Origin of the sequence: Luteimonas dalianensis, assembly GCF_049339425.1 — a bacterium.
Taxonomy (GTDB): Bacteria; Pseudomonadota; Gammaproteobacteria; order Xanthomonadales; family Xanthomonadaceae; genus Luteimonas; species Luteimonas dalianensis.
Window position 1 is genome coordinate 385,429 of the sequence record NZ_JBMPPO010000003.1, and the last position, 56,162, is coordinate 441,590.

Here is a 56,162-nt window from a genome sequence, read left to right on the forward strand (position 1 = left end):
GCCATCGACCGACACCTCGCCGTCGAAGCGGCCGTGCACGGAGTCGAAGCGCAGCATGTAGGCCAGGTAGTCCGGCTCCAGCAGGTCGTTGATCGCCACGACCTCGATGTCGTCGCCGAAATTCTGCACCGCCGCGCGCAGCACGTTGCGGCCGATGCGGCCAAACCCGTTGATGCCAACCTTGATCGCCATGGGTACGTCGACTCCTGCCACCGCGCACCGCGGTGGAATGATGGGTGGGTGGGAAAACGCCTCATTTTAGCAGCTGTACGGCGGGGAAGCTGCCGCCGCCTTGACCCGGATCAACGACGCAACGTGCCGGAAACGCGACAGTGGCAGGGACGCAACAACCCCATAAGGAAAAACAATGAAACGACTCTCCCCCGCCCTGCTCGCCGTTGCCGCGGCGTGTTTCGCCCTGCCCGCCGCCGCGCAGTCGGCCGGCGACTGGACCCTGGCCATCGGCGCCCACCAGGTGGCCCCCAAGAGCGACAACGGCTCGCTGGCCGGCGGCACCATGGATCTGGACATCGGCAGCAGCATCCGCCCGACCATCGCCTTCGAATACTTCATCGCCGACGGCCTGGGCCTGGAAGTGCTGGCGGCCGCGCCGTTCAGCCATGAAATCGACATCGACGGCCTGGGCAAGGTCGGCGGCACCAAGCACCTGCCGCCCACAGTCAGCCTGCAGTACCACTTCAACCGCGGGGGCACCGTGCGTCCGCTGCTGGGCCTGGGCGTGAACTACACCACTTTCTTCAGCGAAGGCACCACCGGCGCGCTGGCCGCCTCCGAGCTGGAGCTGGGTGACTCCTGGGGCCTGGCGGCCCACGCGGGCATCGATTTCGACGTCGGCGAGCGCGGCGCCATCCGCGTGGACGTGCGCTGGATGGACATCGAAAGCGACGTCAAGGTGGATGGCGTGAAGCTGGGCACCGCCAACATCGATCCGCTGGTGTACGGCGCGGCCTACGTGCTGAAGTTCTGATCCACCGGCTCGGCGTACCACCTGGCGCCGCCGCGGCCCGTCCGCGGCGGCGCCTGTCATTCGGGCCGCTAGAATGGCCGCCATGAACCGGATCCTCATCGCTTTCGCCCTGTTGTTCCTGCTCGCCGGCCCCGCTCACGCCTGGGGCAGCCGCGGCCACCGCCTGGTCGGCCACGTCGCCGAGTCCGCGCTCACGCCCACTGCGCGAGCCCAGGTCGAGGCCCTGCTGGCCGGCGAACAAGATCCGGAAAACCGCTCCCTGGCCGGTATTTCCACCTGGGCCGACGAGCTGCGCGAACGCGATCCCGACCTGGGCCGGCGCAGCGCACGCTGGCACTACGTCAACATCGGCGAAAGCGGCTGCCGCTACGAGCCGGCGCGCGACTGCCCCGGCAGCGACTGCGTGATCGAGGCGATCAACGACCAGGCCGCGATCCTCGGCGATACCGCACGCAGCGATGGCGAGCGGCTGCAGGCGCTGAAGTTCGTCGTCCACTTCGTCGGCGACGTGCACCAGCCCATGCACGCCGGCTACGCCCACGACCGCGGCGGCAACAGCGCCCAGGTCAACCTGCGTGACGGCACCCGCAACGGCCACGGCACCAACCTGCACGCGCTCTGGGACAGCAGCCTGTTCCACAGCCTGCGCGAATCGGAAGAGCGGCACCTGGCCGAGCTGGGCAAACTGCAGGTCGATGCCCCGGCCCACGGCACTCCGGGCAGCTGGGCGGAGGAGTCCTGCGCCGTGGTGCTGCAGGAGGGGGTGTACCCGCCGGAGCACGTCGTCACGCTGGACTACGTGTACCGCTGGCGCCCGGTGGCCGAGCAGCGCATCGTCATCGCCGGCCAGCGCCTGGCCACGCTGCTCAACCGGACGCTCGATCCCGGCTCCGGCCGCTGAGCGCTCCTGCCCGCGGCCTGCGCCGCCCGGCCCAGACCGCGGCGGCAATGCGCTACCTTTGGCGCATGATGACCACCGCCCGACTGATCTTCACCGCCCTGCTGTCACTGGCCCTGGCTGCCTGCGCCGAACGCCCCGCACCGCCCGCCGGCGGCGAACCGCTGCTGGTCTTCGCCGCCGCCAGCCTCAAGGACGCCATGGACGAGGCCACGGCCACCCATGCCGAAACCGGCGGGCCGCAGGTGGAGGTGTCCTACGCCGCCAGTTCGGCGCTGGCCCGGCAGATCGAACAGGGGGCGCCGGCCGACGTGTTCGTCTCCGCGGATCTGGCGTGGATGGACTGGCTGGGCGAGCGCGGGCTGATCGACGCCGGCAGCCGCCGCGACCTGCTGGGCAACGACCTGGTGCTGGTCGCACCGGCGCAGGGCGAGGTGCCGCCGCTGGATCTGGCCGCCGGTGCGGATGCGCTGCTGGCGCGGCTGGGCGACGGCCACCTGGCGATGGCCCTGGTCGAGTCCGTGCCGGCCGGCAAGTACGGGCGCGAGGCGTTCGAATCGCTGGGCATGTGGGACGCGCTGGCGCTGCGGGTGGCCGAGGCCGACAACGTGCGTGCCGCGCTGATGCTGGTCGCACGCGGCGAGGCGCCGCTGGGCGTGGTTTACGGCAGCGACGCCCAGGCCGAGCCGCGGGTGCGGGTAGTGGCCACCTTCCCGGCCGACTCCCACGCGCCGATCGTGTACCCGGCGGCGCGGGTGGCGGCGAGCCGGCACGAGCGCGCCGCCGGTTTCGTCGACTGGCTGGCCTCACCCGAGGCCGGCGCGATCTTCCGCCGCCACGGCTTCACCCTGCGCTGAGCCGGTCGCGGACGGCCGCCGGTGTTCACCCCCGAGGAACTGACCACCATCGCCCTGAGCGTGCGGGTCGCCGCGGTCGCGGCGCTGGCCAGCCTGCCACTGGCGGTCGCGGTGGGCTGGCTGCTGGCGCGCAGGCGCTTTCCCGGCAAGGCGCTGCTGGACGCGCTGGTGCACCTGCCGCTGGTGCTGCCGCCGGTGGTGGTGGGCTATGCGCTGCTGGTGGGCTTCGGCAGCCAGGGGCCGGTCGGACAGTTCCTGGGCCGGTTCGGGATCGAGTTCGCATTCCGCTGGACGGGCGCGGCGCTGGCGGCCGGGATCATGGGCTTCCCCCTGATGGTGCGCACCATCCGCCTCTCCATTGAGAACGTCGACCGCAGGCTGGAACAGGCCGCGGCCACCCTGGGCGCATCGCCGTGGCGGCGCTTCTTCACCATCACCCTGCCGCTGGCGTGGCCGGGGCTGGTGGCCGGCACGGTGCTGGGCTTTGCCAAGGCGCTGGGCGAGTTCGGCGCCACCATCACCTTCGTCTCCGCCATTCCCGGCGAGACCCGCACCCTGTCCTCGGCCATCTACGGCCTGATGCAGGTGCCCGGCGGCGAAGCGGCCATCTGGCGCCTGGCCGCGGTGGCGGTGGCGATTTCGCTGCTGGCGCTGCTGGCGTCTGAGTGGCTGGTGCGCCGCCAGCGCGGGCCGGAGGAGGACGCATGCTGAGCCTGGATGTCGAGCTGCGGCGCGGCGGGTTCGAGCGCCGCGTGCGGATCGAGGACGAGGCGCGCATCGTCGCCCTGGTCGGCCCGTCGGGTTCGGGCAAGACCACCGTGCTCAACGCCATCGCCGGGCTGGTGAAGCCCCGCTCGGGCCGTATCGAAGTCGATGGGCGGACGCTGTTCGACAGCGCGCGCCGCATCGACGTCCCCGCGCACCGGCGGCGGATCGGCTACGTGTTCCAGGACGCGCGCCTGTTCCCGCACATGGACGTGCGCGACAACCTGCTCTATGGCCGCCATGCCGACCGGGGCCGGGCGCCCGCGTTCGAACTGGACAGCGTGGTCGAGCTGCTCGGCATCGGCGCCCTGCTCGCCCGCCGCCCCGGCAACCTCTCCGGCGGCGAGGCGCAGCGGGTGGCCATCGGCCGCGCCCTGCTCTCGCAGCCGGAGCTGCTGCTGTTCGATGAACCGCTCTCGGCGCTGGACGAGGCCCGGCGCGAGGAGCTGATCCCCTACCTGCTGCGCGTGCGCGACGAGGTGCGCCTGCCAATGCTCTACGTCAGCCACCGCGCCGAGGAGGTGAGGCGGCTGGCCAGCGCGGTGCACGCGCTGGCCTGAGCCTGGCCGCAGGCGACTCAGCCGGTGACGCCGGCATCGCCATCCTGCGCGTCCGGCTCCGGATCGCCGATCTCGAACTCCACCGGCACCCGCATCCAGGCTTCCACCGGCTCGCCGTCCCTGGTGGCCGGATTGAACCGCCACTTGTGAGCGGCTTCGGCGGGATAGCGCGGGGGCGCGAGGGCCCGTGACGCCTGCTCCACGCTTGCCTCCCGGTTGACCGGGGCGGCCGGCGGCTGGCCGGAGACGGTTGCGGCCACTGCAACAGTGTCGGCGGGCCGGAAGGCCCACGCGCCGTAGCTGGTGGCCGATACCAGGACGCAGAGCGCGACCATACCAAGACGACGGCGACGGACGCGGGGTTCGGACTTCTTCAGCATGAGGATTCGCTCCTTCAACGATTGGCTGGACTGCCAATGGCAGCCGACCGGCAGTCCAGGGACGGCCAGCTGCACGTTCAACATCGCGCCCGCGTAGCGGCGGCGTGCGGAGGGGTCGTGGGCCAGCACCGCGGCGTCGCAGGCCAGCTCCTGATCCAGGCGGAAGCGGCTGTCGGCCCAGTGCAGCAGCGGGTTGAACCACTGCAGGCAGCGCAGCACAACCGCGACCAGGTTGGCGCGGGTGTCGCCGCGGGCCAGGTGCGCACGCTCGTGGGCAAGCACCAGGGCGGCTTCGTCCGCGCCCAGGCGTGATTCGAAGTCCATCGGCAGGACGATGCGCGGACGCAGTGCGCCGACCAAGGCCGGGCCGGGCACGTTGGCGCCGCGCCACACGCCGCCGGCTTCGCGCCGGAGCCGGCCCAGGCCGGCCACGAAGCGCCGCTGCTGGCGCATGAAGCACAGCGCAAACAGCACCGCGCCCAGCAGCCAGCCGCCGGCAAGCAGCAGCGGCCATCCCACCGCTGCGCCCGCGGCGCCAGGTGCGCCTTCGACCGTGGCCACGACCAGCACCCCCGGGTGCAGGGCCAGCAGCTCCGGCGCCAGCGACTGGCCGGTGCCCGGGCGCGGCAGGGCGGCCACGGCCAGGGCCAGCGGCACCAGGGCCCAGGCGCCGTAGGCCACGCGCGCGCCGAATGCGCGCCGCAGCGGGATGCGCAGGAGCAGCACCAGGGCGATCGCCGCGGTGACGGCCAGAGTGCCGTCCACCAGCCAGCGCAGCAGCGGCTCAGCGCTCATCGTCGATCTCTCCGATCAGGCGCTTCAGCTCGTCGATGTCCTGCTGGCTGAGCTTGCCGCGCTCGCTGAAGTGCGCCACCAGCGGCGCAACCCTGCCTCCGAACAGCCGCTCCAGCACGCCCTCGCTCTGGCTGGCCACCCACGCCTCGCGCGTGAGCACCGGCGAGTACAGATAGCGGCGGCCGTCGCGCTCGGCGCGGATGGCGCCCTTCTTCAGCAGCCGGTTGAGCAGGGTCTTGATGGTGGGTTCGGCCCAGTCGCTGCGCGTGGACAGCGCGGCCACCACCTCGTCGGCCCCGAGCGGGCTGCGGCCCCAGAGCACTTCCATGACGACTGATTCGGCGTCGCTGACCTGCATGGTTTACACCTGTAATCAACAGGCTTTCAGATTACACCCGTAATCGACCATGTCAAGCGATGGGACGCGGCTGCGGATCCGACCCAGGGAGCTTGTCGTCGCATCGGCGATAATGGCCGCATGGACACCAAGCTCGAACGCATCCGCAGCGCGCTGCAAGGCCTCGATCCGGCCCACCTGGAGGTGCTGGACGAAAGCCACATGCACAGCCGCGGGCTGGAAACGCACTACAAGGCGGTCATCGCCAGCGACGCCTTCGCCGGGAAGATGCGCGTGCGCCGCCACCAGGCGGTGTACGCCGCGCTGGGCCCGCTGATGCAGGAAATCCATGCGCTGGCGCTGCATACCTACACGCCGGACGAGTGGGCCGCGCAGGGCGCCGCGCCCGACTCGCCGCGCTGCCGCGGCGGAAGCAAGCACGACCTGTAACGGGTGACCGGGCGGGCCTGGGCCCGCCCGGGGGATGCGTCAAAGCCCCTTCGCAGCCTCGACGATGGCGTCGGCGGTGAAGCCGAAGTGCCGGAATAGCACGTCGCCCGGCGCGGACGCGCCGAAGCGATCGATGCCGACCACCGCGCCGTCCAGGCCCACGTACTGGCGCCAGAAGCCGGTGATCCCCGCTTCCACCGCCACCCGCTTGCGCACCGCGTCGGGCAGCACCGACTCGCGGTAACCGGCGTCCTGGCGGTCGAATACATCGGTCGAAGGCATCGACACCACGCGCGTGCGGACGCCGTCGGCGTCCAGCTTCGCCTTGGCCTCCATCGCGATGCCGACCTCCGAGCCGGTGGCGATCAGGATCAGATCCGGGCTGCCGCCTTCGGCATCGGCCAGCACGTAGCCGCCGCAGGCGATCTGCCTGACCTGTTCGTCGCTGCGCGGCTGGTGGGCCAGGGTCTGGCGCGAGAACACCAGGCAGCTCGGGCCGTCGTGGCGCTCGATCGCGCGCTTCCACGCCACCGCCGACTCCACCGCGTCGCACGGCCGCCAGACGTCGTTGTGCGGGATCGCCCGCAGCGAGGCCATGTGCTCCACCGGCTGGTGGGTCGGGCCGTCCTCGCCCAGGCCGATCGAGTCGTGGGTGTAGACGTGGATCGCCTGCGCGCCCATCAGCGCGCTCATGCGCACCGCGTTGCGGGCGTAGTCGGAGAACACCAGGAAGGTGGCGTCGTAGGGCAGGAAGCCACCGTGCAGGGCCAGGCCGTTGCTGATCGCGGTCATGCCGAACTCGCGCACGCCGTAGTAGACGTAGTTGGCGTTGGCGTCGTCGCCGGCCACGTCCTTGCTGCCGCTCCAGATGGTCAGGTTGGAGCCGGCCAGGTCGGCCGAGCCGCCCACCAGCTCCGGCAGGTGCGGGGCGAAGGCCTCGATGGCCATCTGCGAGGCCTTGCGCGAGGCGACCTTGGGGCCTTCGGCCTGCAGCTTGGCGATGTACGCGTCGGCGGCGGCGGCAAAGCCTTCCGGCAGCTCGGCCTTCGAGCGGCGCAGCAGCTCCGCGGCCTCGTCGGGGAAGGCCTGCGCGTAGGCGTCGAAGGCCTGGTTCCAGGCCTGCTCGCGCTCGCGGCCGGCCTCGCGCGCATCCCAGCCGTCGGCGATCGCCTGCGGGATCTGGAACGGGCCGTGCTCCCAGCCCAGCGCCTGGCGGGTGGCGGCGATCTCGTCCGCGCCCAGCGGCGCGCCGTGGGTGGATTCGCTGCCGGCCTTGTTGGGCGAGCCGAAGCCGATCGTGGTGCGGCAGCAGACCAGCACCGGGCGGTCGTCGCCGGCAACGGCCTCGTTGATCGCGGCGCTGATCGCGTCGGGATCATGGCCGTCGACGCCGCGGATCACTTTCCAGCCGTAGGCCTCGAAGCGCGCCGGAGTGTCGTCGGTGAACCAGCCGGCGGTGTCGCCGTCGATGGAAATGCGGTTGTCGTCCCAGAACGCCACCAGCTTGCCCAGGCCCCAGGTGCCGGCCAGCGAAGCCGCCTCGTGGGAGATGCCTTCCATCAGGCAGCCGTCGCCCAGGAACACCCAGGTGCGGTGGTCGATGATTTCGTGGCCGGGGCGGTTGAAGCGCTGCGCCAGCAGCTTCTCGGCCAGCGCGAAGCCCACCGCGTTGGCGAAGCCCTGGCCCAGCGGACCGGTGGTGGTCTCCACCCCGTCGGTGACGAAGTTTTCCGGATGCCCCGGGGTGCGATGGCCGAGCTGGCGGAAGTTCTTCAGCTCCTCGATCGACAGGTCGTAGCCGGACAGGTGCAGCAGCGAGTACAGCAGCATCGAGCCGTGGCCGTTGGAAAGCACGAAACGGTCGCGGTTGAACCACTTCGGGTTGGCCGGGCTATGGCGCAGGTGGTCGTTCCACAGCACCTCGGCGATGTCGGCCATGCCCATGGGCATGCCGGGGTGGCCGGACTTCGCGGCCTCGACCGCGTCGATGGAGAGGAAACGGACGGCGTTGGCGAGTTCGCGGCGGGTCGGCTTGGTCATTGGATCCGGACGGTTGTGGGCGGCACCCCGGGCAGCGGGGGCGCGTATTGTCCCACGATTCGCCCCGCGGTCAGGCCGGGCCGGAGCCCTGCTCCACCGGCGTGGCCTCGTCCAGATCGATGTCGTCGTGGTCGTAGCGGCTCTCGCTGTGCCCGACCACCACCGCGCCGACCATGTCGCCGCCGATGTTGACCGTCGTCCGGCACATGTCCAGGAACCGATCCACGCCCAGGATGATCGCCAGCCCCTCGGCCGGGATGCCGAACATCACCAGGATCGCCGCGATCACCGGCAGCGAGCCGCCCGGCACGCTGGCCGCGCCGATCCCGCCCATGATGCACATCATCAGGATCATCACCTGCTGGGTCAGGGTGAGATCCACGCCGAACAGCTGGGCCAGGAACAGCACCGTCACGCCCTCGTAGAGCGCGGTGCCGTTCATGTTCACCGTGGCGCCCAGGGTGCACACGAACCGCGCCACCCGCCGCGGCACGCCCAGGTTGTGCTCGGCCACCTTGAGCGAGGTCGGCAGCGTGGCCGCGCTGGAGGAGGTGGAGAACGCCGTCAGCAGCGCCGGCTGCGCACGCCGGAACACCTCCAGCGGATTGCGCTTGGCCAGGGTCGCCAGCACGATTGAGAACGTGCCGAAGAACTGGAGCGACAGCGCCACCACCGCAGTCAGCACGAACCAGCCCAACTGCACCATCAGATCCAGGCCCATGCGCGCGGTCAGGGTGAACAGCAGCGCCGCCACCGCGTACGGCGCGGTGCGGATGACCCAGTCGATCAGCTTCAGGCTGATGTCGAACACGCCCTGCACCGCGCCGACGAAGCTGCGGGTGCCCACGCTGTTCACCACCGTGGCGGCCACGCCGAACATCAGCGAGAAGAACATCACCGCGATCAGGTCGTTGTTGGCCGCCGCCTGCACCGGGCTGCGCGGCACCATGTTGAGCAGCATGTCGACGATGCCCAGCGGCTGGTTGCCGGCGGCCACAACCATGTCGGCGTCGGCCATGAAGGCGTCGCGCAGCGCCGGATCGATGCCCGATCCGGGCTGCATGATGTGGGTCACCACCAGGCCGATGGTGACCGCGATGGTGGTGGTGCCCAGCACCCACAGCAGCGCCTTGCCGCCCAGCCGCCCAAGCGAGCGCGGGTCGCCGATTTCGACCACGCCCAGGATCAGCGCCGAGAACACCAGCGGCACCACCAGCATGAACAGCAGGCGCAGGAACAGCTGGCCCACCGGCTCGGTGAAGTACTCGATGACGCCGTCCAGCCAGGCCGCTTCGCCGACGAACAGGTTGGCCGCGATGCCCAGCGTGGCGCCGACGACGAAGCCGATCAGCATCTTGGTGTGCAGCTGCAGGCCGCTCTGGCCGGACGCCTTCGAGGTCATTCGTGATGTGCTCTGGGAAATCGGGAATGGCGCAGCTTAACAAAGGCGCAACCGCTGCCGGCGCGGAAAATGCCAACCGTGACTTTGGTCATTGGCCGGGGTAGAGCGGCGGCAGCGGATCGGTTTGCCGTGCGCTTTCACGGGCTGCAGCCCAGCGCGGCCCCTTGGCGAAAGCCTCGCGGACACCCGACCGCGCGGCCGTGGCATCGCCACCGGCCCAGCGCGCGCGCTGCAGGCTGTCCAGGGCGGCAAGCTGCGCCGGGTCGTCAAGTCGCATGCGCAGCGCGTCCAGGTCGTCCACCGGCGGGCTGGCCAGCGCGCACAGCGCCTGCTCCACTTCACCCAGGTCACCGGTGTCCAGCGCCAGCCGCAGCCTGCGCAGGCGGGCACGATCGGCGTCCAGCGCGTCGCGCAGCGATGCGCCGTCCGTCGCCTTCGGCGCGCGCGGCTGCGGCCGCCGGTGCAGGCCCCAGATCAGCGTCGCCAGCCACAGCAGCGCGAAGCCCGCCGCCGCCACCGCCCACGGCCGCACTTCGCCCTGGACGCCCGGCACCCTGATCCAGCGCTCTTCGTCCCCGGCACCGGGCGCAGGCAGCGCGCTGGGAGGCGCGGCGCGCTGCACCTGCACCGACAGCGGCGGCACCCCGGCCGTCCTGGCCACGCCGGCGCGCACGTCCCACCACTGCACCGGCTCGACGTGGATCTGCAGCGTGCCCGCCCGCCGCGGCACGACCGGGAAACGCCGGGTCACCACCACCTGCGGCCGGCCGCCGTCGAACTGTTCGCGCGCCTGCTGCGGCTCGGGGAACACCTGCGCGCCATCGTCGGCGCGCAGCTCCAGTTCCGGCATCTGCGAGGCGGCGGCACCGTCGGCGCGCAGCTCCACCACCACCTCCACGGCTTCGCCCGCTCGCGCCTGGCGCGGCGCTTCCAGCACCCGCATCTGCAGGCTGCGCAGCGGCAGCCAGGGCCGCGGCGCCGGGTCGGGCATCGGATCGATCCGGAGCCGCTGCGGCTCGCTGCTGGCCCGCAGGGTGCGCGGGGCACTGCCGAACATGTCGTCGAAGAATCCGCCGGTGCCCCGTCCCCGGAAGCGCGCCGCCGGGATGTCCAAGGGGCCGCTGCGCTCGGGCACCAGCAGGAAGCGCCGCTCCACCACGTTGTAGCGCCGGCCGCCGATGTCGCGGCTGTAGGTGACGTCGTCACCGACGCGGCGCAGCGCGGCGCCTTCGGGCTGCGGCTGCTCCAGCTCGCCCGACACCAGCGGGGTGGCGTAGTGCAGGCGCAGCACGTAGCCGACCGCCTGCTGCACCCAGGCCTGGTCGGTTTCCAGCTCGGCCTCGACGAAGGCGACCGCGCCCGCCCGGGGTGGCGTGTCACCGGCCGGCAGCACGGTCAGTTCGAGCGGCGCGGTGTCCTCGCCGTGGATCTGCACCGGCGGCACGGTGAGCACGCCTTCGCGGCGCGGCCGCAGCGCGACCGCGTACAGCACGCGCGTGCGAACTTCGCCGCCCACCACCTCGACCCGGCGGGTACTGGTGTGGCCGCTGGCCTGGAAGTCCGCATCCAGCGCAGACCAGTCGGGGGCGCCGCTGCCGGGCTGGTCGGTTTCCACGTTCAGGGTCGCGGTTTCGCCCAGCTGGATGCGGTCGCGATCGAGCCAGGCCCGCACCTGTGCGTGTGCGGGCAGCGCCACCAGCGTCAGCAGCAGGGCCAGCAGCAGCAGTGCAGCGGGGTTGTTCACGCGCCGGAAGTTTCGCATCGGCTCAGTCTGCCCCCTGCCTGCGGCGGCGTTCATGCTCCAGCCTGAACCGCGCGCGCAGCAGCCCGCCCGGATCATCGGGCACCCGGCGCAGCCAGGCTTCGGCGGCTTCGCGGCGCTCGCGCTCATCGACGTCCCCGGCAGCGTCCGCCTGCGGGGCATCGCCTTCGTCCCCGGCGGATTGATCCAGCGCGCGCTGCATCTGTTCGCGCAGCAGCGCGTCGGCTTCGCGCTGGGCGTCGGCGTCGGCCGTTTCGGCGGCGGGTTCCGGACGATCGTCCCGGGCCTGGCCATCGCCATCGGCTTCATCCGGTGGGTCCTCGCCGTCTCTGGTGGTCTGCCGGGCATCGGCGTCCGGCGGTGCGTCGCCATCGCCTGGCCCGGCATCGCCGGGATCTCCATCGTTGCCATCCCGGCCTTCATCTTCCGGCCCGCCGTCACCGGTCGGCGGCGGGCGCTGCAGCGCCTGTTCCACGAGCGCCCGGTTGGCGATGGCGTCTTCCATCCCCGGCTCCAGCCGGAGCGCTTCGTCGTAGGCCTCCAGGGCCTGTTCCAGTCGTCCGGCCCGGGCCAGGGCGTTGCCGCGGTTGTAGGCGGCCTGCGCGCCCGGCAGCTGCTCCCAGAGCCGCTGCGCCGCCTCGAAGTCACCGCCACGATAGGCCTCCACCGCTTCACGCGCATGCCCGTGCGCGATCTGGTCGGCGCGCTTCCACATCCCGCCCTCATCGGCCTGCGCCGGCCCCGGCAGCAGCGGCAGGCACGCCGCCAGCGCCAGCATCGGCAGCAGGCCGCCGCGCCGGAACGCCAGCGCCGCCAGCAGCATCAGCGGCAGCAGCAGCCAGTACCCCTGGTCGGAGCGGGCTGCCACATGCCCCCGCCCAGCGGCTGCCGTCGCAGTCCCCGCGAGCGTCCGGGCGAGGGCGGCGGGATCCTCCATGCCGAGCGGCTGGAAGCGGCCGCCCCCCGCCGCTGCCAGCGACTGCAGCGCGCCGGCATCCATGCGGGTACGTGCCAGCCGCCCGGTGGAATCCCGGAAGGCCGCGCCCGCGGCGGTTCCCAGCCCCAGCACCGACACCTGATAGCCGCTGCGCGCGGCCGCCGACGCGGCGCGGCGGGCAGCCAGATCTGCATCGTGGGTGAGCAGCAGCACGTCGCCGCGGACGAACCCGGCCTGCTCCAGCAGATCCACCGACCAGTCGATGGCCCGCCCGGGGCGGCTGCCGTCGGTCGGCATGATGTCCGGCGCGAGGGCGTCCAAAAACAGCCGGATGTTGCCGGCATCGGCGGTCAGCGGCGCCACGGTGTGTGGCTGGCCGGCAAACACCACCAGCGCCACTTCACCACCCGCGCGCTGCTCCAGGATCTGGTTGATCGCCATGCGCGCCTGCTGCAGGCGCGAGGGCTGCAGGTCATCGGCCAGGGTGGCGCTGGACAGATCCAGCGCGATCACCAGCGGCGCGGCCTGCTGCCACAGGGCATGCTCCTGCTGGCGCCAGCCGGGCCCGGCCAACGCCAGGATCGCCAGCAGGCCGGCGGCGGCGGCAAGCAGCACCCGACCCACGTCGCGCCGACCGGACCCCGCCGCAAGCAGGTGCGGCAGCAGGTGCGGATCCACCCTCCGCGCCCATGCCTCGCCACCGCGGCTGCGCCGCAGCCACCACGCCGCCAGCAGCGGCAGCGCCAGCAGCGCCCACAGCCACTGCGGCCTTGTGAACTGCAGTTCGGCAAGGGCCTGGATCATGGCGCGACCCTCCGCCGCCAGGCGGGCATGCGCGCCGCCCATGGACGCGTAAACCGTCCGACGGGCAGCATGGCCAGCAGCGCGAAGACAGCCGCCACGCCCAGCGGCCAGGCATACAGCTCGATGCGCGGACGCAGCGCCGGCCCCTGCCGTTCGACCGGCTCGATGCGATCGATCTCGGCGTAGATGCCGGCCAGCTCGGCGGCATCGCGGGCCCGGAACATGCGTCCGCCGGTCGCTTCGGCCACGGCCTGCAGGGTCGCCTCGTCGATCTCCTCCCCGCCCCCGGGCACCGGCATCCTGAAGCCGAACATCGACAGTCCGCCGCCGCTGCCGCCGAAGGCGACCGTGTGCACGCGCACGCCGTGGGCGCGGGCCAGTCCGGCCGCCCTCTCCGGCTCCAGCAGGCCGGCGGTGTTGACTCCGTCAGTCAGCAGCACCAGCACGCGCTCGCCGCTGCCCTCATCGCCATCTTCGCCATCGGCCAGCCGCTTGACCGCCAGGCCGATGGCGTCGCCGATGGCGGTTTCGCGCCCCGCCAGCCCGACCGTGCTGTCGAGCAGCTGCTGGCGCACGGTGTCCAGGTCATGGGTGGGCGGCGCCAGCATGTAGGCGCGGCGGCCGAACACCAGCAGCCCCACCCGGTCGCCGCCGCGGCGATCCAGGAAGTCGGCCAGCACCGCCTTGGCCGCGGTCAGGCGATCCACCGGGCGCCCGCCCAGGATCATGTCCTCGTCGGCCATGCTGCCCGACAGATCCACCGCCAGCAGCATCTCGCGCGCCTGCTGCGGAGGCTGCACCGGCTCGCCCAGCTGCTGGGGACGCGCCGCGGCCAGGCACAGCAGGATCCAGGCGATCGCGGCCAGCGCCAGCCGTCCGCGATCACCGGGCGGCGTGCGCGGCCCGGCGGGCACGCTGCCGGCCGCCAGCAGGCGCTCGCCGTGGGGCATCCGCAGGGCCGCCCCGGCCGGCGGGAGGGCCGGCAGCAGGCGCCGCAGCAGCCACGGCAGCGGCAGCGCCAGCAGCAGCCAGGGCCAGGCGAAGCCGGCGAACGCCGCGGGCAGCAGGCCGCTCACCGGCGCCTGCCCGCCATCTGCAGGTAGCGTGGGCGGGCGGCGGCGCGCAGGGCTTCCGCTTCGTCCTCTCCGACCTCGGGACGGTAGCCACCTTCAAGCAGCAGCCGGCCGGCAGGCCCGGAGAACGCGGGCGTGGCGGCGTCGCGGTCGAGGAACGCCAGCCAGGCCTCGCCCTGCAGTGCGGCGGCCGCGGGATCGCCCTGGCGCGCGGCGCGCCGCAGCAGTTCGGAGATCGCCGCGACCCGCGCCGCCGGATCCGCGGCGGCATCGACGCGCTGATCGAACATGCGCAGCAGCGCGCGGCGGCGGCGAACCCGGCGCCATCCCATCACCCCAACCACGGACAGCACCACCAACAGCAGGCCGGCCAGCAGCCACCAGCCGGGTGCCGGCGGCCACCAGCCCGGCGCGACCGGCAGGTGGATGTCGCGCAGCGGCAGGGACGCGCCGGGGTTCATGCGCGCACGCCCTGCGGGACCGCAAACAGCGGCAGCCACTCATCCCCGGGGCCGTCGCAGGGCAGGGCCGCCGCCCGCACCCCGAAGGCCGGCAGCCTCGCCAGCGCGGTTTCCAGCGGCGCTCCGAAGGCGTCGCGCCAGCGCTGGCGATGCGCCGCACTGCCGAGGTCAAGCTCGACCCGCTGGCCGCCGGCCTCCAGCGCCAGCGCCTCGGCCGGCGCAGCGGTCTCGAGCGGATCGACCGGCAGCAACACCAGCACCTGGCTGTGCATCGCCAGCGCCGGCCAGCGGCGGTCGGGCACTGTCGCGATGCTCGCCGGATCGGCCAGCACCAGCAGCCGCGAGCCCGGGCGCAATACGCGCCCGGCATGCTCCAGGGCCACGTCCAGCCCGTCGTCGGCGGCCGGCGGATGCGCATACCACCGGGCCAGCGCGTCGAGCACCCGCAGCGCGCCGCGCGGCCCGGCGGCCGGCGGTACCGGCGGCTCGCTGGAGGTGCCGCGCAGCGCGGCCACCCGGTCGCCGTCGCGCACGGCAAGCCAGGTGGCGATCGCCGCCGCCCGCGCCGCCTGCACCGACTTGAAGCGGATCCGGGTGCCGAAGTACAGCGCCGGCGAAGTATCGGCCACCACCAGCGTCAGCCGCTCGCGCTCGGCCTGGAACAGCTTGGTGTGCGGACGGCCGCTGCGGGCGGTCACCCGCCAGTCGATATGGCGCACTTCATCGCCCGGCGCGTACTCGCGCGACTCCGCGTACTCCATGCCGCGCCCGCGCAGCGGCGACGGCGCGCGCCCGGCACCCGACAGCCGGCCCTGCCGCGGCGGCCTGCGCGCGGCGGCCACCGCCCGCAGCGCGACCAGTTCGGCCAGGGTCGGCACGATCCCGCCGCCGGAGGTGTCCGGCTGCGGGCTCGACTGGGCGGGAGGCGCGGAAGCGTTGGCCACGGATCGACACCTGCCGGTCAGGGCAGCGGCACCTTCTCCAGCAGCGCGGCCACCAGGCGGTCGCCGTCCCAGCCTTCCGCCGTGGCCTCGTAGCTGGGGAGCACGCGGTGGCGCAGCACGTCCGGCGCGACCGCGTGCACGTCCTCGGGGGTGACGTAGTCGCGGCCGGCCAGCCAGGCGCGGGCGCGGGCGCAGCGCTCCAGCGCGATCGAGCCGCGCGGGCTGGCGCCCCAGGCGATCCGCCGGGCAAGGTCTTCGTCGTAGCGGCCGGCATCGCGCGAGGCCAGCACCAGTTCGATCAGGTAGCGCTCCAGCTGCGGGGCCAGGTGCAGGTCGAGCACCGCGGCGCGGGCGGCGAACACGTCGGCCTGCGGCATGCGCTGGGGCGCGGGCTGTTCGTGTTCGATCTCGTTCCGGGCACGATCACGCGCCAGGCGCAGGATCTCCGCCTCCGCCGAAGCGTCCGGATAGCCGACCCGCACGTACATCAGGAAGCGATCCAGCTGGGCCTCGGGCAGCGGGAACGTGCCCTCCTGCTCGATCGGGTTCTGGGTGGCCATGACCAGGAACAGCTCCGGCAGCGGCCAGGTCCTGCCGCCCACGGTGACCTGGCGCTCGCCCATGGCCTCCAGCAGCGCCGACTGGACTTTGGCCGGGGCCCGGTTGATCTCGTCGGCCAGCAGCAGGGAGTGGAAGACGGGGCCCGACTGGAACTCGAACCGCCCCTCCTGCGGCCGCCAGACCTCGGTACCGGTGAGGTCGGCCGGCAGCAGGTCGGGGGTGAACTGCAGGCGCGCGAAATCGGCGTCCAGGCGCGCGGCCAGGGCGCGGATCGCGCTGGTCTTGGCCAGTCCCGGGGCGCCCTCGACCAGCAGGTGGCCATCGGCCAGCAGCGCCACCAGCAGGCGTTCGATCAGCGCCTGCTGGCCGACGATCTCGGCCGAAAGCGCCTCGCGCAGGGCGCGGAAGGCGTCATGCAGGCGGTCTGCATCGGCGGACGGGGTGACGGCGTTCTCCATAGGCAGGCAAGGCAGGCGACGCGGCACGCGCCGGAACCCAGTTTGACCCAAACCGCGCTGAAGGGTTCACAACTCCCCGTCAGCGCGTCGTTGTGCACGAAGCCGCGGCAGTCCGGCCGGTGGCCCCCTGAAAAGCAAACGGGGCCATCGGCCCCGTCGCTTGCATCATTTCCGGCGCTTGCCTCAGCGCTGCGCCACCCGCAGCACCTTCGGCGTCACGAAGATCAGCAGTTCCGCCTTCTCGCGATCCTTGCCGCGACGCTTGAACAGGTTGCCGATGATCGGCAGGTCGGCCAGGAACGGCACCTTCGACAGGTCGCTGCGGTCGCGGAATTCGTACACGCCGCCGATCGAGACCGTCTGGCCGTCGTCAATGAGCACCGCGGTGGTGATCTCGCGCTTGTTCAGGTTGGGCACCGAGCCGAACGCGCCCATTTCGGTATAGCCGCTGATCTCGTCCTTGGTGATCTCCATCGCCAGGAACACGCGGCCGTCGTTGGTGATGGTCGGGGTGACCTTGAGCTCCAGCAGCACGTCCTTGAACTGGACGGTGGGCACGTTGTTGCTCTGGCCGCCGGTGACCGTCAGGTAGCCGACCTCCTGGCCCTGGCGGATGATCGCCTCGCGCTGGTTGCTGGTGACGATGCGCGGGTTGGAGATGACCTCGCCGCGGCCTTCCTGCTGCAGCGCCGAGATCTCCACGTTCCAGTTGATGGCGTTGCCCAGGATGGTCAGGCCCAGCGCTCCGGCGCCGAGCGCGCGATCCGCCGGGTTGCTGAAGTTCAGGCTGCCCGGCAGGTTCCACTCCGGCTCGCCTTCGATCACCGAGTTGATGTACCCGGCGTTGGCATCCAGCGATCCGGAATACACCGACCGGTCGGTGGTTCCCGAAATGCCGAAGCGCGCGCCGATATCACGGGCGAACGACTCGTTGGCAATCACGATGCGCGCTTCGATCACCACCTGGTCGACCGGCTTGTCGAGCTGCTGGACGATTTCACGAATCCCGGCCACGCGCTGCGGGATGTCGATCACCAGCAGGGTGTTGGTACGGCGGTCGAAGCTCAGGCTGCCGCGCGAGGACAGGAAGCCGCGGCTGTTCCCGCCCGCACCGGCGCTGCCGCCGCCCTGTCCGGTCTTGCTTTCGTCGGTCAGCAGCACCGCGATGTCCTCGGCGTTGCCGTAGCTGATCGGGATGTACTCGGTGATCATCTCGACCCGCTCTTCCAGCTCCATGCGCGCGTCCTCGCGCGCACGCTCGTAGGCGGCGATTTCGCTCTGCGGAGCAATCCAGATCACGTTGCCGCTGCGGCGCTTGTCCAGCGACTTGGCCTGCAGGATGATGTCCAGCGCCTGGTCCCACGGCACGCTGTCCAGGCGCAGGGTCACGTTGCCCTGCACGCTGTCCGCGGCGACGATGTTGAAACCCGAGTCCTCTGCAATCATCTGCAGCACGGTGCGCACCGGGATGTCCTGGAAGTTGAACACCACCGGGTGGCCGGTGTAGACGCGCTCCTGTTCGACCGCGGCCGTCACGGACTGGCCGGCCGCGGTGACGCCGGTGGCGCCAACCGCGCGCTCGGACGCACCGGCGCTCGGCACCAGCTCGACCACGTACTCGCGGCCGGTCTGGTAGGCCATCGGCTCGTAGTCGCCGTGCGCGGTCAGCACGATGCGCGCTCCCGTCCCGCTCTGCACCGCGTCGATGCGCTGCACCGGGGTGGCGAAGTCGGACACGTTGAGGGGGCGCTGCAGCGATGCCGGCAGGGTCGCGTTGCCAACGTCGATCACCACGCTGGCGCCCTGGGCACGCATGTCCGGCACCGCGCCTTCACCATCGAAGCGCAGCACCAGCTTGCCCGACCCTCCCTCGCCGCGGCCGAAGTCGATGTCGTCGACCGCAATGGCGCCGGGGATCTGCTTTGCCGGATCCGCGCCCAGCGCGCCGACCTGGCCGCTGGCGACCAGGGGCACGACGCCTGGCGACTGCGCGGCGTGGGCGCCGGACATCGCTGCCAGCAGACCCGCGGCCAGTCCCAAGGTGGCCGAACGGATCGGCAGGATGCGACGCGTCGCACGAGGATCTTGCGCGTAGCTCATCATCAGACTTCCCCTAATCCCTAATTGGTTTCATATCCAAGGCGACATTCATTATTCGAGCGCGATTGCAGCCGGCCGCTCCAGCCATCCGCCGGCGCCGTCGGGAACCAGCTCGACCAGTTCGATCCGATCCTCGGTGATCGAGGTGATGCGTCCATCGGCCTGGCCGGCGTAATCACCGGTGCGAACCCGATGGGTCACTTTGTTGGGCGCCATCACCAGGCCGATGATCCCGCCACCGCGGCCGATCGTCCCCACCATCTCCAGGCTGTCGAGCGGGAACTCCTCCAGCTCCTGCCTGCGCCGGTCGGAATCCGGGCGCGGGCCCACGCCACCGGTGTCGGCGAACGCGTCGCTGAACGGATCGCGCAGCCCCTGGGCGGCGTATTCGAAGGTCTCGAACTGCTGCATCACCGGCAGCGGCTCCAGCGGCGGCGCCGGCCGGGCGCGGACGTTGGCCACCCATTCTTCAAGATTCGGCGCGTCGCCCGGGGTAGAGGTGACCCCGCGGCCGCAGCCGGCCACGCCAAGCACCACCACCGTTGCCAGCACGATCCGCGCCGCGTTGCTCATCCTGCGCATGTCAGCGCCCTCCCCCCGACTGTGCCGCCTGCAGTGCCTGCTGCTCGGCCGCCTCCTCCTCGTCCAGGTAGCGGTAGGTCTTCACGGTACCGGCCAGCTCAAGGTTGGCACCCGGACGGATGGCGCCGCCGTCGCGCGGCTGCAGGGAAATATCGTGCATCGTCATGATGACCACCCGCGGCAGCGACGCCACGCCGCTGACGAAGGCACCGAACTGGTGGTAGCTGCCACGCATGCGCAGCGAGATCGGCTGCTCGGCGTAGAACTCCTTCGGCGCCTCGGCACCGGGGCGGAACAGGTCGTTCTGGATGCCGGTGGCCACGGCCGTCTGCGAGATGTCGGTGATCAGATCCGGCATCTCGGTGCGGCTGGGAAGCTGGCGCAGCATCTGCTGCAGCTGCTGCTCCATCTGCGCCAGCTGCTGCTTGAGCGGCTCCAGGTTGGTGGCCCGGCCCTGCTTTTCCTCGAACTCCGCGCGCTTCTGCGACTCCTGCTGCTCCAGCCCTTCCAGCTGGCTGAGCTTGTCGCGCACGAACAGCCACCAGAGCAGCCCGAACACCAGCAGTCCGACCAGCACGCAGAAGCCGATCTTGTACTCGCGCGGCCACGAGCCCATGTTGTTGAAGTCGAGCTCGCGCAGCGAGACCTTGCGTTTCGTGCTCACGATGCGGCTCCTTCTTCAGCGGCCTGTCCGGCATCGGGGGCGGCGGCCTCGATGTCCTCCACGCCCTCTTCCTGCGCGGCACCCTCGGACGGCTTGGACAGGGTGACCGACAGGTTGAACACGTAGGGCAGCGCCGCGCTGTGCACGCCCGCGCCCTCGGCCCGGGCCTCGATCACCGACAGGCGCGGGTCGGCCATCCAGCCGGCGCTTTCCAGGTTGCGCATGTAGGTACTGACCCGCGCGTTGGACTGGGCCCGGCCTTCCAGGGTGAGCTTCTCGCCCTCCTGCTTGAGGGTGGTCAGCATCACCCCGTCCGGGATGGTGCGCACCAGGGCGTCGAACAGGTGCACCATCTGCGAGCGGCTGGCCTGCAGCTGCTCGATCACTTCCTTGCGCGCCAGCAGGCGGCCGCGCTGGCGGTCGAGCTCCTCGATCTCCTTGATGGTCTCATCCACCGCGGCGATCTGCTGGTCCATGTACGTGTTGCGCGTTTTCTGGCCTTCGATCTGGGCGTTGTAGTAGCCGTTGACCAGGAACCACAGCAGGGCGCCCGCCACCAGCGACAGGGCGATCATCACGCCGAATTCCTTCTGGCGCTGCGCGCGGCGCTCGGCGCGCCATGGGAGCAGGTTGATCCTGGCCATCAGTCGAAGCTCCTCAGCGCGAGCCCGCAGGCGATCATCAGGGCCGGTGCGTCCTGGGCCAGGGCATGGGCCTGCACCCGCGCGCCCAGGGTCATGTGCGCCAGCGGATTGGCCACCGCGGTGGGCACGCCCAGCTGCTCCTCGACCATTTCCGCGACCCCGGCGATCGAGGCGCAGCCTCCCGCCAGCACGATCTGGTCGACGCGGTTGAACTCGCTGCCGGCGTAGAAGAACTGCAGCAGCCGGCTGACCTGCTGCACCAGCGCCTCCTTGAACGGCTCGAGCACCTCGATCTCGTAGCTCTCTGGAAGCCCGCCCTGGCGCTTGGCCAGGCCGGCCTCCTCGTAGCTCAGCCCGTAGCGGCGCATGACCTCGTCGGTGAGCTGCTTGCCGCCGAACAGCTGTTCGCGGTTGTACAGGCTGCGGCCCTCGCGCAGGATGTTGAGCGTGGTCATGGTGGCGCCGATGTCCACCAGCGCCACGATCCCGTCACGCGGGGTGTCCAGGGTGCCGGCCAGCAGGCCGTAGGCGTTCTCGACCGCGAAGGCCTCCACGTCGATCACCCTGGCAGTAAGGCCGCCCAGCTTCAGCGCGTCGGTGCGGGTCTCCACGTTCTCCGAGCGCGAGGCGGCCAGCAGCACCTGCACCATTTCCTCGTTGCCGGGCATCGGCCCGAGCACCTCGAAGTCCAGGTTCACTTCCTCGATCGGATACGGGATGTAGTTCACCGCCTCCAGCTCGACCGCCGACTCCATCTCGTCGTCGTCCAGGTCGGCAGGCATCGGGATGTGCTTGGTGATGACCGCCGAGCCGGCGACAGCGGCCGCGGCGTGCTTGGCCTTGCTGCCCGAGCGGGCCATGGCACGGCCGATGGCTTCACCGACCGCCTCGACCTCGACGATGTTCTTTTCCACCACCGCGTTGGGCGGCAGCGGCTCGACCGCATAGTGCTCGACACGGTAGCGATCGCCGCTGCGCGAGAGCTGCAGCAGCTTCACGGCCGTGGAGCTGATGTCGACGCCCACGAGTGGCGGCTGGCTTTTTGTGATTAACCCCACGGTTTTCCCCTTTGTCACGGGCGCTTAGGCGCGCAACGTGCCCCGGAGCATTAGATAACGGACTTTTCACGCCTTGGCAACCGCCAACTGCATGGAACCGTGCCCCAGTGCCCCATTTCCGAGCCATCTCCCGTGCCCTGAACGACAAACCGGCCCGACGCTGGCCATCCACCCGCGTCCTCTATAATCCGCGGCCACGACCACTGCCCGGCCCGACGTCCGCATGCCATCCCTCAAACGCCTCCTGCGCTGGCTCGCCATCGCGATCCTGGGACTGGGCGTACTCGGTGCCCTGACCCTGGCCACGCTCTACTTCGTGGTCTCCGCCCGCCTGCCCGACGTCCAGACCCTGCGCGATATCGAGATGCAGGAGCCATTGTACGTGTATGCCAGCGACGGCCGCCTGATGGCGCTGTTCGGCGAGACCCGGCGCTACCCGGTGCAGATCGACGAGGTGCCCGACCAGGTCAAGCAGGCCTTCATCGCGATCGAGGACGCCCGCTTCTACGACCACCACGGCATCGACTACCGCGGCGTGGCCCGAGCCGTGTGGCTGCTGGCCACCACCAGCGACCAGCGCGTGCCCGGCGGCTCCACCATCACCCAGCAGGTGGCGCGGCAGTTCTTCCTCAGCTCCGAGTACAGCTACACCCGCAAGTTCGCCGAGATGCTGCTGGCGCTGAAGATGGAGCGCGAGCTGAGCAAGGACGAGATCCTGGAGCTGTACCTGAACAAGAGCTTCTTCGGCAACCGCGCCTACGGCGTGGCCGCGGCGGCGGAGTTCTACTACGGCAAGACCCTGGACCAGCTGACCCTGGAAGAATCCGCGGTCCTGGCCTCGATCCCCAAGTTCCCCTCCAGCGGCAACCCGATCACCAACCCCGAGCGCGCCCGCATCCGGCGCGACTACGTGATGGTGCGCATGCGCGAGCTGGGCTATATCGACGAGGCGGCCGAGCGCGAGGGCAAGGCCACGGCCATGCACGCGCGCCCGCACGAGCGCCCGGTGGAGGTGTATGCGCCGTACGTGGCCGAGATGGTGCGCCAGGAAATGATCGCCCGTTACGGCGGCGACGTGCTGACCAAGGGCTACCACGTCACCACCACCATCGACCCGCGCCACCAGGCGGCGGCCGAAGCGTCCCTGCGCCAGGGCCTGGTGGCCTACGACCACCGCTACGGCTGGAGCGGCGCGGAACAGAGCTTCGAGCTGGGCGCCGACGAGGACGCGGCCACGGCGGCCGAGCGCCTGCGCGGGATGCCGGCCCAGTCCGGGTTGCGTCCGGCGGTGGTGCTGCGCAGCGGCGACGGTACCGCCGAGGTGGTGCTGGCCGACGGCACCACGGTGACCCTGGACGCCGAATCCAGCGCCTGGACGCGGCGGGCGCCGTCGGCGCTGGTCGAGCGCGGCGACGTGGTCCGGGTGCGCCGGGTGGAAACCCCGGCCCAGGCGCCGGACGACGACGCCGCCCCCGCGCCCGAGCCGGAGGTGAGCTGGCTGCTGGGCCAGCTGCCGCGGGCCCAGGGCACCATCATTTCCATGGAGTACGACACCGGCGCCCTGCACGCGCTGGTGGGCGGCTTCAGCTTCGCCGGGCAGAAATTCAACCGCGCCACCCAGGCGCGGCGCCAGCCGGGCTCCGCCTTCAAGCCGTTCATCTTCTCCGCGGCGCTGGAAAAGGGCTTCACCCCGGCCTCGATCGTGCCCGACGCACCGGTGGTGTTCCGCATGCGCCGGGGCCAGGACTGGCGGCCGGGCAACGCCGACGGCCGGTTCATGGGCCCGATGCAGCTGCGCAACGCCCTGGCGCTGTCGCGCAACCTGGTCTCGGTGCGGGTGCTGGACGCGATCGGGGTGGATTACGCGCGCCGCTATATCAGCCACTTCGGCTTCGACGAGTCCGAGCTGCCGCCCAACCTTTCGATCTCGCTGGGCACTCCCTCGCTGACGCCGCTGGACGTCACCCGCGGCTACGCGGTGTTCGCCAACGGCGGCTTCCGGGTCACGCCGTGGTTCATCAGCGAAGTGCGCGACCGCAACGGCGAGGTGGTGTTCGAGGCCAATCCGGCGCAGGCGTGCCGGGGCTGCGGCTCCGGGGCCCGGCCGGGACAGCCGGTCGCGCAGGCGCAGCGGCACGTGGTGGACGGGTTCAACTTCGGGCCGGCCGCCCCCGCGGCCGCCGCGCCGGAGCCCGAACCCGAGCCCGCCCCGGAAGCCGAAACCGCCGCGACAGACGCGGCGGACGAAGACGGGATCGTCCTGCGCGAAGCGGACGACGCCGAGTTCATCGTGGCCCCGCGCGCCATCGACGAGCGCGTGGCCTGGCAGATGGTGTCGATGATGCGCGACGTGGTCCAGCGCGGCACCGGCACCGCGGCCCGCGCCCTGAAGCGGGACGACGTGGGCGGCAAGACCGGGTCGACCAACGATTACCGCGACGCCTGGTTCGTGGGCTTCGGCGGCGACCTGGTCACCACGGTCTGGGTGGGCCGCGACGACAACCGCTCGCTGGGCCGGCGCGAGTACGGCGGCCGCGCGGCGCTGCCGATCTGGATCGACTACATGGGCGTGGCCCTGGAAGACCAGCCGCCGATGCCGCACGACAGGCCCGAAGGCCTGGTGGAGGTCAGCGTGAGCGCCGGTGGCCGGCTGCTGCCGCCGGGATCGGGCGGCCGGACGGAGTACGTCAAGGCCGAGGACCTGGAGCGGATGGCGGCCGAAGTCGACGACGGCTTCGACGACGCGATGCCGCCCGAGGAAGTCTTCGACATCTTCTGACCGCCCGCGCCCGTCACGGCGTCACGCGGACTGGGCTACAGTCCGCGTGACCCGCCGCCGAGGGAGACCGCCATGCAACGCGCCCGCCAGCATGCCGAGGCCCGGGCCCGCGAACGCCGGATGCGCCTTGCCCGCGAGGCCGCCCGGCTGATGGCCGAAGGCGGCATCCGCGACTTCCACCAGGCCAAGCGCAAGGCCGCCAGGCAGCTGGGCATCCACGACGACGCCTCCCTGCCCCGCAACCGCGAAATCGAAGAAGCCCTGCGCGAGCACCAGCGGCTGTTCCTGGGCGACGGCCACGGCGAGGTGCTGCGCGGGCATCGCGAGGCGGCGCTGCAGGCGCTCGATTTCTTCGCGCCGTTCCACCCGCGCCTGGTCGGCCCGGTGCTGGAGGGCACCGCCGACGCCAACTCGCCGGTGACGCTGCAGCTGTACGCCGACGACGAGGATGCGGTGCCGCGGTTCCTTGACGAGCACGGCATCCCCGCCACCGCGCGCAGCCGGCGGCTGCGGCTGGATCGCAGCCGCAGCGGCGACTTCCCGGTGTGGATCTTCAGCGCCGGGGACGTCACGATCGACCTGACCGTGCTGCCGCAGCTGGCCCTGCGCCAGGCGCCGCTGTCGAGCATCGATGAAAAGCCCATGCGCCGCGCCAGCGCCGCCCGGCTCAGACTGCTGCTGGCCGGGGAAGATCCGTCCGGATAGAGGCACCACGCGCGCACCCATAACAGCAAAACGCCCCGGGGGAACCGGGGCGTTTCGGGGAAACGATGAGCGCGGGGCTCAGCGCTTGTCGACGGGCACGTAGTCGCGCACGTCGGCGCCGGTGTAGATCTGCCGCGGACGGCCGATCTTCGCCTCCGGGTCGACCTGCTGCTCCAGCCAGTGCGCCACCCAGCCGGCGGTGCGGCCGATGGCGAACATCACCGTGAACATCTCGGTCGGGATCTTCAGCGCCTTGTAGATGATGCCGCTGTAGAAATCGACGTTCGGATACAGCTTGCGCTGCACGAAGTAGTCGTCCTTGAGCGCGGCCTCTTCCAGCTTCATCGCCACTTCCAGCAGCGGGTCGTCGATGCCCAGCTCACCCAGCACCTTGTGGGTCATCTCGCGGATGATCTTCGCGCGCGGATCGAAGTTCTTGTACACCCGGTGGCCGAAGCCCATCAGGCGGAAGCCGGACTCCTTGTCCTTGGCCCGGGCGACGGCGGCGTCGACGTTCTTCGCGTCGCCAATCTCCTCGAGCATCTTCAACACCGCCTCGTTGGCGCCGCCGTGCGCCGGCCCCCACAGGGCGGCAATGCCGGCCGAGACGCAGGCGTACGGGTTGGCGCCGGTGGAGCCGACCAGGCGCACGGTGGAGGTGGAGGCGTTCTGTTCGTGGTCGGCGTGCAGGATGAACAACAGGTCCAGCGCCCTGGCCACCACCGGGTTGAGCTCCAGGCGGTCGCCGGGGGCTTCGAACATCATGTGCAGGAAACGGGTGACGTAGTCCTGGTTGTTGTCCGGGTAGGCGATCGGCCAGCCGATCGAGTAGCGGTAAGCGGCCGCGGCCAGGGTCGGCATCTTGGCGATCAGCCGCACCGCGGCCATGCGCCGCTGCTCGGGATCGTCCAGGTCCAGGGTGTCGTGGTAGAACGCCGACAGCGAGGCCACCGAGCCGCACAGCATCGCCATCGGATGGGCGTCGTGGCGGAAGCCGGTGAAGAAGTTCTTCAGGGCCTCGTGCATCATCGTGTGGTGGGTGACGTCGTGCTCGAACGCCTTGAGCTTGTTCGCGTCCGGCAGCTCGCCGTCGATCAGCAGGCTGGCGACTTCCAGGAAGCTCGACTTCTCGGCCAGCTGGTCGATCGGGTAGCCGCGGTAGAGCAGCACGCCCTCGTCGCCGTCGATGTAGGTGACGGCCGACTTGCACGAGGCGGTGGCGGTGAAGCCGGAGTCGTAGGTAAAGCAGCCGGTTTCCTTCGGAAGCCGGGAGATGTCGATGCAGGGGTTGCCCAGGGTGCCCTTGAGCACCGGCAACGTCACCGGCTTGCCGCCGGCGTCCAGCGTGACCTGGTCAAGATCTGACACGGTTCACTCCTAATCAGGGGCCCGTGGCCGCGGCAAAGCTGCCGGGCGGGGGCGTTGGATCGTGTGGGAGAAGCGGCGGCAGCGCCGTCGCGACCGGGACGATTATCGCACACCACGCACGGGCGGCAGGCTGTCCGATGGTCGCACCACAGTGTTCCGGGAACGCAAAAGGCAACGGCCACCGATGGCGGCCGTTGCCCTGGAGCGGATGCCGGCAGGCCGGCTCCGCGATGCCTGGCCGGCCCGGCGGGCCGGCGGCGGATTACTTCGCGTAGCGCTTGCGGAACTTGTCCACGCGGCCGCTGGTATCCATGATCTTGTTCTGGCCGGTGTAGAACGGGTGCGAGGCCGAGGACACTTCGATCTTGACCAGCGGGTACTCGTTGCCGTCCTCCCACTTGATCGTCTCCTTGGCGGAGGCGCCCAGGGTGGAACGGGTGAGGATCTTGAAATCGGAGGTCACGTCCTGGAACACGACCTGACGGTATTCGGGATGGATCTCGGCCTTCATGGCGGCACCGGCATTACTGACTGGGAGCCGGACAGTATAGACCCCCGCCCTTCCCGCCGCAATCCACCCCCGCTGCCCCGGCTCAGCCCGCCGCCAGCGCCTCGCGCACCCGGGCTTCGAACCGCGCCTGGTCGTAGCGCAGCAGGATGAGGGCGTTGTCCGCGGCCCCGGTCTGGCGCTGCCAGTCCACCACCGTGGCGCCGCGGGCATGGCGACCCTCCAGCTCCACCGCCACCGGCCGTTCGCCGGTTTCCAGCGCGCCGTCCGGCTGCAGCGCCCAGGCCATCGCCAGCGCGTCGGCGCAGAACCACAGCGGGCCGCGGCCGTCTGCCGACCAGCGCCGCGAATGCAGCGAAATGGCGTCGTAGAAGCGCGCGCGCGCCGTATCCGCCTCCAGCCAGCGATCCAGGCGCTCGTGGGCAAGCCCGTGGGCCACGGTCGCCTCCCAGTCGGCCAGCTCCAGCCGCGGGAACCCCTGGAACACGATGTGCGCCGCCTCCGGGTCGAAGGCGATGTTGAACTCCGCCGCCGGGGTGATGTTGCCGTGCGCGGTCACCGCGCCGCCCATCACCACCAGCCGCGCCACCCGTTCGGGCAGGGTCGGATCCAGCCGCAGCGCCAGCGCCAGGTTGGTCAGCGGGCCCAGCGCGACCAGCAGCAGGCGGCCGGCGTGCTCGTGCGACAGGCGCAGGATCGCCAGCGCGGCATGCTCATCCGCCTGGCGGCCGCGGGCGGCCGGCAGACCGGCATCGCCGAAACCATCCGCGCCATGCACGTGGGCCGCATCCACCGCCGGGTGCAGCAGCGGCGCGGCGCAGCCGGCGAACACCGGCACGTCGGCGCCGCAGGTCTCCACCAGCCGCAGCGCGTTGGCCACCGTGTGATCCAGGCCGACGTTGCCGGCGGTCACGGTCAGCCCGACCACCTCGTGGCGCGGGTCGTTGAAGGCCATCAGCACCGCCAGGGCGTCGTCCACGCCGGGGTCGGTGTCGATCAGCAGGGGAATCTTTTCATCCATGGGGCAATGTTTCCTTTCCTGTTCGGTTTGCGTCCAGCCCCGCGGTCAGGCGGCGGCATAGCGTGCCGCACCGCCGATCCAGCGTTCAACCAGGCGGTCGGCGGCGTCCGGCTGCTCGCGCAGCAGGCGCTCGCCGATGCGGTGCACCTCCGGCAGCAGGTCGGCGTCGCGCACCAGGTCGGCCACGCGGAACGCCGCCAGCCCGGTCTGGCGGGTCCCCAGGAGCTCGCCCGGGCCGCGCAGCTCCAGATCCTTTTCGGCGATCACGAAGCCGTCGCCGGTCTCGCGCATGGTCTCCAGCCGCTGGCGCGCCATCTGCGACAGCGGCGGCTGGTACAGCAGCACGCAGCTGGAAGCCTCGCTGCCGCGCCCGACCCGGCCGCGCAGCTGGTGCAGCTGCGACAGCCCCAGGCGCTCGGCGTTCTCCACGATCATCAGCGAGGCGTTGGGTACGTCCACGCCGACCTCGATCACCGTGGTCGCCACCAGCAGGTCGATGCCGCCATCCTTGAACCGGCGCATGGTGTCCTGTTTTTCCGCCGCCTTCATGCGCCCGTGGACGAGGCCCACGCCCAGTTCCGGCAGCGCTTCGGACAGCATTTCGAACGTGCCCTGGGCGGCCTGGGCGACGACCTCGTCGCTGTCATCGATCAGGGTGCAGACCCAGTACGCCTGGCGCCCGTCGGCGCAGGCGGCGCGGATGCGCTCGATCAGCTCCGGCCGCCGGCCGGCGCCGAGCACCACCGTCTGCACCGGGGTGCGCCCGGGCGGCAGCTCGTCGATCGCCGACACGTCCAGGTCGGCGTAGGCGGCCATGGCCAGGGTGCGCGGGATGGGGGTGGCGGTCATCACCAGCTGGTGCGGCACCTGCCCGGCCACCGCGCCCTTGTCGCGCAGCGCCAGGCGCTGGTGCACGCCGAAGCGGTGCTGCTCGTCGATGATCGCCAGGCCCAGGTCGCGGAAGGCCACGCCCTCCTGCATCAGCGCGTGGGTGCCCACCACCACCTGCGCGCTGCCGTCGGCGACTTCGGCAAGCACCCGGGCACGCTGCTTGGCCGGCAGCTTGCCGGCCAGCCAGGTGACCGTGACGCCCAGCGGCTCCAGCCACTGGCGGAAGCTGGCCAGGTGCTGCTCGGCCAGCAGCTCGGTCGGCGCCATCAGCCCCACCTGCACGCCGGACTCGACCGCGGCGGCGGCCGCCAGCGCGGCGACCACGGTCTTGCCGCTGCCCACGTCGCCCTGCACCAGGCGCAGCATCGGCGTTGGCGCGGCGATGTCGCGCAGCACCTGCGCCAGCACCCGCTCCTGGGCGCCGGTCAGCGCGAACGGCAGCGATCCACGCAGCCGCGCGGCCAGCTCGCCGCGCCCGTCGAGCACCGGCGCGGCATGCTGCTGCAAGGCGATCCGGTGCCGGCGCAGGCTCAGGTGGTGGGCGAGCAATTCTTCCAGCACCAGCCGCCGCTGCGCCGGATGGGTCGCGGCCAGCAGCGCGGCCACGTCGGCATCGGCGGGCGGCCGGTGCACGGTCAGCAGGGCATCGCGCAGCGAAGGCAGGCTGCGGCTTTGCAGTTCGTCGACCGGCAGCAGTTCGAGCCCGTCGCCGGGCGGCAGCCGATCCAGCGCCTGGCCGATCAGCCGGCGCATGCTGGCCGCACCGATGCCTTCGATCTGCGGGTACACCGGATCAAGCCGCTCGCCCAGGCCCTCGCCCTCACCGGGCGCCAGCACCTGGTAGCTCGGATGCACCATCTCCAGGCCGTTCTGTCCCAGCCGCGCGGTGCCGTAGCAGCGCACCCGCGCGCCGACCTGGAACTGCGCCACCTGGGCGGCGCGGAAATGGAAGAACCGCAGCACCAGCGTGCTTCGCGAGCCGTCGCCGATCGCCACCCGCATCGTCGGCCGGTAGCGGAAGCCGCGTTCCACCGCCTCCACCACCCCCTCGACCTGGCAGGCCACGCCCGGCTGCAGCTCGCGGATCGGCACGATCCGGGTGCGGTCCTCGTACTGCCGCGGCAGCTGCATCCACAGATCCTGCACGGTCAGCAGGCCGCGCGCGGCGAGTTTTTCAGCAGTCCGCGCGCCAACGCCCGCCAGCGAGGACAGCGGCTGGCGCCCGGGATCGGTGTCGTTCAGTCCAGCACCATCACCGCATCGACCTCGAACGCCACCCCCTTGGGCAGGCCCGCCACCTCGATGGTGGAGCGTGCGGGGTACGGGGCGTCGAAGTATTCGGACATCACCGAATTGACCACCGCGAACTCGCCCAGGTCGGTCAGGTACAGGCCCAGGCGGACGATGTCGTCCATCGACCCGCCGGCGGCTTCGGCCACCGCCTTCAGGTTGTCGAACGCGCGCCGCGCCTGGGCCTCGATGCCGCCGGCGACGACGTCTCCGGTCGCCGGATCCAGCGGGATCTGGCCGGAGAAGTACACGGTGTTGCCGCTGCGGACGGCCTGCGAATAGGGGCCGATCGCAGCCGGCGCGCGGTCGGTATTGATGGGGGTACGGGCCATGGGAGTTTCCGTGGGAAAGGAAACCCGATGATAGTGGAGCGCGCCATGCGCGCGAAGCCGCGTGCGTCCCGGCTCATGCCATCGCCGCAAAACATGAGGGGCTGGCCCATTCACGCAGCTTCGCGCGCATGGAGCACTTCTAAAGACGCTGGACGCCGTGAACCACGCCCTGGCGGCGTACTTTCCGGATCACGTCGGCCAGATGCTTGCGGTTGCGCACCTGGATCGAAAAACGGATCGCGGCCACGCTGCTGTCGCGTTCCAGATAGTCCACGCCGTCGATGTTGGAATCGGCCTGGGCGATCGCCGCCGCCACCTGGGCCAGCACCCCGGGCCGGTTCGCGACCTCCACCCGCAGGCTGGAGCTGTAGTCGCCGGCAACCTCGCGATCCCAGCCGATCGCCACCCAGCGGTCGGGAGACTTGCGGTACTCGGCCACGTTCGGGCATTCGATCCGGTGCACCACGATGCCCTTGCCGGCGGCGTGGTATCCCATGATGTCGTCGCCGGGGATCGGCATGCAGCAGTTGGCGAACGTGACCACCCCGCGCTCGTTGCCGGTGATCAGGATGCGCTCGCCCTGCCCGGCCGGAGTCACCGGGAACAGGTCGCTGCCCGGCGCCCGCTGGGCCAGGGTGTGCGCCACCTGCACCGGCATGCGGTTGCCCAGCGCGATGTCGGCCAGCAGCTCCTCCAGCCGCCGGTAGCGCAGCTCGGCCAGGTAGGCCTCCAGGCGCTCGGCCGGCAGGCGCTCGAGCGAGCTGCCGATGTCCTCCAGCGCGCGGTCGAGCATGCGGTGGCCCAGCTGCACCGCGTCCTCGTGCTCGATCTGCTTGAGCTGCTGGCGGATCGCGGTGCGCGCCTTGCCGGTGGCCACGAACTCCAGCCACTGCGGCTTGGGCGTGGCCGACTTGGCGGTGATCACCTCCACCTGCTGGCCGCTGGCCAGCCGGGTGCGCAGCGGCACCAGGCGCTTGTCCACGCGCGCCGCAACCGCGCGGTTGCCCAGGTCGGTGTGCACCGCGTAGGCGAAGTCCAGCGCGGTGGCGTTGCGCGGCAGCGACAGGATGTCGCCCTTGGGCGTGAACAGGTAGACCTCGTCGGGGAACAGGTCGACCTTGACGTTCTCCAGGAACTCCAGCGACGAGCCGGTCGCCCGCTGCGACTCCAGCAGGCTGGAGATCCACGAGTGCGCCCGCGACTGCGCGCTCGACGGCGCTCCGCCGTGCTTGTAGGCCCAGTGCGCGGCGATCCCGCGCTCGGCGATCAGATCCATTTCCTCGGTGCGGATCTGCACCTCGATCGGCGAGCCGTAGGGGCCGAACAGCACCGTGTGCAGGGACTGGTAGCCGTTGGCCTTGGGAATGGCGATGAAGTCGCGGAAACGCCCGTCCACCGGCTTGTATACCGAATGCACCACGCCCAGCGCGTGGTAGCAGTCGGCCACCGAGCGCACGATGACGCGAAAGCCGAACACGTCCATCAGCTGCCTGAAGGTCTTCCCCTCGGCCTGCATCTTGGTATAGATGCTCCACGGCGACTTGACCCGGCTGACCAGCCGGTACTCCAGCTGCTCGTTGGTCAGCCGCTGCGCCAGCTGGGCCTCGATCCTGGCCAGGGCCTCGCGGCGTACCAGCGGCTGCGAGCTGATGCGCTTTTCCAGCACCGCGTGGCGCAGCGGGTGCAGGGCCCGGAAGCCCAGATCCTGCAGCTCCGCCTTGATCATGTTCATGCCCAGGCGCTGGGCGATCGGCGCGTAGATCTCCAGGGTCTCGCGGGCGATCCGCTCGCGCGCCTCGACCGTCTGCGCGCCCAGGGTGCGCATGTTGTGCAGGCGGTCGCCGAGCTTGATCAGGATCACGCGCAGGTCGCGCGCCATCGCCAGCATCATCTTGCGGAAGCTTTCCGCGTTGGCTTCCTGGCGGCTGCTGAAATGCAGCTTGTCCAGCTTGGTGACCCCGTCCACCAGTTCGGCCACGGTTTCGCCGAACTCGCCCGCAAGCTGCTCGCGGGTGAGCGGGGTGTCCTCGATGGTGTCGTGCAGGATCGCCGCGACCAGGGTTTCCAGGTCGACCTTGAGCGCGGCCAGGACACGCGCCACCGCCACCGGGTGGGTGATGTAGGGTTCGCCGGACTTGCGCGCCTGGCCCTCGTGGGCGGCCGCGCCCACCGCCCACGCGCGGCGCAGCACCGCGCGCTGGTCGTCGTCCAGGTAGTCGGCGGCCGCTTCCAGCTCGCGCATGTAGCCGGGCACCGCCTCGTCTGCGGGCGGCTGGATCCGGCGAAGGACGGGCTCGGGCGCGGTCATGCCCCCGAGCCTACGGGGAAATCCCGTGAATGGGGAGTGTTACAGGTCGTCGCCCTTGGCGAGTTCCTCGTCGGCGACCACCTCGGCGGCGGCCCACTCCAGCGCCTCGCGCTCCTTGCGCTCGCGCTCGGCCTTGTCGACGGCCTCGATGTAGTCGTCGTCGATCGCACGCGCGGCGATCTCGCGCAGCGCCAGCACGGTCGGCTTGTCGTCGTTCTCTTCGTTCTCGATCTGCGGCTCGACGCCGTTGGCCAGCTGGCGCGCGCGCTTGGCCGCCATCATGACCAGTTCGAAGCGGTTGTCGACCACTTCCATGCAATCTTCCACGGTGATACGCGCCATACGGGCTCCCGGCGGCCGCTTGGCCGCGCGAATAAAGGGGACAGAACCCGTTATTTTAGCCATGACAGCTTTTCCGCTGCAAGCACGACCCTGAAAAATCAACGGGTTGCAGGCAATCCGGGGCCGGCTGCGGCTCAATCCCCGTCCAGCAGGCCCTCCAGCAGCCGCCGATGGCGCTGCTGCTGCTGGGCCCGGCGCAGGCGGCTGGCGGTGAAGATGGCGCACATCTCGTCCACCGCCACCTCGAAGTCCTCGTTGACGATGAGGAAATCGAACTCCTCGTGGTGCGACATCTCCTCGCGCGCGGCGGCCAGGCGGCGGGCGATCACGGCGTCGCTGTCCTGGCCGCGCTTGCGCATGCGCTCCTCCAGCGCGGCGCGCGAGGGCGGGAGGATGAAGATGCCGACCGCGTCGGGCACCTGCGCACGCACCTGGCGCGCGCCCTGCCAGTCGATCTCCAGCAGCACGTCGCGGCCGGCGGCCAGCTGCGGCTCCACCGACTGCCGGGCGGTGCCCTTCCAGTCGCCGTGCACGCGCGCATGCTCGAAGAACTCGCCGGCCTGGATCATGCGCTGGAACTCGTCCTCGCCGACGAAGTGGTAGTGCTCGGCGTGCCGCTCGCCCGGCCGCGGCGGCCGCGAGGTGAACGAGATCGACAGGCTCACCGACGGGTCCCGCGCCAGGCAGGCGTTGACGATGCTCGACTTGCCCGCGCCCGAGGGCGCGGCGACGATGAACAGGGTTCCGCGCATGGCCTCACTCAAGGTTCTGCACCTGCTCGCGGATCTGGTCGATCAGCACCTTCAGCTCCACCGCCAGCTGCGAGGTGCGCCGGTCGACCGACTTGGAGCCCAGGGTATTGGCCTCACGGTTGAACTCCTGCAGCAGGAAGTCCAGGCGCCTGCCCACCGGGCCGTCGGCGGCCATCACCCGGCCGATCTCCTCGACGTGGCTGTCGAGGCGATCCAGCTCCTCCTCTACATCCAGCTTCTGCAGCCACAGCACCAGTTCCTGCTCCAGCCGGCCCGGATCCAGCGGCTGGCCCAGGTCGGCCACGCGCGCCTCCAGCTTTGCCCGCTGGCCGTCGCGGATGGCCGGCATCAGCGAGCGCACCTCGGCAGCGATGCGGGCAATGCCCTGCACCCGCTCGGTGATCCCGGCGGCGAGCTTGTCGCCTTCGCGGCCGCGGGCCTCCAGGAACTGGCCCAGCACCTCGTCCAGCAGCGAAACCGCCTCGGCCCTGAGCGCATCGGCGTCGACCTCGCGCGACTGCAGCACGCCCGGCAGCTGCAGCAGCCCGGTCACCTCGGTGGTCAGCCCCGGGAAGGCGCCCTGCAGCGACTGCACCAGCGAGGCAAGCTGCGCCACCGCATCCTCGTCCACCGCCAGCGTCCGAGCCGCATCGGTGCGCAGGCGGATGACCAGATCCAGCTTGCCGCGCGACACCCGTGCCGATACCCGCTCGCGCAGCGCCGGCTCCAGCGCGCGCAGCTCGTCCGGCAGGCGCGTGCCCAGCTCCAGGAAACGGTGGTTGACCGCGCGCAGCTCGCAGCCGAGCGTGCCCCAGGCCGTTTGGCGCTCTGCCGCCGCGTAGGCGGTCATGCTTCGTGTCATCGCGAAGGGTCGTTCTGGCGGTTGCGCAGTATGCCATCCGGGCGGCCGCGGCGGCCCCGGCTGCTAGACTTCCCGGCCCCCAGCAACCCGATCCCGCTGCCATGACGACCCCCCAGCGCCCCAGCGGCCGCGCCCCCGACCAGCTTCGCCAGGTACGCCTGGAACGCGGCTACACCCGCCACGCCGAAGGCTCGGTGCTGGTCAGCTTCGGCGAGACCCGGGTGCTGTGCACCGCCAGCGTGGAGGAGCGCGTGCCGGGCTTTCTGCGCGGCAAGGGCGAGGGCTGGGTGACGGCCGAATACGGCATGCTGCCGCGCGCCACCCACACCCGCAGCGACCGCGAGGCCGCGCGCGGCAAGCAGGGCGGGCGCACCCTGGAGATCCAGCGCCTGATCGGCCGCTCGCTGCGCGCCTGCATCGACCGCGCCGCGCTGGGCGAGCGCACCATCACCCTGGACTGCGATGTGCTGCAGGCCGACGGCGGCACCCGCACCGCGGCCATCACCGGCGCCTACGTGGCCCTGGCGGACGCCGTGGGCAGCCTGATGAAGCAGCGCAAGCTGCTGCGCGACCCGCTGTACGGCGCGGTGGCGGCGGTGTCGGTGGGCCTGTACCGCGGCGTGCCGGTGCTGGACCTGGACTACGCCGAGGACAGCGACTGCGACACCGACATGAACGTGGTGATGAACGACGGCGGCGGCTTCATCGAGGTGCAGGGCACGGCCGAGGGCCACGCCTTCCGCCGCGACGAACTCGACGCGATGCTCGCCCTGGCCGAGCAGGGCACGGCCGAACTGTTCCGCCTGCAGCAGGAGGCGCTGGCCGGATGAGGCTGGTGCTTGCCAGCAACAATGCCGGCAAGCTGGCCGAGTTCAACCGGCTGCTGGAAGGCAGCGGCATGCAGGCGGTGGCGCAGGCGGAGCTGGGCGTGGACGAGGCCGAGGAAACCGGCCTGACCTTCGTCGAGAACGCGATCCTGAAGGCCCGCAACGCCGCGCGCATCACCGGACTGCCGGCGCTGGGCGACGATTCCGGACTGTGCGTGGATGCGCTCGAAGGCGCCCCCGGCCTGTACTCGGCGCGCTATTCCGGCCCCGACGGCAACGCCGCGCGCAACATCGCAAAGCTCCTGGACGCCCTGCGCGACGTGCCGGACGAACGCCGCGGCGCCCGCTTCTGCTGCGCGCTGGTACTGCTGCGCCGCGCCGACGATCCGCAGCCGCTGATCGCCGAAGGCCGCTGGGAAGGCCGCATCCTGCACGCGCCGCGCGGCACCCACGGCTTCGGCTACGACCCGGTATTCCTGGATCCGGACAACAACCTTACCGCCGCCGAGCTCGACCCGGCCATCAAGAACCGCATCAGCCACCGCGGCCGCGCCCTCGAACTCCTCCGCCAGCGGTTGCCTGAGCTGTAGGAGCGCCGCGACGCCCGGCGCCCCGCGTCCTGTCAATCTGCGTGGCACCAGTCGGCCAATTACACTAGCCGCATGCTCACCACCCCGCCGCTCACGCTCTACGTGCACCTGCCCTGGTGCGTGCGCAAATGCCCATACTGCGACTTCAATTCGCACCAGGCGCGCGGTGAACTGCCCTTCGACGCCTACGTCGACGCCCTGCTGGCCGATCTCGACCACGACCTGCCACTGGCCTGGGGCCGGCCCGTGCACGCGGTGTTCTTCGGCGGCGGCACCCCCAGCCTGTTCCCGCCCGCGGCGATCGACCGCTTCCTGCAGGGCGCCTCGGCCCGCCTGCGCTTCATGCCGGGCCTGGAAGTCACCCTGGAAACCAACCCCGGCACCGCCGAGCACGGCCGCTTCCCCGACTACCTGGCGGCCGGGGTCAACCGCCTCAGCTTCGGCATCCAGAGCTTCGACGACGGCTGTCTGCAGCGGCTGGGACGGATCCACGACAGCGCCCAGGCCGAAGCGGCCGTGAAGCTGGCCCGCGACGCCGGCTTCGACAACTTCAACCTCGACCTGATGTACGCCCTGCCCGGCCAGGACCTGGCCATGGCCGAACGCGACGTGGAACGCGCCATCGCCCTGGATCCGGCGCACATCTCCCACTACCAGCTCACCCTGGAGCCCAACACCCTGTTCGCCGCCCGGCCGCCGTCCGGCATCCCCGACGACGACCTGGCCTGGGACATGCAGGAGCGCTGCCAGGCGCTGCTGGCACGGGCCGGCTACCGGCACTACGAGATCTCCGCCTACGCCCGCCCGGACCGCCAGTGCGCCCACAACCTCAACTACTGGCGCTACGGCGACTACCTGGGCATCGGCGCCGGGGCCCACGGCAAGCTGACCCTGGGCGCGGAACAGGCGATCGTGCGGCGCGGGAAGCTCAAGCACCCCACGGCGTGGCTGTCAGTGGCCGGGACGGACGCCGGGATCGGCGGCGACGAGCGGGTGGAGCCGGCGCAGCGGCCGTTCGAGTACATGCTCAACGTATTGAGGCTGGAGGAAGGCTTCCGGCTGGAGGATTTCGAGGCCCGCTGCGGCCTGGGCCGCGACGCGATCGCCCGGCCGCTGGCCGAGGCCGCGCGCCGGGGCTGGCTGCAGGAGCAGGATGGCCGCATACTGAAGACCGCGCTTGGGGGGCGCTTTGTCAATGATGTCATGGAGCTTTTCCTGCCGGACGCAACCGCGCCGGACTCCACGCCGGCCTGAATCGCCGGCGCGGCCGCTTTGCCGCGGCGCGGCCAGCATGCCAAGCCCCCCCGACCACCGCGCGCGGACAACCACGGGATGGTGCCCATGACTGCCTCCTTGGATCCTTCGGCAACCGCCAGCCTGGCCTCGGCCGATCTGCCGCTGCGCGTGCGGCGCACGCTGGAACGGGCGCTGACGCTGGTATCGGAGGAGCTCGACCACGGCATGGAGCGCATGCTGCTGGAGTTCGAGCGCGAACTGTTCCGGCTGGCCGACCTGGCCCGCAACCCCGGCTCCGAGTCCGGATACATGCAGGCGCTGCGCAGCTTCCGCCTCAATCGTGCCGACCTGCTGCCCCGTTTCATGATCCAGGTGGAAACAGGGCTGGCCGGACTGCGCGGCCCTGCAGCGGCGGCCGAGCCGGTGGCCGACGACAGCGAGCCGCCCAGCTTCCGCCACCTGAGCCTGGTCGAAACCTCGGTGATGGACGAGGACACCGTGCTGGCCGAAGTGGCCAGCCGCCAGGAAGGCCGGGCCACCCTGGCCCTGCACCTGCTGGGCCAGCGCTTCGGCGTGCTCGCCGGCAGTCCCGCCTTCGACGCCGGCCGGCTGCCGCTTGGCCCGCTCGCGCTGTGCCGCGCGATCCGCACCGCGGCGGTGGAGCTGGAGCTCAGCCATGACGCGCGGCTGCTGCTGTACCGGATGTTCGACCGCCAGGTGATGTCCGGCTACCCCCAGGTGCTCGACCACCTCAACAACCTGCTGGCGGAGGAAGGCATTCTTCCGTCGCTGACCTTCGTGCCGATGCGCATGCGCCCCACCCCGGTGGATGCGCCTTCCGCGCCCCGGGCCGAGCCACACGACGAGCCCGGGCATGCGTCTGCTCCCGGCCAGGCCGCCAGCGGCAACAAGCCGCCGCCGCGCCTGCATACCGCCTGGATGGGCCAGGCGCCGAGTGGCGGCGGCGAAGACGACGACGACGCCGTGTTCGGCATGCTCCAGCAGCTGCTGTCGGGCCGGCGCGAGCTGATCGACAAGCTGAAGGCCGACAAGCCCGAAGGCCGCCAGCGGCAGATGAGCACGCCGGATCTGGTGGGCGCGCTGCGCGGATTGCAGCAGGCGCCGGCGGCCAACCGGGCCAGCCTGGCCGAGGTCAAGCGCACCATCCTGGCCCAGGCACGCCAGCAGTACGGCGAAGGGTCGGCCCTGTCGCCGCAGGACAGCGACACCTTCGAACTGGTCCACCTGCTGTACGAGCAGATCGAGAAGGAAATCCGCCTCGACGCGCCGACCTCTCCGCTGGTGCGCGAACTGCAGGTGCCGCTGCTGCGGCTGGCGCTGCAGGATCGCGGGTTCTTCCTGCATGCCAGCCATCCGGCGCGGCAGCTGCTCAACACCATCGCCGAGAGCGCCGCCCGCTGGACCGACCGCAATGAGCTGGATCGCAGCATGGTCGAGCCGCTCAAGCGGGCGGTGGCCGACGTGGTCGAGGAATTCGACGACGACCCGGCGGTGTTCGCCCGGGCCAACGAGGGCCTGCAGCAACAGCTGCAGACACAGGTGCGCAAGGCGGAGACGCTGGAAAAGCGCCACGTCGAGGCCGCCCGCGGCAAGGAGAAGCTGGAGGTCGCACGGCAACGCGCCGCCGAAGTGCTGGAAGAATCCATCGGTGGCCGGCGCCTGCCCCGCTTTGCCCGCGCCCTGCTCAACCAGGCCTGGGCGGACGTGCTGACCCTGACCCTGTTGCGCCAGGGCGAAGGCTCGGAGGCCTGGCGCCAGCAGCTGCAGGCCACCGGCGAGATCATCGCGGCCTGCGCCAGCGACGAGGCGCCCGGCAGCGCGGAGCTGACCGCCCACGTGGAGTCATCGCTCAGCCAGGTCGGCTACCACGACGACGAGGCCGGCGTGATCGCCCAGCGGCTGACCGCGGCCACCGACGAGGACGACGAAGACCCGGCCTCGCGCACCGAGCTGGCCATGAAGCTCAAGGCCCGCGTGCGGCTGGGCGAGGACAAGGTCAAGGCGGAGAAGCCGAAGCTGCCGCCGCGCACCGGCGAGGAGCAGGCCCACTACGAACAGCTGCGGACCCTGCCGTTCGGCTGCTGGGTGGAGTTCACCACCAACCAGCAGGGCGACGTGGTGCGGCGGCGCCTGTCCTGGTACAGCCGGGTCACCGACAACGCCCTGTTCGTCAACCAGCGCGGCCAGCGCGTGGCCGAGCACAGCCTGGACAGCCTGGCCCGGATGATCGTGGCCGGGCAGGCGCGGCTGGTCACCGCCGAGCGCGGCCGGCTGGTGGATCGGGCCTGGCAGGCGGCGGTCAACGCCCTGCGCAGCTTCGCCGGCCGCGGCGAAGACCCGGCCAACGCGAGGGCTCCGGCATGACCCAGGAATTCAGGCGCGCGAAACGGCGCAAGGCGCACGAACCAATCCAGGTCACCGACGCGATGACCGGCCAGGTCGTCGGCCACATCGGCAACCTGTCCGAATCGGGCATGCTGCTGCTGGCCAGCCAGCCGCTGGTGAACGATGCGCTCTACCAGTTCCGTTTCCCGCTGCCGGCGGCCGACGGCGCGGCGGCTTCGCTGGAAATCGGCGCGCACCTGCTGTGGAGCGACGCGGCGAGCGCGCCCGGCCAGCACTGGACGGGCTTCCGCTTCATCGGCCAGAGCGATCTCCAGGTCCGCCAGCTGCGCGCGTGGGTCGACACCCCGGGCAGCCAGTACGCCTGACGACCCAGTACGCCTGACGACCCGGCGCGGTTGGGTCGCCGCCGCGATTGGGCGACAATGACGGCCGTTTCGAAACGGCCATCACCATGATTCCCAGCCCCGCCCCGCTGTATCCCGACCACCTGGACACGCTGCAGCAGCGCGCCACGACGGCGCTCGAGCGCGGCGGCTTCGACCATCTGGTGATCCCCAGCGGGACGGTGCGCTACCACCTGTTCGATGATCGCGATTACCCTTACGCGGTCAACCCGCAGTTCAAGGCGTGGGCGCCGCTGACCGCCAATCCCGGCAGCTGGCTGTGCTTCACCCCCGGCGAGACGCCGAAGCTGGTGTACCTGCAGCCGTTCGACTACTGGCACGTGGTGCCGGAAGCGCCGGCCGGCTACTGGGCCGGGCACTTCGAGGTGGTGGTGATCCGCGAGCCGGACGAGGCGCGCGCCCACCTGCCGGCGAACGCCGCGCGCTGCGCGATCCTCGGCGAGCCGCAGAGCGCGCTGGGCGACTGGGTGCCCAACAACCCGCAGGCGGTGCTCGACTACCTGGACTACCACCGCGCGTACAAGACCCCGTACGAGATCGCGATGATGCGCCTGGCCACCCGCCGCGGCGTGCGCGCCCACCGCGCCGCCGAGCGCGCCTTCCGCGCCGGCGCCAGCGAGTTCGGCATCCACCTGGCCTACTGCCAGGCCGCCGGCCAGGACGCCTGCGAACTGCCCTACGGCAACATCGTCGCCCTCAACGAACACGCCGCGGTGCTCCACTACACCGAGCGCGACCGCGTGCCGCCGGCGCAGTCGCGCAGCTTCCTGATCGACGCGGGCGCCAGCCACGGCGGCTACGCCTGCGACATCACCCGCACTTACGCGGCCGATACCGGCGGCGAGTTCCAGGCCATGATCGACGCGGTGGACACGGTGCAGCAGCAGCTCAACGCCCGCTTCACCGCCGGCGCCGACTACCGCCAGCTGCACCTGGACGCCCACCTGGCCCTGGCCGGCGTGCTGCGCGAGTTCGGCGTGATCCGCGGCACGGCCGAGGCGGCGGTGGAAACCGGCGTCAGCTCGGCCTTCTTCCCCCACGGCCTGGGCCACGGCATCGGCCTGCAGGTGCATGACGTGGGCGGCTTCGCCGCCGACGACGCGGGCGGCACCATCGACAAGCCCCAGGGCCATCCGTTCCTGCGCTTCACCCGCACCCTGGAGCCGGGGATGGTGATGACCAACGAGCCCGGCGTCTACATCGTCGACCTGCTGCTGGACAAGGTTCGCCAGGGCCCGCACGCCGACAGCGTGGACTGGGAGAAGATCGAGGCATTCCGCCCCTACGGCGGCATCCGCATCGAGGACGACCTGGTGGTCACCGACGGCGAGCCGGTGAACCTGACCCGGGACGAATTCGCCGCCCAGGCCTAGGCGGCTCAGCCGGCCGCGGCGGCCATGAAGGCTTCCACCTCGTCCGCGCTGCGCGCCAGGCCGGCGGTCAGTACCTCATGGCCGTCCCGGGTGATGGCCACGTCGTCTTCGATCCGCACGCCGATCCCGTGCCACTTCGCGTCCACGCCGGACGCGCCGGGCGGCACGTAGATTCCCGGCTCGATGGTGAACACCATGCCAGGCTCGATCAGGCGCGACTGGCCGTCCACCCGGTATTCGCCCACGTCGTGCACGTCCAGGCCCAGCCAGTGGCCGGTCTTGTGCGGGGTGAAGCGCCGGTAGCTTTCCTCGGCCAGCACCTTGCGCAGCCCGCCCTTGAGCAGCCCCAGCCGCAGCATGCCCTCGGCCAGTACCCGCACCGCCGCCAGGTGCACCGACTCGAACGGCACGCCCGGCCGCGCCTGGGCCAGCGCCGCCTCCTGCGCCGCGCAGACCAGGTCGTGCAGCGCGCGCTGTTCGCGGCTGAAGCGGCCACCGGCGGGGAAGGTGCGGGTGACATCGGCCGCATAGCCGGCGTACTCGGCGCCCGCATCGATCAGCACCAGGTCGCCGGCCTCGATCCCGGCCCTGTTCGCCCGGTAGTGCAGCACGCAGGCATTGGCCCCGGCGCCGACGATGCTTTCGTAGGCCGCCTCGCCGCCGTGGCGGCGGAACTCGTACTCCAGCACCGCCTGCAGCTCGTATTCGTGCATGCCAGGCCGGACGGCGGCCATCGCTGCGGCGTGGGCGCGCATGCTGATCGCCGCCGCGCGGCGCATCAGCACCAGCTCCTCGCGGGTCTTGAACAGCCGCATCTCGTCCAGCAGGTGGCCCAGCTCCAGGAACTCGTGCGGCGGCTGGTCGCCCATGCGCATCTGCTCGCGCACCCGGTTGAGCCAGCCGATCAGCTTGAGGTCGAAGTCGGTGTCGCGGCCGAAGTGGTAGTACACCCGGGTCCGGCCTTCCAGCAGGCCCGGGAGGATTTCATCCAGGTCGTCGATCGGATAGGCATCGTCCATGCCCAGCGCGTCCACCGCGTCGTCGGGCCCCAGCCTGGGGCCGTCCCAGGCCTCGCGCACCGGGTCGCGCTCGCGGCAGAACAGCAGGCACTCGCCGTGGACGCGGCCGGGCACCAGCACCAGCACCGCGCCGGGCTCGGCGAATCCGGTCAGGTAGTGCAGGTCGGAGTCCTGGCGGTAGGGATAGTGGGTGTCGCGGCTGCGCACCCGCTCCGGCGCCGACGGCAGCACCAGGATCGCGTCCTCGCCCGCCATGCGCATGAGCTGGCGCCGGCGCCGGGCATGGGCGGCGGGCGGAATGCCGGCCAGCGGCCGCAGCCTTGCGCCGGAGTCGAACGCCGGGCCCGCCATCGGCCGGCCCTCAGTTCAGGCTCTGGCGATGGCGCGGCCCCAGCGCGCAGTCGCCGTGCAGCAGCAGCACGGCCACGCGTACGAACTCCTGGATCTCGGCCAGCGCGCGCTCGTCCTCCTCGTCACCATCCTCCTGCGGACTGGCCGCGGCCAGCCTGGCGATGTCCGCAAGCGCCTCACGCCCCTCCTCCGACAGCGGCGGCTCCGCGCCGGCTGCCAGGCCGAAGCCGCCCAGGAACCCGCGACACCACTCGAACAGCGACAGGGTGCGCTCGTACAGCGGCGCGCCGGACTCGGGCAGCAGCAGCTCGAAGGCGAACGCCGGATCCTCCATCTGCGCGGCCGTGGCCAGCCGCAGCTCCTCCAGGCTCCCGTCGGGCGCCGCCACGCCGGCATCGGCCAGCACCGCGGCCAGCCAGCCGGGGCCGTTCGCGCCACCGCCGGCCAGCCAGCCGGCCAGGCCACCGTGCAGCTCGGCGGCACCCGTGCCCAGGCCCAGTCGCTGGATCGAATCCTTCACGTCGGTCAGGGAGGGCAACGCGTCGCTCATTGCTCGGGCCGGATGCGGGGGGCGCCAGTCTAGCAATCCGTGCCGGGGCCGCGCTTGTTGCCCGCATGCCGGAATGCCTACACTCGGAACCGGGCGCCGCTGCCGCGGCGCAGGGGAGCAACGTGCCGATCGATCCCGCAGATCCGCGGCTGCTGGGCGCCGTGATCATCCTGCTGGTGCTGCTCACGGCGGCGCTGCTGGTGCTGCAGCGCAGCCGCACGCGCCGCCAGCTGAACAGCGTGCGCAAGCGCGAGGAACGGCTGAAGATGGCCCTGTGGGCCACCGGCGAGCATTACTGGGAATACGACGTGGGCAGCTCCATGCTGCGCATGCTGCTGGTGGAACCGGACGCAGAGGGCCTGTCCGACGTCATGCACGAACGCTCCGTCCCGATCGACGGAATGATCCACCGTGACGACATCGGCACCACCCGGCGCGACCTGCAGGCCTGCCTGGAAGGAGCGACGCGCAGCGTGGTCACCGAGGCGCGGGTGCTGCTGGAGAACGGCGAGCAGGTCTGGATCCGGGCCCGCGGCCGGATCGTCGAACGTGATGCCGATGGCCGGCCGATCCGCGTGGCCGGCACCGCGCGCGACATCAGCCGCAGCCGCCAGGCCGATCGCGAGCGGCGCATCGCCGCCCAGGTGCTGCACAGCATGGACGAGGCGGTGTCGGTGGTGGACGCGTCGTTCAACTTCATCTCGGTCAACCGCGCGTTCTCGCGGATCACCGGCTACTCGGAAGAGGAGGCGATCGGCCGCGGCGCGGCGCTGCTGGACAGCGACCAGCACGACGCCGCCTTCTACCGCCACATGCGTACCCAGCTGACCGGCCAGGGCCACTGGAAGGGAGAAATGTGGCAGCGGCGCAAGGACGGGGAGGAGTTCCTGGGCCAGCTGGTCTGCAGCGCGGTGAACGGCGGGAATCCCGGCGAGGCGCAGTACGTCATCGTGCTCAGCGACGTGACCCAGCAAAAGCGCGCCGAGCAGGAGCTGCTGTACCTGGCCAACTTCGACACCCTCACCAACCTGCCCAACCGGGCGATGCTGTCCGACCATCTGTCGCGCGCGATCGTGCGCGCCCGCCGCCACGAGGGCCGGATCGCACTGCTGTTCCTGGACCTGGATCGCTTCAAGGACATCAACGACTCGCTGGGCCATGCCGCCGGCGACCGGATCCTGCGCGCGGCGGCCAAGCGCCTGCAGCAGACCCTGGGCGAGCAGCACACGGTGGCCCGCCTGGGCGGCGACGAGTTCACCGTGGTGCTGGAGAACGTGGAGTCACCCGACCAGGCCGAGCACACCGCGCGCGAGATCATCATGGCCTTCGAGGCGCCGTTGCTGATCGACGGCCGCCAGGAAATCGCGATCTCGCCCTCGATCGGCATCAGCCTGTATCCCGAGAACGGCCAGGTGCCGACGGAGCTGATCAAGCGCGCCGACACCGCGATGTACCAGGCCAAGGCCGCCGGGCGGCGCACCTTCATGCGCTACGACGACGCCATGGACGTGGCCACGCGCACCCGCGCCACCCTGTCCGCGTCGCTGCGCAAGGTGCTCGACCGCGGCGAGCTGCGCCTGGCCTACCAGCCGCGGATGTCGCTGGCCGACTCGCGGATCACCGGCGTGGAGGCGCTGCTGCGCTGGAACAGCGAAGAGCATGGCGAAGTGCCGCCGACCGATTTCATTCCGCTGGCCGAGGAAAGCGGCCAGATCCTGGAGATCGGCGAGTGGGTGCTGCGCGAAGCCTGCCTGATGCTGCGCCGCTGGCAGCAGCACGGGGTGGATCCGGCGCTGGCGGTGTCGGTCAACGTCTCGGCGCTGCAGCTGCTGCGCGGCAACTTCCCGGAGGTGGTCAGGCAGGTGCTGCGGGACACCGGGCTGGCGCCGGCTTCCCTGGAGCTGGAGCTGACCGAGAGCGTGCTGATGGCCAACGCCGAGCAGTCCGCCGCCCGCCTGCAGGCCTTCCGCGAGATCGGCGTGCCGCTGGCGATCGACGACTTCGGCACCGGCTATTCGTCGCTGGCCTATCTCAAGCGCCTGCCGATCACGGCGATCAAGGTGGACAAGGCCTTCGTCGATGATGTCAGCACCGATCCGGACGATGCCGCGATCACCAGCACGATCATCACCATGGCCCACTCGCTGGGGCTGAAGGTGATCGCCGAGGGCGTGGAAACCGAAGCCCAGCTGCGCTTCCTGTCCGACCAGGGCTGCGACGAGATCCAGGGGTTCTGGGTGGCCCCGCCCATGGATGGACACGCCTGCCTGGCCTTCATCCGCAGCTGGGGCCCCGACCAGCACGCGCCCGGCCGCGCCGCGCCTTGACCGTGGTTCCCGGCCTGCCTATCGTGGCGGCATGGACAATCCCGGCCAGGTCGAACGCATCCGCGCGCTTGCGACTCGCGTCGACCAGCTGGCCGAACGCGTCCGGCAGCTGGATGAAGAGAACCGCAGCCTGCGCCAGCAGCATGAGCAGGTCTCTGGCGAACGCTCGCAGCTGCTGGCCAAGAACGAGCAGGCCCGCTCGCGGGTCGAGGCGATGATCGCCCGGCTCAAGTCGCTGGAGCAGCACACGTGAGCGCCGGCAGCGAACCGGTCAGCATCCGCATCCTGGATCGCGAATACACGGTCGGCGTGGGCGCCGAGGGGCGCGAGGCGCTGATGGCCGCGGCCAGGCTTCTGGACGGCAAGATGCGCGAGATCCGCGGCGCCAACCGGATGGCCGCCGTCGACCGCGTCGCGGTGCTGGCCGCGCTCAACCTGGCCCATGAGCTGCAGGAGCTGCGCGAGCGCGAAGCCGAGATCGATCGCAGCCTGGACGTGCTGGAACGCAAGCTGGATTCCGTTTCCGGCTGAGCGCGGCCAGCATCCCTGTATTCATCATCGCGCAGCCGTTGGAGCTATACTTCAACTGCGTCCTCTGCTGTGTCCGACAGCGCGCAGAATATTTGCCTTGTCCCTAATGACGACCTACGGGACGGCTGTGGAATCCGGGCGTGCAAGTCCGCCCCGAGCGGAAAGCCCGATGGAATCCGTGGCCACCCCACCTGAACCCTGGGTTCAAGGTCGTTTTGCGCGCATCGTCATGAGTGGAGGACGTACCCTTTTCACGGGCGCGGTGGCACCATCGGCTGCCGCATCCGACGCACGCCATTGCCGATGACCGACCCGCGCAACGCGCTGCGCCGCCAACTGCGCCACACCAGGCGCGAGATTCCCGCCAAGGACCGCATCGCCGCGGCCGAGTCGCTCGCCGGCCGGCTGCTTGCGCTGCCGTTCCTGCCCGCGCGCGGACACGTCGCCGGCTACTGGGCGATGGACGGCGAAATCGCCCTGCACGTGTTCCAGATGCGCCTGCCCGCGGATCTGGTCTACTGCCTGCCGGTGCTCGAAGAGCGCGAAGACGGGGAGAAGCGCCTCGCGTTCGCCCCCTGGCGTCCCGGCGATCCGCTGGTGTCCAACCGCTACGGCATACCCGAACCCAACGTGCCTCCCTCCAGCCTGCTTGCGCCCGAGGCGATGGCGCTGGTGGTGTTGCCGCTGGTGGGCTACGACCTTGCCGGCAACCGGCTGGGCATGGGCGCGGGCTGGTACGATCGCAGCTTCGGGTTCCGCCGCGACAGCGCGGGCCCGCCCTGGCTCACCGGCGCCGCATTCTCCCGCCAGCAGGTCGACGCGCTCGACCGCCGCGAGTGGGACGTACCGCTTGACGCGGTCTGCACCGAGCTCGCCACCCACCTGCCCGACGGGAACAGATGAACACACCCAAGCGCTACTGGCTGATGAAGTCCGAACCGGACGACTTTTCGATCGACGACCTGGAGCGGGTCGGCACCGAACCCTGGACAGGGGTGCGCAACTACCAGGCCCGCAACTTCATGCGCGACAGCATGCAGGTTGGCGACCAGGTGTTCTTCTACCACTCCAACGCCAAGGTGCCGGGCATCTACGGCATTGCCCAGGTCGCCAGCACGCCGTACCCGGATCCGACCCAATTCGAGAAGAAGTCGAAATACTTCGACCCCAAGGCCACGCGGGAAGAGCCGCGCTGGTTCCTGGTCGACGTCGGCTTCGTGCGCAAGCTGCACCAACCGATCCCGCTGGCCACCATCCGCACCCGCAGCGAGCAGCTGGGCGAGGATTTCGCCCTGATCCGCAAGGGTGCGCGGCTGTCGGTGCTGCCGGTGAGCGCATCGCAATGGAAAACGCTGCTGGCACTGGAGGGGAAGGCGTCGTGAGCGAAGCAAAGCGCCTGGCCGGCGAAAAGGCCATCGATTACGTCGAGGACGGCATGGTGGTCGGCGTCGGCACCGGATCCACGGTCGCCTACTTCATCGACGCCCTGGCCCGGATCAAGGATCGCATCGACGGTGCGGTCTCCAGCTCCGACCAGAGCACCGAGCGCCTGCGCAGCCACGGCATCGAAGTCCTGGATCTGAACGCGGTCGGCCCGGTGCCGCTGTACGTGGACGGCGCCGACGAGTGCGATCCGCACAAGCGGCTGATCAAGGGCGGGGGCGCCGCCCTGACCCGCGAGAAGATCATCGCCGAGGCAAGCGAAAAGTTCGTCTGCATCATAGATCCGGCCAAGCAGGTCGACGTGCTCGGCCGCTTTCCGCTGCCGGTGGAGGTGATCCCGATGGCACGCAGCCTGGTGGGCAGGCAGATCGTGGCCAACACCGGCGGCCAGCCGGTCTGGCGCCAGGGCGTGACCACCGACAACGGCAACTGGGTCCTGGACGTACACGGGCTGATGATCACCGACCCGCTGGTGCTTGAACGGGAGATCAACCAGATCCCGGGCGTGGTCAGCGTCGGCCTGTTTGCCCGCCGCCCGGCCGACATCGTCATCATCGGCGGCCAGCCGCCCCAGGTTCTGTAAAAAGCCAAGCCCCAGACCGCAACACCTGCTGTAGGAGCGCGCCATGCGCGCGAAACCGCGTGACATCAATCGCGCCAGGCGCCTTCGGCCGTCTCATCACCACCGGAGCCACCCCGCCAACCACCGGTTCACGCGGCCTCGCGCGCATGGCGCGCTCCTACACAGACGGCTCCGCCCCTTCCGCAAACATTCTCCGCCACAAAGAAAAACCCCGCAGCCTGGGCTGCGGGGTTTTGGGTAAAAACCCTGGCGATGACCTACTCTCGCATGCTAGATGCACACTACCATCGGCGCGTGCGCGTTTCACTTCCGAGTTCGGAATGGGATCGGGTGGTTCCACGCAGCTATTATCACCAGGGAGAGGGTGGAGGGTCGCGTCACGGCCGACGGATTGCTCCGATGGACCGATCGCGCTCACGCTCTCGTAGGGTGGGATGTAGCGAGGCCGATTCGAACCCAGACGTTGTCGTCGAGTCCAAGGCCACTTGAGGTTATATGGTCAAGCCACACGGATCATTAGTACTGGTTAGCTAAATACATTGCTGCACTTACACACCCAGCCTATCAACCACCTGGTCTTGATGGTTCCTTCAGGGGAGTCAAGCTCCCGGGAGATCTCATCTTGAGGCACGCTTCCCGCTTAGATGCTTTCAGCGGTTATCGTTTCCGAACGTAGCTACCCGGCAGTGCCACTGGCGTGACAACCGGAACACCAGGGGTTCGTCCACTCCGGTCCTCTCGTACTAGGAGCAGCCCCTCTCAAATCTCCAACGCCCATGGCAGATAGGGACCGAACTGTCTCACGACGTTCTGAACCCAGCTCGCGTACCACTTTAAATGGCGAACAGCCATACCCTTGGGACCGACTACAGCCCCAGGATGTGATGAGCCGACATCGAGGTGCCAAACACCGCCGTCGATATGAACTCTTGGGCGGTATCAGCCTGTTATCCCCGGAGTACCTTTTATCCGTTGAGCGATGGCCCTTCCATACAGAACCACCGGATCACTAAGACCTACTTTCGTACCTGCTTGATCCGTCGATCTCGCAGTCAAGCACGCTTATGCCTTTGCACACAGTGCGCGATGTCCGACCGCGCTGAGCGTACCTTCGTGCTCCTCCGTTACTCTTTGGGAGGAGACCGCCCCAGTCAAACTACCCACCATACACGGTCCCCGACCCGGATTACGGGCCCAGGTTAGAACGTCAAGCACGACAGGGTGGTATTTCAAGGATGGCTCCACCACAGCTGGCGCCATGGTTTCAAAGCCTCCCACCTATCCTACACAGACGAACTCAACGTTCAGTGTAAAGCTATAGTAAAGGTTCACGGGGTCTTTCCGTCTTGCCACGGGAACGCTGCATCTTCACAGCGATTTCAATTTCACTGAGTCTCGGGTGGAGACAGCGCCGCCATCGTTACGCCATTCGTGCAGGTCGGAACTTACCCGACAAGGAATTTCGCTACCTTAGGACCGTTATAGTTACGGCCGCCGTTTACCGGGGCTTCGATCAAGAGCTTCGCCTTGCGGCTGACCCCATCAATTAACCTTCCGGCACCGGGCAGGCGTCAGACCCTATACGTCCACTTTCGTGTTTGCAGAGTCCTGTGTTTTTGATAAACAGTCGCAGCGGCCTGGTCACTGCGGCCCCCGACAGCTATAGCTCGCATGAGCCACCATCAGGGGCGCACCTTCTCCCGAAGTTACGGTGCTATGTTGCCTAGTTCCTTCACCCGAGTTCTCTCAAGCGCCTGAGAATTCTCATCCTACCCACCTGTGTCGGTTTACGGTACGGTCTGCGTAAGCTGAAGCTTAGGAGCTTTTCCTGGAAGCGTGGTATCAGTCACTTCGTCCTATTGGACTCGTCATCGGTGCTCGGTCTTGAAGGGTCCCGGATTTGCCAAAGACCCAAACCTACCGCCTTAACCCAGGACAACCAACGCCTGGTAGACCTAACCTTCTCCGTCCCTCCATCGCACTTACGCGAGGTGCTGGAATATTAACCAGCTTCCCATCGACTACGCATTTCTGCCTCGCCTTAGGGGCCGACTCACCCTGCGCCGATTAACGTTGCGCAAGGAAACCTTGGGCTTTCGGCGTGCGGGCTTTTCACCCGCATTATCGTTACTCATGTCAGCATTCGCACTTCCGATACCTCCAGCAAGCTTCTCAACTCACCTTCAGCGGCTTACGGAACGCTCCTCTACCGCGCATATTGCTATGCACTCCAAGCTTCGGTTCAGTACTTAGCCCCGTTAAATCTTCCGCGCAGACCGACTCGACCAGTGAGCTATTACGCTTTCTTTAAAGGGTGGCTGCTTCTAAGCCAACCTCCTGGCTGTCTATGCCTTTCCACATCGTTTCCCACTCAGCACTGAATTGGGGACCTTAGCTGTGGATCTGGGTTGTTTCCCTTTCCACGACGGACGTTAGCACCCGCCGTGTGTCTCCCATGCAGTCCTTCCCGGTATTCGGAGTTTGCAATGGTTTGGTAAGTCGCGATGACCCCCTAGCCATAACAGTGCTCTACCCCCGAGAGGATTCACATGAGGCGCTACCTAAATAGCTTTCGAGGAGAACCAGCTATCTCCGGGTTCGATTAGCTTTTCACTCCTAATCACACCTCATCCCCTACCTTTGCAACGGGAGTGGGTTCGGGCCTCCAGTACCTGTTACGGTACCTTCACCCTGGGCATGACTAGATCACCCGGTTTCGGGTCTACTGCCCGCGACTATGCGCCCTTATCAGACTCGGTTTCCCTTCGCCTCCCCTAAACGGTTAAGCTTGCCACGAACAGTAAGTCGCTGACCCATTATACAAAAGGTACGCAGTCACCCCGAAGGGCTCCTACTGCTTGTACGCACACGGTTTCAGGGTCTATTTCACTCCCCTCGCCGGGGTTCTTTTCGCCTTTCCCTCACGGTACTGGTTCACTATCGGTCGGTCAGTAGTATTTAGCCTTGGAGGATGGTCCCCCCATGTTCAGACAGGGTTTCACGTGCCCCGCCCTACTCAATTTCATCGAAATGGCCCTTTCGCATACAGGGCTGTCACCTTCTATGGCCAACCTTTCCAGGTTGTTTTGCTAGAACCAAATCGACTTTTGGGCTAGTCCCCGTTCGCTCGTCGCTACTCAGGGAATCTCGGTTGATTTCTTTTCCTACGGTTACTTAGATATTTCAGTTCACCGCGTTCGCCTCGTACACCTATGTATTCAGTGCACGATACCTCTTGCGAGGTGGGTTTCCCCATTCGGACATTGCCGGATCAAAGCTTGTTGCCAGCTCCCCGACACTTTTCGCAGGCTGCCACGTCCTTCATCGCCTCTGACCGCCAAGGCATCCACCGTGTGCGCTTATTCGCTTGACCATATAACCCCAAGTCGCCTCGGGGCCGATGTGCCGGTGGTTACAAGCCACCGACGCGAATATTGCAACGACTCAAATTAGGAATCTTTCGATTCCCGCCTTAGCCTCAACGACACGTCTGGACAGATTCGTCTCAAACGCTCGCTACATCCCATTTTCAAAGATCACGCGCCGGCCTCAGCGCCGTCGCAATCAGTCTTTATTAGTGTGCGCAATCTCATCCAGCGTTCCGATGGTGGGTCTGGGAGGACTCGAACCACCGACCTCACCCTTATCAGGGGTGCGCTCTAACCACCTGAGCTACAGACCCGAAAACTATCGGACTCAGGGGTAAGCGTGGTGGAGCCAGTCGGGATCGAACCGACGACCCCCTGCTTGCAAAGCAGGTGCTCTCCCAGCTGAGCTATGGCCCCATAAGGGACGCTCCCACGACTCCGCCGGAGCGGGTCGGGAACTACTGGATGCAGGTCACTTGTGCGGACGCCTGGACAGGCGATGCCGTCCGGTCTCTAAAGGAGGTGATCCAGCCGCACCTTCCGATACGGCTACCTTGTTACGACTTCACCCCAGTCATGAATCACACCGTGGTAACCGTCCCCCCGAAGGTTAGACTAGCTACTTCTGGTGCAACCCACTCCCATGGTGTGACGGGCGGTGTGTACAAGGCCCGGGAACGTATTCACCGCAGCAATGCTGATCTGCGATTACTAGCGATTCCGACTTCACGGAGTCGAGTTGCAGACTCCGATCCGGACTGGGAGGAGGTTTCTGGGATTGGCTTGCCCTCGCGGGTTCGCAGCCCTCTGTCCTCCCCATTGTAGTACGTGTGTAGCCCTGGCCGTAAGGGCCATGATGACTTGACGTCATCCCCACCTTCCTCCGGTTTGTCACCGGCGGTCTCCTTAGAGTTCCCACCATTACGTGCTGGCAACTAAGGACAAGGGTTGCGCTCGTTGCGGGACTTAACCCAACATCTCACGACACGAGCTGACGACAGCCATGCAGCACCTGTGTTCGAGTTCCCGAAGGCACCAATCCATCTCTGGAAAGTTCTCGACATGTCAAGGCCAGGTAAGGTTCTTCGCGTTGCATCGAATTAAACCACATACTCCACCGCTTGTGCGGGCCCCCGTCAATTCCTTTGAGTTTCAGTCTTGCGACCGTACTCCCCAGGCGGCGAACTTAACGCGTTAGCTTCGATACTGAGTGCCTAGTTGCACCCAACATCCAGTTCGCATCGTTTAGGGCGTGGACTACCAGGGTATCTAATCCTGTTTGCTCCCCACGCTTTCGTGCCTCAGTGTCAGTGCTGGTCCAGGCAGTCGCCTTCGCCACGGATGTTCCTCCCGATATCTACGCATTTCACTGCTACACCGGGAATTCCACTACCCTCTACCGCACTCTAGCCCGCCAGTATCCAATGCAATTCCCAGGTTGAGCCCAGGGCTTTCACATCAGACTTAACGAACCACCTACGCACCCTTTACGCCCAGTAATTCCGAGTAACGCTTGCACCCTTCGTATTACCGCGGCTGCTGGCACGAAGTTAGCCGGTGCTTATTCTTTGGGTACCGTCATTCTCTCCGGGTATTAACCGGAAAGTTTTCTTTCCCAACAAAAGGGCTTTACAACCCGAAGGCCTTCTTCACCCACGCGGCATGGCTGGATCAGGCTTTCGCCCATTGTCCAATATTCCCCACTGCTGCCTCCCGTAGGAGTCTGGGCCGTGTCTCAGTCCCAGTGTGGCTGATCATCCTCTCAGACCAGCTACGGATCGTCGCCTTGGTGGGCCTTTACCCCGCCAACTAGCTAATCCGGCATCGGCTCATCCATCTGCGCAAGGTCCGAAGATCCCCTGCTTTCACCCGAAGGTCGTATGCGGTATTAGTCCCGGTTTCCCGAGGTTATCCCCCACAAATGGGCAGATTCCGATGCATTCCTCACCCGTCCGCCACTCGCCGCCAGGGAGCAAGCTCCCCGCGCTGCCGTTCGACTTGCATGTGTTAGGCCTGCCGCCAGCGTTCACTCTGAGCCAGGATCAAACTCTTCACTTAAGTCTTGCAGGGCCGAAGCCCTTATTACTTGAGTGCAGTCGTCACCGAGCCCCTGAATCACTCGCTTGCATTAATGCATTTGAATTGACTTAGGTTCTCTTGTGAGCGTCTGCTTATGTGGATGGTCACCCACCTGCCAGACGCCCGCACAAGTCACCTGCGCACACTTTCAAAGATCCGGGAACCGGCCTCAGCGCCGCATCCCCATCCCCTCAATCTTCCCGAGGGAGCCGCCCATGATAGCGCGGTTTTGGCTTTCGTCAACACCCTGTTTCGGGGTTGCTGCCGCCATTCACTTTTCCGTCTGCCCTGCGGCGATCCGTCGAAGTGAGCCGCCCATCTTAGCGCGGTTTTGGCTTTCGTCAACACCCTGTTTCGGGGTTGCTGCCGCCGTTCACTTTTCCGTCTGCCTTGTGGCGATCCGTCGAAGTGAGCCGCCCATCTTAGCGCGATTTTGAAGAACGTCAACACCTTTCGAAGCCGTTCTTCGTCCCCGCCGTGGCCGGTGTTGCTGGCCGCTCCGTGGCGGGGCGCGCATTGTGCACCCCTTGCCCGCGTTTGGGAAGAGGCCTGTGCGGGTTGCGGCGCTTGACCGCCGGGCAGGCCTGGTCAATCGTGGCCGCAACGACAACCGGAGGCATCCCATGCCCTGCATTCGCGCCCTTTCCGTGCTGTTGCTGTGCGTCCTGGCCGCAGCTCCCCTCAATGCGTGTGCGAGCGGCCCGTCCGCCGACGGCAGGTGGGTGGAACTGGCCGGCGAGCACTATCGGGTGGAGCTGGCGGTCACCGACGAGCAGCGCGCGGTCGGCCTGATGTTCCGCGACGAGCTTGCCGAAGGCAGCGGCATGCTCTTCATCCATGCGCGCGAAGAGCCGCAGGCCTACTGGATGATGAATACGCTGATCCCGCTCGACATCCTGTACTTCAACAGCGAGCGCAGGCTGGTGTCGCAGCAGCGAGACGTGCAGCCGTGTCCTTCCGGGCTTGGCTGCCCGGCATATCCCAGCGGCGCGCCCGCGCTGTACGTGCTCGAGCTCAATGCGGGGGAAGCCGAGCGGCTGGGCCTTGAAGACGGGGCAGAGCTGCAGTTCGGCCCCGCGATTCCGGCGCAGGACTGAGCCGCGCGGCCCGCCGGCTTGCGCCGCAGGCAGGTTCCGGAGCAGGCTTGCGCCATGGACGACCGCACCCCGCTGCCCGCATGGAACTCGCTCGCCTCGCTCGATGACGGCGACATCCCGCTACTCGGAACCGCGTTGCTGATCGCCAGCGACGAGTACCCGGACCTGGATCCAGGCCACTACGAGGCGATGGTGTCCCAGCACGTGGCCCAGCTGCGGCCGCGGCTGGAGGCCATCGGGCACTGGCCGATGCGGATGATGGCGATCAACCAGTACCTGTTCGACGAGCTCGGCTACGCCGGCAACCACGACGAGTACTACGACCCGCGCAACAGCTATCTGAACGAAGTGTTCGAGCGCCGGCTGGGCATCCCGATCTCGCTGGCGCTGGTGCAGATGGAGGTGGCGCGGCGGCTGGACATGCCGTTGGACGGGATCTCGTTCCCGGGCCACTTCCTGGTGCGCCTGCCGGTGGATGACGGGATGCTGGTGATGGACCCGTTCAACCGCGGCCGGCCGCTGGACGCGGACGAGCTGCGCGAACGGGTGCAGCCGCACCTGGCCGGCGGCGGCCTGGACGACCAGGCGCTGCACGAGATCCTGCACCCGGCCTCGCACCGCGCGATCCTGGTGCGGATGCTGCGCAACCTGCATGCGGTGTATGCCGAACAGGAGGACTGGGCGCGCGCGGTGCGCTGCGCCGACCGGGTGCTGAAACTGGTGCCCGACAATCCCGACGCGCTGCGCGACCGCGGCCTGGGCTATCACCGGCTGGGCCACCGCCTTGGTGCCCGCGAGGATCTGGGCCGCTACCTGATGCTCAACCCGGACGCGGACGACACCCGGCCGGTGCGCGAAACCCTGGTGGATGCCAGCAGCGGAAACGCTCGCCTGAACTGAGGCGCCGGCTCAGACCGGGGCCATCTCGAAATCGTCCTTGGTCACGCCGCAATCCGGGCACGTCCAGTCTTCCGGAACGTCTTCCCAGCGGGTGCCCGCGGCGATGCCTTCCTCCGGCATGCCGGCGGCCTCGTCGTAGATGAAGCCGCATACCACGCACATCCAGGTGCGCGATGCGGTCTGCGTGGCGGTGGCGTTCATCCGATAATGGCCCTGGTGCGGCGGAGGAAGCGGCATTCTCCCATTGCCCGCCGCGGCAGGGAACCGAAGACATGAACGAAAGCACCGCCGCGCGCCCGCGCGGCCTGTACCTGATCACTCCGGACGAGGCCGATACCGGGCGGCTGCTGGATCGGGCCGAAGCGGTGATCGGCCACGCCACCTGGCTGCAGTACCGCAACAAGGCCGCCGGTGCCGCGCTGCGAAAGGCGCAGGCGCA

The 56,162-nt window shown here is 69.4% G+C and carries 51 protein-coding genes, 2 tRNA genes, 3 rRNA genes and 1 other RNA gene (2 of these 57 only partly in view); 24 read left to right on the forward strand and 33 right to left on the reverse strand.

The genetic code is table 11. From position 1 onward, the window contains the following. A protein-coding gene (gene gap / locus ACOZ90_RS06340; RefSeq protein ID WP_422892797.1) for a type I glyceraldehyde-3-phosphate dehydrogenase crosses the window boundary here: on the reverse strand, positions 1-192 show its 5' portion. It extends 810 nt beyond the left edge of the window; only the first 192 of its 1,002 coding nucleotides appear in the window; the start codon lies at positions 190-192; its stop codon lies off the left edge, out of view. A 175-nt stretch (positions 193-367) separates the two neighbouring features. Here gap and ACOZ90_RS06345 point away from each other — a divergent pair, with 175 nt between their 5' ends. The 5 genes from ACOZ90_RS06345 (at position 368) to modC (ending at position 4,068) form a co-directional block, all read left to right on the forward strand. After that, the gene (locus ACOZ90_RS06345; protein WP_422892798.1) at positions 368-988 is read left to right on the forward strand and encodes an OmpW/AlkL family protein; all 621 of its coding nucleotides are present in this window, start codon (positions 368-370) and stop codon (positions 986-988) included. Positions 989-1,061: 73 nt separating this feature from the next. Continuing rightward, the gene (locus tag ACOZ90_RS06350) at positions 1,062-1,889 is read left to right on the forward strand and encodes a S1/P1 nuclease (RefSeq protein ID WP_422892799.1); all 828 of its coding nucleotides are present in this window, start codon (positions 1,062-1,064) and stop codon (positions 1,887-1,889) included. Positions 1,890-1,957: 68 nt separating this feature from the next. Beyond that, positions 1,958-2,743, forward strand: a complete 786-nt coding sequence (gene modA, locus ACOZ90_RS06355) for a molybdate ABC transporter substrate-binding protein (RefSeq protein WP_422892801.1) — start codon at positions 1,958-1,960, stop codon at positions 2,741-2,743. Between the two features lie 21 nt (positions 2,744-2,764). After that, positions 2,765-3,454 carry a molybdate ABC transporter permease subunit gene (gene modB, locus ACOZ90_RS06360; protein ID WP_422892802.1) on the forward strand — a complete coding sequence of 230 codons (690 nt, stop codon included), beginning with the start codon at positions 2,765-2,767 and terminating at the stop codon, positions 3,452-3,454. After that, entirely contained in the window at positions 3,448-4,068 is a 621-nt protein-coding gene (gene modC / locus ACOZ90_RS06365) for a molybdenum ABC transporter ATP-binding protein (protein WP_422892803.1), read from the forward strand. Before modB ends, modC begins: the two co-directional genes overlap by 7 nt. Before the next feature lie 17 nt (positions 4,069-4,085). Here the strand turns inward: modC and ACOZ90_RS06370 are convergent, their stop codons facing one another. Beyond that, a complete protein-coding gene (locus ACOZ90_RS06370; RefSeq protein ID WP_422892804.1) occupies positions 4,086-5,243 on the reverse strand; it encodes a M56 family metallopeptidase in 1,158 nt (385 codons plus the stop codon). After that, complete coding sequence (locus ACOZ90_RS06375) at positions 5,233-5,601, reverse strand: BlaI/MecI/CopY family transcriptional regulator (RefSeq protein ID WP_422892805.1); 369 nt, start codon at positions 5,599-5,601, stop codon at positions 5,233-5,235. The genes ACOZ90_RS06370 and ACOZ90_RS06375 overlap by 11 nt, the downstream gene beginning before the upstream one ends. A gap of 120 nt (positions 5,602-5,721) precedes the next feature. Between ACOZ90_RS06375 and ACOZ90_RS06380 the strand changes: the two genes are divergently transcribed. Further along, complete coding sequence (locus tag ACOZ90_RS06380) at positions 5,722-6,030, forward strand: BolA family protein (protein ID WP_422892806.1); 309 nt, start codon at positions 5,722-5,724, stop codon at positions 6,028-6,030. Between the two features lie 39 nt (positions 6,031-6,069). On the opposite strand, the gene tkt is transcribed toward ACOZ90_RS06380, so the two are convergent. From tkt to ACOZ90_RS06445, 13 genes are all read right to left on the reverse strand, one after another. Next, positions 6,070-8,070, reverse strand: a complete 2,001-nt coding sequence (tkt, locus tag ACOZ90_RS06385; protein WP_422892807.1) for a transketolase — start codon at positions 8,068-8,070, stop codon at positions 6,070-6,072. A gap of 70 nt (positions 8,071-8,140) precedes the next feature. After that, entirely contained in the window at positions 8,141-9,472 is a 1,332-nt protein-coding gene (locus tag ACOZ90_RS06390; RefSeq protein WP_422892808.1) for a dicarboxylate/amino acid:cation symporter, read from the reverse strand. Positions 9,473-9,560: 88 nt separating this feature from the next. Further along, positions 9,561-11,234 (reverse strand): BatD family protein, encoded by a 1,674-nt coding sequence (locus ACOZ90_RS06395; protein ID WP_422892809.1) that lies wholly within the window; start codon positions 11,232-11,234, stop codon positions 9,561-9,563. 4 nt (positions 11,235-11,238) lie between these two features. After that, positions 11,239-12,975: a VWA domain-containing protein gene (locus ACOZ90_RS06400; protein ID WP_422892810.1), complete on the reverse strand. Its 1,737-nt coding sequence runs from the start codon at positions 12,973-12,975 to the stop codon at positions 11,239-11,241. Then, positions 12,972-14,051, reverse strand: a complete 1,080-nt coding sequence (locus ACOZ90_RS06405) for a vWA domain-containing protein (RefSeq protein ID WP_422892811.1) — start codon at positions 14,049-14,051, stop codon at positions 12,972-12,974. Before ACOZ90_RS06405 ends, ACOZ90_RS06400 begins: the two co-directional genes overlap by 4 nt. Beyond that, positions 14,048-14,509 (reverse strand): DUF4381 domain-containing protein, encoded by a 462-nt coding sequence (locus tag ACOZ90_RS06410; protein ID WP_422892812.1) that lies wholly within the window; start codon positions 14,507-14,509, stop codon positions 14,048-14,050. Before ACOZ90_RS06410 ends, ACOZ90_RS06405 begins: the two co-directional genes overlap by 4 nt. Continuing rightward, positions 14,506-15,453 carry a DUF58 domain-containing protein gene (locus tag ACOZ90_RS06415; protein WP_422892813.1) on the reverse strand — a complete coding sequence of 316 codons (948 nt, stop codon included), beginning with the start codon at positions 15,451-15,453 and terminating at the stop codon, positions 14,506-14,508. The genes ACOZ90_RS06410 and ACOZ90_RS06415 overlap by 4 nt, the downstream gene beginning before the upstream one ends. Positions 15,454-15,470: 17 nt before the next feature. Continuing rightward, positions 15,471-16,472 (reverse strand): AAA family ATPase, encoded by a 1,002-nt coding sequence (locus ACOZ90_RS06420; protein ID WP_422892814.1) that lies wholly within the window; start codon positions 16,470-16,472, stop codon positions 15,471-15,473. 183 nt (positions 16,473-16,655) lie between these two features. Beyond that, positions 16,656-18,572: a type IV pilus secretin PilQ gene (locus ACOZ90_RS06425; RefSeq protein ID WP_422892815.1), complete on the reverse strand. Its 1,917-nt coding sequence runs from the start codon at positions 18,570-18,572 to the stop codon at positions 16,656-16,658. 51 nt (positions 18,573-18,623) lie between these two features. Next, the gene (locus tag ACOZ90_RS06430) at positions 18,624-19,145 is read right to left on the reverse strand and encodes a pilus assembly protein PilP (RefSeq protein ID WP_422892868.1); all 522 of its coding nucleotides are present in this window, start codon (positions 19,143-19,145) and stop codon (positions 18,624-18,626) included. 10 nt (positions 19,146-19,155) lie between these two features. Beyond that, on the reverse strand, positions 19,156-19,770 hold the full coding sequence (locus tag ACOZ90_RS06435) for a type IV pilus inner membrane component PilO (RefSeq protein WP_422892869.1): 615 nt from the start codon (positions 19,768-19,770) through the stop codon (positions 19,156-19,158). Positions 19,771-19,814: 44 nt separating this feature from the next. Beyond that, positions 19,815-20,462: a PilN domain-containing protein gene (locus ACOZ90_RS06440; RefSeq protein WP_422892816.1), complete on the reverse strand. Its 648-nt coding sequence runs from the start codon at positions 20,460-20,462 to the stop codon at positions 19,815-19,817. Then, positions 20,462-21,520 carry a pilus assembly protein PilM gene (locus ACOZ90_RS06445; RefSeq protein WP_422892817.1) on the reverse strand — a complete coding sequence of 353 codons (1,059 nt, stop codon included), beginning with the start codon at positions 21,518-21,520 and terminating at the stop codon, positions 20,462-20,464. Before ACOZ90_RS06445 ends, ACOZ90_RS06440 begins: the two co-directional genes overlap by 1 nt. Before the next feature lie 223 nt (positions 21,521-21,743). On the opposite strand from ACOZ90_RS06445, the gene ACOZ90_RS06450 reads away from it, so the two are divergent. Together ACOZ90_RS06450 and ACOZ90_RS06455 are read left to right on the forward strand one after the other, a co-directional pair. Continuing rightward, positions 21,744-24,299, forward strand: a complete 2,556-nt coding sequence (locus tag ACOZ90_RS06450; RefSeq protein ID WP_422892818.1) for a penicillin-binding protein 1A — start codon at positions 21,744-21,746, stop codon at positions 24,297-24,299. A 72-nt stretch (positions 24,300-24,371) separates the two neighbouring features. After that, a complete protein-coding gene (locus ACOZ90_RS06455; RefSeq protein WP_422892819.1) occupies positions 24,372-25,004 on the forward strand; it encodes a hypothetical protein in 633 nt (210 codons plus the stop codon). 78 nt (positions 25,005-25,082) lie between these two features. Here ACOZ90_RS06455 and ACOZ90_RS06460 read toward each other — a convergent pair whose 3' ends face one another. From ACOZ90_RS06460 to ACOZ90_RS06500, 9 genes are all read right to left on the reverse strand, one after another. Further along, positions 25,083-26,372, reverse strand: coding sequence for a citrate synthase (locus ACOZ90_RS06460; RefSeq protein ID WP_422892820.1), 1,290 nt, complete (start codon positions 26,370-26,372; stop codon positions 25,083-25,085). A gap of 262 nt (positions 26,373-26,634) precedes the next feature. Beyond that, positions 26,635-26,883 carry a type B 50S ribosomal protein L31 gene (locus tag ACOZ90_RS06465; protein ID WP_422892821.1) on the reverse strand — a complete coding sequence of 83 codons (249 nt, stop codon included), beginning with the start codon at positions 26,881-26,883 and terminating at the stop codon, positions 26,635-26,637. Between the two features lie 82 nt (positions 26,884-26,965). Continuing rightward, a complete protein-coding gene (locus ACOZ90_RS06470; RefSeq protein ID WP_422892822.1) occupies positions 26,966-27,901 on the reverse strand; it encodes a nucleoside hydrolase in 936 nt (311 codons plus the stop codon). A 45-nt stretch (positions 27,902-27,946) separates the two neighbouring features. Next, the gene (gene recG / locus ACOZ90_RS06475) at positions 27,947-30,034 is read right to left on the reverse strand and encodes an ATP-dependent DNA helicase RecG (RefSeq protein ID WP_422892870.1); all 2,088 of its coding nucleotides are present in this window, start codon (positions 30,032-30,034) and stop codon (positions 27,947-27,949) included. After that, positions 30,031-30,414 carry a RidA family protein gene (locus tag ACOZ90_RS06480; RefSeq protein ID WP_422892823.1) on the reverse strand — a complete coding sequence of 128 codons (384 nt, stop codon included), beginning with the start codon at positions 30,412-30,414 and terminating at the stop codon, positions 30,031-30,033. Before ACOZ90_RS06480 ends, recG begins: the two co-directional genes overlap by 4 nt. A 139-nt stretch (positions 30,415-30,553) precedes the next feature. Then, on the reverse strand, positions 30,554-32,722 hold the full coding sequence (locus ACOZ90_RS06485) for a RelA/SpoT family protein (protein ID WP_422892824.1): 2,169 nt from the start codon (positions 32,720-32,722) through the stop codon (positions 30,554-30,556). 39 nt (positions 32,723-32,761) lie between these two features. Further along, the gene (gene rpoZ, locus ACOZ90_RS06490; RefSeq protein WP_422892825.1) at positions 32,762-33,064 is read right to left on the reverse strand and encodes a DNA-directed RNA polymerase subunit omega; all 303 of its coding nucleotides are present in this window, start codon (positions 33,062-33,064) and stop codon (positions 32,762-32,764) included. Positions 33,065-33,198: 134 nt separating this feature from the next. Then, positions 33,199-33,816 carry a guanylate kinase gene (gene gmk / locus ACOZ90_RS06495; protein WP_422892826.1) on the reverse strand — a complete coding sequence of 206 codons (618 nt, stop codon included), beginning with the start codon at positions 33,814-33,816 and terminating at the stop codon, positions 33,199-33,201. Between the two features lie 4 nt (positions 33,817-33,820). Next, positions 33,821-34,678, reverse strand: coding sequence for a YicC/YloC family endoribonuclease (locus ACOZ90_RS06500; protein ID WP_422892827.1), 858 nt, complete (start codon positions 34,676-34,678; stop codon positions 33,821-33,823). Between the two features lie 101 nt (positions 34,679-34,779). On the opposite strand from ACOZ90_RS06500, the gene rph reads away from it, so the two are divergent. The 6 genes from rph to pepQ all read left to right on the forward strand — a co-directional run bounded on the left by rph (position 34,780) and on the right by pepQ (position 41,475). Next, positions 34,780-35,508 carry a ribonuclease PH gene (gene rph, locus ACOZ90_RS06505; protein WP_422892828.1) on the forward strand — a complete coding sequence of 243 codons (729 nt, stop codon included), beginning with the start codon at positions 34,780-34,782 and terminating at the stop codon, positions 35,506-35,508. Beyond that, a complete protein-coding gene (gene rdgB, locus ACOZ90_RS06510) occupies positions 35,505-36,095 on the forward strand; it encodes an RdgB/HAM1 family non-canonical purine NTP pyrophosphatase (RefSeq protein WP_422892829.1) in 591 nt (196 codons plus the stop codon). Before rph ends, rdgB begins: the two co-directional genes overlap by 4 nt. A gap of 72 nt (positions 36,096-36,167) precedes the next feature. Beyond that, positions 36,168-37,349, forward strand: a complete 1,182-nt coding sequence (gene hemW / locus ACOZ90_RS06515; RefSeq protein ID WP_422892830.1) for a radical SAM family heme chaperone HemW — start codon at positions 36,168-36,170, stop codon at positions 37,347-37,349. 87 nt (positions 37,350-37,436) lie between these two features. Then, complete coding sequence (locus tag ACOZ90_RS06520) at positions 37,437-39,716, forward strand: DUF1631 domain-containing protein (protein ID WP_422892831.1); 2,280 nt, start codon at positions 37,437-37,439, stop codon at positions 39,714-39,716. Further along, positions 39,713-40,063 carry a PilZ domain-containing protein gene (locus ACOZ90_RS06525; protein ID WP_422892832.1) on the forward strand — a complete coding sequence of 117 codons (351 nt, stop codon included), beginning with the start codon at positions 39,713-39,715 and terminating at the stop codon, positions 40,061-40,063. Before ACOZ90_RS06520 ends, ACOZ90_RS06525 begins: the two co-directional genes overlap by 4 nt. Before the next feature lie 86 nt (positions 40,064-40,149). Next, a complete protein-coding gene (gene pepQ / locus ACOZ90_RS06530) occupies positions 40,150-41,475 on the forward strand; it encodes a Xaa-Pro dipeptidase (protein ID WP_422892833.1) in 1,326 nt (441 codons plus the stop codon). A gap of 5 nt (positions 41,476-41,480) precedes the next feature. Here the strand turns inward: pepQ and ACOZ90_RS06535 are convergent, their stop codons facing one another. Both ACOZ90_RS06535 and ACOZ90_RS06540 read right to left on the reverse strand, forming a co-directional pair. Then, positions 41,481-42,812: an aminopeptidase P N-terminal domain-containing protein gene (locus ACOZ90_RS06535; RefSeq protein WP_422892871.1), complete on the reverse strand. Its 1,332-nt coding sequence runs from the start codon at positions 42,810-42,812 to the stop codon at positions 41,481-41,483. 43 nt (positions 42,813-42,855) lie between these two features. Next, positions 42,856-43,395 (reverse strand): UPF0149 family protein, encoded by a 540-nt coding sequence (locus ACOZ90_RS06540; protein WP_422892834.1) that lies wholly within the window; start codon positions 43,393-43,395, stop codon positions 42,856-42,858. Positions 43,396-43,517: 122 nt separating this feature from the next. On the opposite strand from ACOZ90_RS06540, the gene ACOZ90_RS06545 reads away from it, so the two are divergent. The 7 genes from ACOZ90_RS06545 (at position 43,518) to rpiA (ending at position 48,279) form a co-directional block, all read left to right on the forward strand. Beyond that, a complete protein-coding gene (locus tag ACOZ90_RS06545; RefSeq protein WP_422892835.1) occupies positions 43,518-45,722 on the forward strand; it encodes a putative bifunctional diguanylate cyclase/phosphodiesterase in 2,205 nt (734 codons plus the stop codon). A 31-nt stretch (positions 45,723-45,753) separates the two neighbouring features. Continuing rightward, positions 45,754-45,975: a TIGR02449 family protein gene (locus ACOZ90_RS06550; RefSeq protein WP_422892836.1), complete on the forward strand. Its 222-nt coding sequence runs from the start codon at positions 45,754-45,756 to the stop codon at positions 45,973-45,975. Further along, positions 45,972-46,253, forward strand: a complete 282-nt coding sequence (locus ACOZ90_RS06555; RefSeq protein WP_422892837.1) for a cell division protein ZapA — start codon at positions 45,972-45,974, stop codon at positions 46,251-46,253. The genes ACOZ90_RS06550 and ACOZ90_RS06555 overlap by 4 nt, the downstream gene beginning before the upstream one ends. Positions 46,254-46,311: 58 nt before the next feature. Continuing rightward, positions 46,312-46,497, forward strand: a non-coding RNA gene (ssrS, locus tag ACOZ90_RS06560) — 6S RNA. A 59-nt stretch (positions 46,498-46,556) separates the two neighbouring features. Beyond that, positions 46,557-47,156, forward strand: a complete 600-nt coding sequence (locus tag ACOZ90_RS06565; RefSeq protein ID WP_422892838.1) for a 5-formyltetrahydrofolate cyclo-ligase — start codon at positions 46,557-46,559, stop codon at positions 47,154-47,156. Continuing rightward, positions 47,153-47,635, forward strand: coding sequence for an EVE domain-containing protein (locus ACOZ90_RS06570; RefSeq protein ID WP_422892839.1), 483 nt, complete (start codon positions 47,153-47,155; stop codon positions 47,633-47,635). The genes ACOZ90_RS06565 and ACOZ90_RS06570 overlap by 4 nt, the downstream gene beginning before the upstream one ends. Then, the gene (gene rpiA, locus ACOZ90_RS06575; protein ID WP_422892840.1) at positions 47,632-48,279 is read left to right on the forward strand and encodes a ribose-5-phosphate isomerase RpiA; all 648 of its coding nucleotides are present in this window, start codon (positions 47,632-47,634) and stop codon (positions 48,277-48,279) included. The genes ACOZ90_RS06570 and rpiA overlap by 4 nt, the downstream gene beginning before the upstream one ends. A 244-nt stretch (positions 48,280-48,523) precedes the next feature. Here rpiA and rrf read toward each other — a convergent pair. From rrf to ACOZ90_RS06600, 5 genes are all read right to left on the reverse strand, one after another. Next, a 5S ribosomal RNA gene (gene rrf / locus ACOZ90_RS06580) occupies positions 48,524-48,637 on the reverse strand. Between the two features lie 137 nt (positions 48,638-48,774). After that, positions 48,775-51,652: ribosomal RNA gene (locus ACOZ90_RS06585) — 23S ribosomal RNA — on the reverse strand. Between the two features lie 232 nt (positions 51,653-51,884). Next, positions 51,885-51,961, reverse strand: a tRNA-Ile gene (locus tag ACOZ90_RS06590). Between the two features lie 27 nt (positions 51,962-51,988). Further along, positions 51,989-52,064, reverse strand: a tRNA-Ala gene (locus ACOZ90_RS06595). 98 nt (positions 52,065-52,162) lie between these two features. Beyond that, a 16S ribosomal RNA gene (locus tag ACOZ90_RS06600) occupies positions 52,163-53,705 on the reverse strand. The 16S, 23S and 5S rRNA genes sit together here with 2 tRNA genes alongside, the layout of an rRNA operon. 644 nt (positions 53,706-54,349) lie before the next feature. Between ACOZ90_RS06600 and ACOZ90_RS06605 the strand changes: the two genes are divergently transcribed. Continuing rightward, complete coding sequence (locus ACOZ90_RS06605; protein WP_422892841.1) at positions 54,350-54,823, forward strand: DUF192 domain-containing protein; 474 nt, start codon at positions 54,350-54,352, stop codon at positions 54,821-54,823. 54 nt (positions 54,824-54,877) lie between these two features. After that, positions 54,878-55,723 (forward strand): SirB1 family protein, encoded by an 846-nt coding sequence (locus ACOZ90_RS06610; RefSeq protein ID WP_422892842.1) that lies wholly within the window; start codon positions 54,878-54,880, stop codon positions 55,721-55,723. A 9-nt stretch (positions 55,724-55,732) separates the two neighbouring features. Here ACOZ90_RS06610 and ACOZ90_RS06615 read toward each other — a convergent pair whose 3' ends face one another. Further along, positions 55,733-55,960, reverse strand: coding sequence for a rubredoxin (locus ACOZ90_RS06615; RefSeq protein ID WP_422892843.1), 228 nt, complete (start codon positions 55,958-55,960; stop codon positions 55,733-55,735). Between the two features lie 35 nt (positions 55,961-55,995). Here ACOZ90_RS06615 and thiE point away from each other — a divergent pair, with 35 nt between their 5' ends. Continuing rightward, positions 55,996-56,162 carry the start of a thiamine phosphate synthase gene (gene thiE / locus ACOZ90_RS06620; protein WP_422892844.1) on the forward strand. Its footprint extends 463 nt past the window's final position, so the window shows 167 of its 630 coding nt (coding positions 1-167); its start codon is at positions 55,996-55,998; its stop codon lies off the right edge, out of view.

Coding starts and splice junctions, on each gene's coding strand:
- ACOZ90_RS06470 (WP_422892822.1), bottom strand. CDS start 27,901: ATGGATGAAAAGATTCCCCTGCTGATCGACACCGACCCCGGCGTGGAC.
- ACOZ90_RS06345 (WP_422892798.1), top strand. CDS start 368: ATGAAACGACTCTCCCCCGCCCTGCTCGCCGTTGCCGCGGCGTGTTTC.
- ACOZ90_RS06380 (WP_422892806.1), top strand. CDS start 5,722: ATGGACACCAAGCTCGAACGCATCCGCAGCGCGCTGCAAGGCCTCGAT.
- ACOZ90_RS06440 (WP_422892816.1), bottom strand. CDS start 20,462: ATGGCCAGGATCAACCTGCTCCCATGGCGCGCCGAGCGCCGCGCGCAG.
- gmk (WP_422892826.1), bottom strand. CDS start 33,816: ATGCGCGGAACCCTGTTCATCGTCGCCGCGCCCTCGGGCGCGGGCAAG.
- pepQ (WP_422892833.1), top strand. CDS start 40,150: ATGATTCCCAGCCCCGCCCCGCTGTATCCCGACCACCTGGACACGCTG.
- rpoZ (WP_422892825.1), bottom strand. CDS start 33,064: ATGGCGCGTATCACCGTGGAAGATTGCATGGAAGTGGTCGACAACCGC.
- ACOZ90_RS06540 (WP_422892834.1), bottom strand. CDS start 43,395: ATGAGCGACGCGTTGCCCTCCCTGACCGACGTGAAGGATTCGATCCAG.
- ACOZ90_RS06420 (WP_422892814.1), bottom strand. CDS start 16,472: ATGGAGAACGCCGTCACCCCGTCCGCCGATGCAGACCGCCTGCATGAC.
- ACOZ90_RS06410 (WP_422892812.1), bottom strand. CDS start 14,509: ATGAACCCCGGCGCGTCCCTGCCGCTGCGCGACATCCACCTGCCGGTC.
- ACOZ90_RS06565 (WP_422892838.1), top strand. CDS start 46,557: ATGACCGACCCGCGCAACGCGCTGCGCCGCCAACTGCGCCACACCAGG.
- ACOZ90_RS06350 (WP_422892799.1), top strand. CDS start 1,062: ATGGCCGCCATGAACCGGATCCTCATCGCTTTCGCCCTGTTGTTCCTG.
- rdgB (WP_422892829.1), top strand. CDS start 35,505: ATGAGGCTGGTGCTTGCCAGCAACAATGCCGGCAAGCTGGCCGAGTTC.
- ACOZ90_RS06455 (WP_422892819.1), top strand. CDS start 24,372: ATGCAACGCGCCCGCCAGCATGCCGAGGCCCGGGCCCGCGAACGCCGG.
- ACOZ90_RS06570 (WP_422892839.1), top strand. CDS start 47,153: ATGAACACACCCAAGCGCTACTGGCTGATGAAGTCCGAACCGGACGAC.
- ACOZ90_RS06370 (WP_422892804.1), bottom strand. CDS start 5,243: ATGAGCGCTGAGCCGCTGCTGCGCTGGCTGGTGGACGGCACTCTGGCC.
- ACOZ90_RS06500 (WP_422892827.1), bottom strand. CDS start 34,678: ATGACACGAAGCATGACCGCCTACGCGGCGGCAGAGCGCCAAACGGCC.
- ACOZ90_RS06485 (WP_422892824.1), bottom strand. CDS start 32,722: ATGACCGCGCCCGAGCCCGTCCTTCGCCGGATCCAGCCGCCCGCAGAC.
- ACOZ90_RS06605 (WP_422892841.1), top strand. CDS start 54,350: ATGCCCTGCATTCGCGCCCTTTCCGTGCTGTTGCTGTGCGTCCTGGCC.
- ACOZ90_RS06550 (WP_422892836.1), top strand. CDS start 45,754: ATGGACAATCCCGGCCAGGTCGAACGCATCCGCGCGCTTGCGACTCGC.
- ACOZ90_RS06610 (WP_422892842.1), top strand. CDS start 54,878: ATGGACGACCGCACCCCGCTGCCCGCATGGAACTCGCTCGCCTCGCTC.
- ACOZ90_RS06520 (WP_422892831.1), top strand. CDS start 37,437: ATGACTGCCTCCTTGGATCCTTCGGCAACCGCCAGCCTGGCCTCGGCC.
- ACOZ90_RS06375 (WP_422892805.1), bottom strand. CDS start 5,601: ATGCAGGTCAGCGACGCCGAATCAGTCGTCATGGAAGTGCTCTGGGGC.
- hemW (WP_422892830.1), top strand. CDS start 36,168: ATGCTCACCACCCCGCCGCTCACGCTCTACGTGCACCTGCCCTGGTGC.
- ACOZ90_RS06450 (WP_422892818.1), top strand. CDS start 21,744: ATGCCATCCCTCAAACGCCTCCTGCGCTGGCTCGCCATCGCGATCCTG.
- ACOZ90_RS06395 (WP_422892809.1), bottom strand. CDS start 11,234: ATGCGAAACTTCCGGCGCGTGAACAACCCCGCTGCACTGCTGCTGCTG.
- ACOZ90_RS06430 (WP_422892868.1), bottom strand. CDS start 19,145: ATGAGCAACGCGGCGCGGATCGTGCTGGCAACGGTGGTGGTGCTTGGC.
- modA (WP_422892801.1), top strand. CDS start 1,958: ATGACCACCGCCCGACTGATCTTCACCGCCCTGCTGTCACTGGCCCTG.
- ACOZ90_RS06400 (WP_422892810.1), bottom strand. CDS start 12,975: ATGATCCAGGCCCTTGCCGAACTGCAGTTCACAAGGCCGCAGTGGCTG.
- ACOZ90_RS06425 (WP_422892815.1), bottom strand. CDS start 18,572: ATGAGCTACGCGCAAGATCCTCGTGCGACGCGTCGCATCCTGCCGATC.
- ACOZ90_RS06390 (WP_422892808.1), bottom strand. CDS start 9,472: ATGACCTCGAAGGCGTCCGGCCAGAGCGGCCTGCAGCTGCACACCAAG.
- ACOZ90_RS06615 (WP_422892843.1), bottom strand. CDS start 55,960: ATGCCGCTTCCTCCGCCGCACCAGGGCCATTATCGGATGAACGCCACC.
- ACOZ90_RS06435 (WP_422892869.1), bottom strand. CDS start 19,770: ATGGGCTCGTGGCCGCGCGAGTACAAGATCGGCTTCTGCGTGCTGGTC.
- ACOZ90_RS06525 (WP_422892832.1), top strand. CDS start 39,713: ATGACCCAGGAATTCAGGCGCGCGAAACGGCGCAAGGCGCACGAACCA.
- ACOZ90_RS06465 (WP_422892821.1), bottom strand. CDS start 26,883: ATGAAGGCCGAGATCCATCCCGAATACCGTCAGGTCGTGTTCCAGGAC.
- ACOZ90_RS06480 (WP_422892823.1), bottom strand. CDS start 30,414: ATGGCCCGTACCCCCATCAATACCGACCGCGCGCCGGCTGCGATCGGC.
- tkt (WP_422892807.1), bottom strand. CDS start 8,070: ATGACCAAGCCGACCCGCCGCGAACTCGCCAACGCCGTCCGTTTCCTC.
- modC (WP_422892803.1), top strand. CDS start 3,448: ATGCTGAGCCTGGATGTCGAGCTGCGGCGCGGCGGGTTCGAGCGCCGC.
- rph (WP_422892828.1), top strand. CDS start 34,780: ATGACGACCCCCCAGCGCCCCAGCGGCCGCGCCCCCGACCAGCTTCGC.